This window comes from Staphylococcus sp. FSL H8-0121, from assembly GCF_038008425.1.
GTDB lineage: Bacteria > Bacillota > Bacilli > Staphylococcales > Staphylococcaceae > Staphylococcus > Staphylococcus pasteuri.
The window spans coordinates 1-57,671 of sequence record NZ_JBBOZB010000003.1 but is presented as its reverse complement, the minus strand read 5'-3'; the positions used below and the strand labels follow the sequence as shown (position 1 = coordinate 57,671).

Genomic DNA, 57,671 nt, shown 5'->3' with positions numbered 1-57,671 from the left:
TATTAAAAGGTAATGCAATTGTTTTAGTACATCTATTTGATTACATTCCGAAAATGTTTTGGCCTGTGTATTATTTTGTACAAGCACCATTACAAGGAATGATGATGCGTGGATTTGAAGTAGATTGTCGTATCAAACATTTCCAAGGATGTATTCAATCAGGAGAAAAAATCAAATATACAAAATAATTAGGTGATTCGTATGCAAATTTTATTAGTTGAAGATGATAACACACTGTTTCAAGAATTGAAAAAAGAATTAGAACAATGGGATTTTAATGTTGTAGGGATAGATGATTTCAGCAATGTTATGGATACTTTTGAAGCATTTAATCCTGAGATAGTAATATTAGACGTACAATTACCGAAATATGATGGTTTTTATTGGTGTAGAAAAATGAGACAAGTATCTAATGTACCCATTTTATTTTTATCATCTCGTGATAATCCAATGGATCAAGTCATGAGTATGGAATTAGGTGCAGATGATTATATCCAAAAACCATTTTATACTAATGTGCTGATTGCTAAATTACAAGCTGTTTATCGCAGAGTGTATGAATTTGGGGTTGAAGAAAAACGTACTTTAAACTGGCAAGATGCTACCGTTGATTTATCGAAGGATAGTATTCAAAAAGGGGATAAAGTCATTTTCTTATCTAAAACTGAAATGATTATCTTAGAAATGTTAGTTAACAAAAGAAATCAAATTGTCTCACGAGATACATTGATTACTGCTTTATGGGACGATGAAGCCTTTGTTAGTGATAACACATTAACTGTTAATGTAAATAGATTAAGAAAGAAGCTATCAGAAATAGGGATGGATAGTGCTATTGAAACCAAAGTAGGTAAAGGGTATATGGCTCATGAATAACTTTAAATGGTTTTGGTTGTTTTTTAAATCACGTATAAATTGGATTATATGGATTGTATTTATCAATCTTGTTATGCTAGGCATTTCATATATCGATTATGATATTTCTGCTGATAGTGTATGGTATATTGTGGTGCTTAATTTAGGTATGAGTATCATATTTATTATCATTACTTTCTTTAAAGAATCGAGATTGACGAAGCATTTTGAAAAGAACAAAGAAATTGAAGAAATTAAACATAAAGACTTGGCTGAAACACCATTCCAACAACAAATAGTAGATTATTTATATCGTAATATTACTACTCAAAAGGATAAGGTTTTAGAACAACAAGTACAAATCAATAATCACGAACAAAGTATAACTGAATTTGTTCATGATATTAAAACACCTGTTACAGCATTGAAATTAATCATCGACCAAGAACAAGATGCTCAACGTAAACAAGCATTATTATATGAATGGTCGCGTATCAATGAAATGTTAGATAAACAATTATATTTAACACGTTTAGAAACACAAAATAAAGATATGTATTTTGACTACGTTTCTTTAAAAAGAATGGTTATTGACGAAATTCAACTAACACGACATATTAGCCAGATAAAAGGTATAGGTTTTGAATTGAATTTTACTGATGATTTTAACGTTTATACAGATTTGAAATGGTGCCGAATGATGATAAGACAAATCTTATCTAATTCACTGAAATATAGTGAAAATAATATGATTGAAATAAGCGGTAAATTAACTGATAACCATATTACACTAGAAATTAAAGATCATGGACGTGGCATTAGCCAAAAAGATTTGCCTCGTATCTTTGATAGAGGTTATACGTCCACGGCTAATAGAAATGAGACGACGTCATCAGGCATGGGGCTATATTTAGTGGATAGTGTTAAATCACAATTAGGTATTGAAATTAAAGTAGATTCTGTTGTAGGTAAAGGAACTACATTTAGTCTCATATTCCCACAACAAAATGAAGTCATTGAACGCATGTCTGAAGTGACAACATTGTCATTTTAAGCATGCGTTTTGTTATTCATTATTAGTACATTTGTAATAAGGAATCGTTATAATATAAAAGTGAAAATATAAAAGAGGTCGGGGCAAAATCCTGCTTTTGGGTCGTCGTTAATCAAGTTTCCCAGAGCACAAGAACTTTATGTTTCAACCTCATTGCAATGTGATTGAGCAGTGATTATTAGGAGTGTTAACGTGACAATATTAGAAGTAAATCAATTAACTAAAATATATGGAAATCAACATTCTTCTCAAGAAATACTACATGATATTAATTTGTCAGTTGATAAGGGCGAATTTATATCGATTATGGGTCCTTCAGGCTCTGGCAAGACAACGCTATTGAATGTACTTAGCTCTATAGATTATGCTACACAAGGATCAATAAAATTAAATGGTCAAGCGTTGGATAAATTATCTAATAAAGATTTATCTAATATACGTAAAAAGGAAATAGGTTTTATTTTCCAAGATTATAATATCTTACATACATTAACAGTAAAAGAGAATATTATGCTACCGCTATCTGTTAAGAAAATACCCAAACAAGAAATGAAGAAACGGTATGAAAAAGTTGTAGAAGCTTTAAATATTAAGGATATTAGTGATAAATATCCTTCTGAACTTTCAGGCGGTCAAATTCAAAGAACTTCTGCAGCAAGAGCGTTTATTACAAATCCTTCCATTATATTTGCTGATGAGCCAACAGGAGCGTTAGATTCAAAAAGTACGCAAGACTTATTAAAAAGATTAACTAAGATGAATGAATTATTTAATACAACAATTATTATGGTTACACATGATCCTGTAGCCGCAAGTTATTCGAATCGTGTAGTGATGTTAAAAGATGGAAGGATATTCACAGAAATATTCCAAGGTGAAGATAATAAACAGACATTTTATAATGAGATTATTAGAACACAAAGTGTGCTTGGTGGAGTGAATTATGACCTTTAAAGAAATTGTTTTTAAAAATTTCCAACAAAAATTTTCACATTATGCGATTTATTTATTTTCATTAGTAATTAGCGTAGTCCTTTATTTTAGTTTTATCACTTTAAAATATGCACATCATTTATATGGAAAACAAAATTATCCAATTATTAAAGAAGGATCGCAAATAGGTAGTTATTTTCTTTTTGTACTGATTATCGTATTTATTTTATATGCGAATCTATTGTTTTTAAAGCGACGTGGACGTGAATTTGCATTGTTTCAAACGATTGGTCTTTCTAGATTTAATATTATGCAAATGATTATGATAGAGCAGTTGCTTATATTTATAACTACTTCTATTTTAGGTATTATTATAGGAATCTTTGGATCAAAAATATTGTTAATGATTGTATTAAGATTACTTGGAATTAATATCACCGTATCAATTATCTTTAGTGTATCGGCTATAATACAAGCACTTCTATTAATTTTAGTTGCGTACATATTGACTGTTAGTCAAAGTTATCTTTATATAAGAAGACGTTCCATTACAGAATTAGCTTCAAATATGACAAAGCGAGAAATTAATCACAATCAGTTTACTATTGGTGATTTAATTTTAGGGATACTAGGTATCATTATGATTCTGTTTGGTTATTATCTATCTACCAGAGTTGTAGAACATTTTAATGGCTTAATTCAACCATTTGTTATTCTAATTTGTACCGTCATTGGTGCATATTTCTTCTATAGAAGTACAGTTTCGTTAATTTTTAAAGCAATTAAAAAGATAAGACAAGATACTGTAAGTATTCATGATGTAATGTTTACTGCTCCAATTATGTATCGTATTAAGAAAAATGCATTTTCTCTTACAGTTATGACTATTATTTCTGCAATAACAGTATCTGTATTGTGTTTTGCAGCTATCAGTAGAGGTACGTTAACGAATGAAGTACTACTAAATTCTCCACATGATGTCACGTTAAAAGATAAAGATAAGGCTAATGAGTTAGCTTATGAGTTAAATAATAAAAATATTAAACATTTTTACAACTATAAGGAAGTTGTATATAGCAAATTATTTAAAGACAAGTTGTTCGAAAAAGGGATTGCTAAACCTTATGAAGTAGCAGTAACGAGTGATAAATATATACCTAATGTTGAAGTATCTAAAGGATATACTGATATTATTGCACCTGAAGGTAAAGTCAGCGATATGATGAAATACAAAAAACATGGTGTAACCAAGTTAGGTACAAAACAACACTCAATAAAAGTTAAATTATACAAAGAAATTAATCAAATATATTTCATGAGTGATGTAGACTTAGGTGGACCAACTTTAGTTTTGAATGATAAAGACTACCAGTATTTAAGAAATCATACTGAAGCAAAAGATATTGTATCCCAATACGGTTTTGATATTAAGCATAAAAAAGATATGCCGGAATTACAAAATGCTGTTAAAAATGTGGATAAGAATATTGAAACTAGAAGTGAAGCTGCAAGTGAAATTTCAAGCTTAACAGGAGTATTATTATTTGTTACATCATTTTTAGGGGTTACTTTTTTAATTGCTGCCGGATGTATTATCTATATTAAACAAATAGATGAAACTGAAGATGAAATAGAAAATTATTCGATATTACGGAAATTAGGTTTTACTTATCAAGATATGGCAAAAGGTTTAAAACTTAAAGTATTCTTCAACTTTGCTTTACCTTTAGTGATTGCATTATTACATGCTTACTTTGCTTCTCTAGCATTTATGACATTATTAGGTTCTACAAACCAAACACCAATTTTTATTGTCATGGCAGTATATACAGCTATTTATGCTATATTTGCATTGGCAGCATATAACCATTCAAAAAGAACAATCAGGCATTCAATATAGAATATAAAAAAGGATTTCATTAACACCGTTTATAAGACGCTGTATGAAATCCTTTTTATATAATAATTAATATTGCTATTGAGGTATTTGTTCACTTACAATCGTTTGTTCATTTAAATCAATGTATGAACAAGTACCTGCATTAATATCAATATCCCATTTATATATACCAGCTTGTGCCATTTCTTCACAAAAAGTAGGGAAATCTGTATCCCCATTTTGATGACGTTTAAGTATATCTTTGACGCTACTAGAATGAGAAGACGTTGCCACATCATGTGTCGCTTTAACACCATTTGTAGTAATCGTTTGTTTCTCGGTATTAACATATGTTGATGTACCTTGTTGAATGTTAACGATGTTTGTTGTCATCCCCATATCTTTAAAAGCTTTAAATAGCTTTGGAAAATCTGGTCCAGTATATTTACTATGTGCATCTTGAATCGCTTTTAATGTAAATTCCATTGTAGTCTCCTTTGGTTAAGTATTGTTATTATAAAATGGTAGGGATATAATAGCAAAATTTATGATCCATAATTAGTTCATGGAAAATAATTGAAAGTCATTATATAAAACGTTAAATTATAAAGTGGAATTGTCATTATACCCGTTTTGGGCATAATGAAGAAGGTATGTAAAATTTTAATTGCGTATTTGTTAAGAATTTGTAAATTGAATTGTAGTTATGTAAATTTTGTGATATTTTCAAGTAGGAACAAAACGCAATTTATTTGAACGCAAACATCATTGCTTATAACTATGATTTACAAAATATTTACATAATGAAAAAGTGAATCTCCTTTTTTCTGAAAATTGTAAATGTGTTCCACATATCTTATGGAGTAAAAATTTATGAATGTGATTGGTAACAATCGCTCAAATGGAGGATTTTGAATGTTTAGTAAGAAAAAAGATAAGTTCATGGTTCAGTTAGAAGAAATGGTTTTCAATCTTGACCGTGCTGCAATCGAGTTTGGAAAAATGGATTTCAACACACACTTAGATTTAAAAGCATATTCTGACAATATCAAAACTTACGAATCTCATGGTGACGAATTAATGCATCAAGTGATTACTGATTTAAACCAGACTTTTATCACGCCAATTGAACGTGAAGATATTTTATCTTTATGTAACGCAATTGATGATGTATTAGATGCTATGGAAGAAACTTCAGGAATGTTTGAAATGTATTCAATTGAATATACAGATGAATTCATGGCTGAATTTGTTGATAATATTCAAAAAGCAGTAGCAGAAATGAAACTTGCTGTAGGTTTATTAGTAGATAAAAAATTATCTCACATGCGTATTCACTCAATTAATATTAAAGAGTTTGAAACGAACTGTGACGGTATCTTAAGACAGTCTATAAAACATATCTTCAATAGTGAGACAGATCCAATCACATTAATTAAAATAAAAGATATTTATCAAAGCATGGAAGAAATTGCAGATAAATGCCAAACAGTCGCGAATAATTTTGAAACTATAATCATGAAAAATAGCTAAGGGAGTCCTCACTTATGGAATATATTTTAATCGTCACGATAGCTATAGTTATATTTTCATTAATATTTGACTTTATCAATGGTTTCCATGATACAGCCAATGCTGTAGCTACTGCCGTATCTACCAGAGCATTAACTCCAAGAACAGCCATTTTATTAGCGGCAGTCATGAACTTTATTGGTGCGTTAACATTTACTGGGGTTGCTGGTACAATCACTAAAGATATCGTTGACCCATTTAAATTACAACATGGGTTAGTCGTTGTTTTAGCAGCTATTATCGCAGCAATTGCATGGAACTTAATTACTTGGTTATATGGTATTCCAAGTTCATCATCACACGCATTAATCGGTTCAATTGCAGGTGCAGCGATTGCATCTGAAGGATCATTTGGAGTATTACATTATCAAGGATTTACTAAAATTATTATTGTATTAATTGTGTCTCCAGTTATTGCATTTTGTGTTGGTTTTATTATGTACTCAATTGTTAAAGTAGTATTTAAAAACGCTAACTTAACACGTACTAATCGTAACTTTAGATTTCTTCAAATATTTACAGCAGCGTTACAATCATTTTCACATGGTACAAATGACGCTCAGAAATCAATGGGTATTATTACGTTAGCTTTAATCGTTGCTAATATCCAAAATGGTTCTAATGTTGAACCAGCATTATGGGTTAAAATGGCATGTGCTACAGCAATGGGTCTTGGTACTGCAATAGGTGGTTGGAAAATCATCAAAACTGTTGGTGGTAACATTATGAAAATTAGACCAGCTAATGGTGCAGCAGCTGACTTATCATCTGCCTTAACTATTTTCGTAGCATCATCATTACATTTCCCACTTTCAACAACACACGTTGTTTCTTCATCAATCTTAGGTGTTGGTGCTTCAAACCGTGCAAAAGGTGTTAGATGGAGCACAGCGCAACGTATGATAATTACTTGGGTAATAACATTACCAATTTCAGCTATATTAGCTGCGATTGTATACTTTATTATGCATTTCTTCTTAAAATAATATATAACATAGCGATATTAATCAGAAGGTTGGGATAATCATTAAAATATTTCCAACCTTCTTTTTTGTATACTTGAAAACTACCTATTGAATTAAAATAGTTGAATAGATACTTATAATTTTTAAGAGGTTAGGACAAATGGTATTAGATTTAGAGAAGAAATGAATGATGATTAAGAACTAATATTTATACTATGGGGTAGTAGTTCTTACAAAATGATTTATTCAACGTGGATATTTGTGATGTTTCTTAAATATTGTCGAATTGAGAAGTATGCTCAACTTGCGTTGCTTGCAGCATTTCTCTTTAGAATACTCTATGTTAGGTCTCTTCTAAGGAAACTACTGCTTTTGGAAAACGTTAATTTGATTTCCAAAGCATTAGAACTTTATGTATCAACTTCATAATAATTGTATATCTATTAAGATAAGACAAAAAAACTACCAACAAAAATTAAACTTTGTTGGTAGTTTTATAAATATATATCAATATTTAAGTATTTAATTAATGAATAAATGAATAGCTTGATACTTCTGAAGCTGGAATTGTACGGTAATCTGTATTGTATGGTCCATTAGTATAATTCATTTCTGAAATTAAGATACTACCGTCACCATTAACACGTTCAACATACGCAACATGACCATAAACGCCAGGAACACTTTGCATAATAGCGCCTACTTCAGGTGAATGGTCTACTTGATAACCATCATTAGCTGCATTAGTAGCCCAGTTTTTAGCATCTGACCAGTATGTGCTGATAGGTTTACCGGCTTGAGAACGACGATCGAAGACGTACCAAGTACATTGTCCTTCAGTATATAAGTTTTGGTGATTGAAAGAAGGTGATTGTGTGCTTGTATTGCCTGTAGTAGCAGTAGCACCACCAGATCCAGCACCAGCGCCACCTGCACCTGAACCACCATTAGGAATTTTTAACGTTTGGTTTGGTGTAATTAAATAACCATTTAAGTTATTCGCTGACATTAATTCATTTACTGATACGCCATATTTATTAGCAATAATGTTTAATGATTCGCCAGATTTTACTGTATGTGTTGAAGGTGAACCAGATTGTGAAGAAGTGTTTGAATTAGAGCTTTGAGAAGCACTTCCACCTACTGATATGACTTGTCCAGGGAATACCATATTATTATCTAAATTGTTATTTTGTTTTATGCTATCAACAGAAGTATTATATTTCTGAGCAATAGTCCATAATGATTCTCCTGACTGAACTTTATGTTGAGTAGAAGCTTCGGCATCGTGATGAGAAAGTGCTGCTGCTGCGCCTGAAGCGGCTGTTACTGCAAAGGCTAACTTTTTCAAAGTGACTCCTCCTTAAATTTGCTTTAATTATTAGCATAGAAATGAATGATTACTATGTATAATTGCTTTTTCGTTTTTTACTACGCTACCCATACTAACAAAAATATAGGGCTTTGTGTGGTTTGTTATTATCTTGTAATATTATTAACAATTAGAAATTGAATTATTTTTAAACAATAAATGCTGATACGACAGTTTTGAAGACGATTTTTAAATGAAAATTTTAATATAGAAGTTTGATAAATTGTAACAAAGTGTATAATTAGTATAGAATGTTGACTAATTCTATCGATTTAGTTATTGTCGCGTTTTAAAGATAATTTATAAATGTAAAATCAACGCATTAATGTAAACATTACATGAAGGAGCAAAACCATATGTCACAAACTACACAGCACACAAGTAAAACAAAAGATAAACAACGGTCACATGCATATGCAAAAGTATGGCTATTCTTTATGTATTATTGGATTATCTTCGGAATAGGATGTTATTTCGGACAATACTTACCAATGGAATGGAGAAGACCTTTATCTTTAGCCTTAATGGTCTTAGTGTTAATCACTTTAGTATTCCAACGTGCACGTAAGTATGGCATTGTCATTTCTCATATATATGCTGTTATATTAGGTCTTTTATCATATGCCATGTTCACAAGTTATTTACAAAACCTTGGTCCAGACGTATTTTATAAGAATATTATATTAGCAATTGGTGCATTTATTGCCTTTGGTATTGTTGGTTTCTTTCTAATTAATGATGCTTCTAGTATGGGACGTTATTTATTTGTCACATTATTAGCGCTTATTATTGCAAGTATTATCGGAATATTCATTCATAATCCAATTTTTCACACAGTTATTACAGTAGTAAGCTTATTATTATTTCTACTATATACACTTTATGATTTTAATAGAATGAAACGAGGACAATTTTCTCCAAGGGAAATGGGTTTCAATTTGTTTATTAACTTATTAAATATCATTAAAGATATATTAAGATTGGCAAATCGATTTCGATAAAAAAATACCATTTAAGACAAAGATGTTGACGTGATACTCATTGTTTTGATTCAAAATTATTCCTTTTTATTCTTTAATATGAGTTATAAGGAAATAAACGTCACATCTTTTTTTATTAAATATATTTATATTGCTTTATTACTTAATTATTTATAGATATATAAACAAGTATATTTTTTGTCTGCATGTTATAATTGCGTTAAATTGTTTAGATTAAGAATTTAGAATAATAATTAAGTTTAGAAGATGTATTGGTTTTACTAGAAAAGAGAGGGAGAGTTATGCCAAATTCTTACTTGCGTATACTTTCTAATGTCGAATATCCAACGACAAGGTGCCAGGATGGTATTATTTTATTTTGGCCAATAGAAGGTGATATGCATATTCAAAAATTTCGTAAACAAAAGACGATTAATAACGAGATCTATATTATTAACAATGCTGATGTATTTAGTTTAAATACTAATGGCAAAGTGATTATGCTTTATTTAACCAGTGATTGGTTCGCTGAACAAAATTTTTCATTTTTTGATTTTCAATATACAGCCAATTTGATTAAATCTTCTAATAAACTTAAAGACTTAGTTTTACAGTTAGTACTTAGAAATATTAATGAAGACTATCGAGAGGTACTTGACGAATTAACGACTAAAATAGTTCAGATTATAGGTACAGAAGCAAAAGTTGATAAGAGTATAGCAATCGATCAATATAATTATACGTATTATAATGATTTGAAAGAAGAATTAGAATATATAGATAACCATATTGAACAAAGACTGACATTAAAAGATATTTCTACTGAACTTTTCACATCAAAATCAAATATTTCTTCCCAGTTTCATCAATTAATAGGTATGGGCTTCAAAAGATATGTTGATACTCTGAAAATTAACAAATCAATTGAGTTATTACTAACAACTAATAAAACGATTAGTCATATTAGTGACATTTTAGGATTTAGTAGTATGTCAACATTTTCAAAAATGTTCAAAGGGTACTTAGGTTTGACACCTAACGATTATCGAAAACTTTCAAAATATGATAAGAATATTATGTTTAAGATAAATATAGATACTGATGAAGATTCGGAATCTTTAAAACCTTATATTGAAAAATTAGTAGAACAACATAAGATCGAAAAATATGAAGATATACAATTAGATGAAGGAAAGATAAAGAAAGCTACATCGTTTCAAAGCGTGATTCAAATTCAAACGATAGAAGAATTAAAAATATACCTTCCTTTATAACAAGTTAGATAAATTTGAATTTTCAAGAACAGAAGTTATTTTTTATATCGTTCCTACACTTTCAGAAATCTGTAATGAAATGACGTATGAAGATAAACGAAATATTGTAGAAATTATTATCAAAAAAGGGTTGAGAGTCGCTTTTAATATTGATAGTTATAAAGTTATCGATAGTATAGGTGTTTGTTTTAGCGATGCGCTACTCAAACTTAAGAATAGTAAGCAGGACATACCTTATCCATACGAAGTTATTTCAGTCTTTAATTTGGATGATAAAGAAATTCGTGAAATCTATAAAGATATTATTAAGTTTCAGGATTTAAATATTAATCATGTCATCGGTTTAGATATATCATGTTTAATAGATGATCCAGTGATGCTTAAAGCAATAGAATCTCAAATTAAAAGACTAAAATTTGAATATCTATTTATTGATAATGCGAAACTAACTACCTCTTACTTAACAGAGGGAAATGAAAGATTATTATTAAAAAATGAAATTCAAATAAAAAATCTAAAGGCAATAATAAATGAAGTTGATTTTGTGAAAGAGAAGATGTTTTTATTAAATGTAGAAAATCATCAGTTAATTAATGATAAGCATAATGATTTAAGTAATAGTGCTCCTTTAATCATTGAAACAATATCTTCCTTAACAGAATCTTTTACAGGTTTAGGTTTCAATCTATTTCATAATCCCAATCATTTTAATGCATTGCATTTATTTGATGCAAAAGGTTTTAAGACGACATTTGGATTAATATTTAATGAAATATCTATTTTGTTTAATCGAGATTTTGTGGATGCTAGCTACTATAAGAAAGTAGAGTTAGAAGATCGATATGTATTGTATTTATATGATTGGAGAGTCATCGAAAATGAATCTGCTGACGAAGAGTACGGAGATAGCAATGTATATATCAGTTTCAATGAAATGCCAACATATAAAAACCATTTAATTTTCATAGGAAAGATAAATAGTTATAGCGGCAATCTTAATCATTTAATTTCAAAAGATTTAAGAAATAAGTATGAATGGACGAGTCAATTTTTAGATACAGTTGATTACTACTTTAAACCTAAAATTGAAATTATTGAACATGATTTTACCCAATGTTCACTAGAAATTAACTTAGGCTATAATTCATTTTATATGATTACAATTTTCAAGGAAGAATATAAAGTGAAAAAGACATTGCACAACTCAATTTAAATTTATCGGTAATTTTGACAACAGATTAAAAACAAATAGGAAAGACAGATTTTTAGATATTTAGGATAATGTTGTTATATGTTGTCTGTTTATATTTGGGGGTGCAAGTCTTTTGAATAAAGAAAAGTTAGAAAAGTTATTTGAATTTTATAAACAATATAAAGCATTGTCTGAATATATAGATCAAAAATATAAATTGACTCTTAATGATTTAGCAGTACTAGACTTGGCAGAAAAAAATTGTCAAAAAGATCAAATGTTAATGCAAACATTTTTAAAAATTGCTATTTCAGAATTAGAATTGAGTAGAACTAAATTATTAGTATCAATTCGTAAACTGATTGAAAAAGGTAAGTTAAATAAAGTCAGATCGACAGAAGATGAAAGAAAAATATATTTATATATGAACCAAGACAACATGAAAGAATTTAATGCTTTATTCGATGATGTTGAAGAATATTTAAATATTTAGAATTCTACATATAAGTTAGTTCCTAATTGATAGGGGCTAATTTTTTTATGCTTTATTTTACTTTGTACTTTATGAACGGTGAGGTTTATTCTTAATGATATATTGATACAATGTAAGAGGTATATTAACGACTAAAAATCATGTATAATATAGAATGTTAATTATAGAGAATGAAAGCGAGATGACCATAATGGGACGTAAGTGGAATAATATTAAAGAAAAAAAGGCTCAAAAAGATAAAAATACAAGTAGAATATATGCCAAATTCGGTAAAGAAATATATGTGGCAGCTAAATCAGGTGAACCCAATCCTGAATCTAACCAAGCCTTACGTTTAGTATTAGAACGTGCTAAAACATATTCAGTACCTAATCACATTATTGATAAAGCAATAGATAAAGCTAAAGGTGCTGGAGAAGAAAACTATGATCAGTTAAGATATGAAGGTTTTGGTCCTAGTGGTTCAATGATTATTGTAGATGCGCTTACAAATAATGTGAATAGAACTGCTTCAGACGTACGAGCTGCCTTTGGTAAAAATGGCGGTAATATGGGTGTATCTGGATCAGTAGCATATATGTTTGACCATACTGCTACTTTCGGCATTGAAGGTAAATCAGCAGACGAAGTATTGGAAGAATTAATGGAACAAGATGTTGATGTTAGAGATGTCATTGATGATGATGGTTTAACAATTGTTTATGCGGAACCAGATCAATTTGCTCAAGTTCAAGATGCATTACGTCAATCTGGTGTTGAATATTTCAAAGTTGCTGAGTTTGAAATGTTACCTCAAACAGATATTGAATTATCACCAGAAGACCAAGAAACTTTTGAAAAACTTGTAGATGCATTGGAAGACTTGGAAGATGTTCAAAATGTATTCCATAATGTGGATTTAAAATAATGAAAAACGCACAGTATTGGATTGATTCGTTGAATTTAACCCCTCATCCAGAAGGTGGTTATTTCAAAGAAAGTATACGTCAACCATCAACAGAGACAAATAGAGCTGCATTTAGCAGTATATACTTTTTGTTAACACCCAATGATATTTCACATTTCCATCGTATAGATGCAGATGAGGTTTGGTATTATCATGATGGTCAATCATTAACGATTCATATGATTACACCTGATGGTAAATATGAATCTGTGCAGTTAGGACCTAATATAGAAGATGGTGAGGTAATGCAATATACAGTTCCAAAAAGAACAATATTCGCATCTTCACTTGAACATGATGAAGGATTTTGTTTAGTAGGCTGTATGTGTCAGCCGGCATTTGAATATGAGCAATTTGAGTTGTTTGAAAGAAATGAATTAAACCAAATGTATCCTGAACATCAAACTGTAATAGATAAATATGCATTAAAACATAAATAATTAAATAATTGCATTCAGCATACCTATGTGAAATAGATTAGTTCACATAGGTATCTTTTTTTATACTTTTAATTAACAAAATATTGTAAATATGAATAATGTAAAATTGATATTTATGTGTAATCATTATATATATTAGGATTCATATTAAATTAAATCATAGTAATTTAGTCGTTTTAAAGTAAATTTTCTCGATATGTAGTAGAATATAGTTAAATGAATTTACGAAAATATGACCTAATTTAGCATATGATGACATAATAGAACCATTTTTATATAATGAAAACAAGGAGTTGGTGACTGTGAAAGTAAAATATATAGACAAACGTCACTGGCGTCGCCTGATCGAGAGAGAATATACAGAGGTTAAAGTTAATAATAATAGATTTAAAGGTATTATAGGCTTGGTCACGATGAAGAAAGTACGTGAACCTTTAGAGGTGACGGTAGTTGGTCAAAATATAATAGTCGCAGATGATAATTATAAATGGTTACAAATATTACCGGAAAAAAAGAGATATAGTTTAACCGTTATGTTTGATGATAAGGGGAATCCATTAGAATACTATTTTGATATCAATATTAAAAATATTACTCAAAAAGGAAATGCACGTACACTAGATTTATGCTTAGATGTATTAGTATTACCAGATGGTTCATACGAGTTAGTTGATGAAGATGATTTATTGTTTGCATTACAAAATGGGCAAATTAGTCAAAAACAATATCATGAAGCATATATTATTGCACATCAATTAATGATTGAAATAGTTGAAAACTTTGATGATGTTCAAAGTAAAGTTATGAAATGTTATCACAAAATAAATCAAAAATATAAGAAAAATAAACACAATCATCCATTTAAAAATAAAAAGCTACAGCGAGTTAAACAACACGATAAAAAATAAGAATGATTTTCTCAAACAAAATAAATATAACAAACATCATTGATTATAGGATTTTACGGAAACGGTATATTTTAGGGGGACACTATGAAAATTGATGATTATCGTTTATTAATAACATTAGACGAAACAAAAACATTACGTAAAGCAGCAGAAATATTATATATTTCACAGCCAGCTGTCACACAACGGTTAAAAGCAATTGAAAGTTCATTTGGTGTAGACGTTTTTATTAGAACGAAAAAGCAACTCATAACAACAACTGAAGGTGCAATGATTATTGAACATGCACGCGATATGTTAAAGAGAGAGCGTTTATTCTTTGATAAAATGCAGGCGCATATTGGGGAAGTTAACGGAACGATCTCTATTGGTTGTTCTTCTTTAATAGGTCAAACACTATTACCAGAAGTATTAAGCTTATATAATACTCAATTTCCTAATGTTGAAATTCAGGTACAAGTTGGGTCTACTGAACAAATTAAGGCAAATCATAGAGACTATCACGTCATGATTACTAGAGGAAACAAAGTCATGAATTTATCCAACACACACTTATTTAATGACGATCATTATTTTATCTATCCTAAAGATAGACGTGAAGAGGTTGGAAAGTTGCCTTTTATAGAATTTCAAGCTGACCCAATTTATATAAATCAAATTAAACAATGGTATAACGATAATTTAGAACAAGACTATCATGCTACCATTACCGTTGACCAAGTTGCCACTTGTAAAGAAATGCTAATTAGTGGTGTGGGTGTAACTATATTACCTGAAATAATGATGAAAAATATTGATAAAAATATGTTTGGATTTGAAAAAGTGACGATTGATAATGATCCACTTATTCGTTCGACTTATATGAGTTATGATCAAAGCATGTTACAGTTACCACAAGTAGATTCATTTGTTAATTTAATGTTGAACTTTATACGTTAAATAAGATGAGTTGATTCATATAATGAATAGAGGTTAGTCATATGTTTAAAGAATTACTATATATAAAGAATTATAAGTTGTTTGTTTTGAACATGTTGTTATTAGGTATGGGTATCGCTGTAACAGTACCCTACCTTGTTTTGTTTGCGACAAAGGATTTAGGTATGACCACCAAACAGTATGGTGTGTTACTAGCATTAGCAGCTATAAGCCAATTTACAGTTAATTCGATTATTGCAAGATTTTCAGATACTCATAACATAAATAGAAAATATCTTATAATTACAGCATTAATGATGGGAGCAATTAGCTTTTCCATTTATTTCTTTGTAAAAGATATCTTATTATTTATAATCCTTTATGCTTTATTCCAAGGTTTATTCGCTCCGGCAATGCCACAACTTTATGCATCTGCGAGAGAATCTATTAACGTTTCAAGTTCGCGTAAAAATGCTAAATTTGCTAATACAGTATTACGTTCAATGTTCTCACTAGGGTTCTTATTTGGTCCATTTATTGGCGCGCAACTAATTGAATTGAATGGTTACTCAGGTTTATTTGGCGGAACAGTTTCTATTATTTTATTTACATTAATTTTACAAGTGTTCTTCTATAAAAATTTAAACATCAAACAACCTATTACTCAACAACAACACGTTGAGAAGGTAGCGCCTAATATGTTCAAAGATAAGACACTATTGATCCCGTTTTTAGCTTTTATTTTATTACATATTGGACAATGGATGTATACAATGAACATGCCTTTATTCGTAACTGATTATCTTCACGAAAAGGAAGGCTACGTTGGTTATTTAGCAAGTTTATGTGCAGGTTTAGAAGTACCTTTTATGGTCGTTTTAGGCGTATTATCTACAAAACTCCCAACACGTACGTTACTTATTTATGGTGGTATATTCGGCGGGGCTTTCTATTTTAGTATTAGTTTATTTAAAAATTTCTATATGATGTTGATTGGTCAATTATTTTTAGCCTTTTTCTTAGCTATATTATTAGGAATTGGCATAAGCTACTTCCAAGATATTTTACCGGATTTCCCAGGTTATGCTTCAACATTATTTGCCAACGCAATGGTTATTGGGCAGTTATGTGGTAACTTATTAGGTGGTATGATGAGTGGATGGGTTGGCTTGGAAAATGTTTTCTATGTGTCAGCAGGATCATTGTTCTTAGGTATTATATTAATCTTTTTAACGAAAGATCAAAAAATTACTATAACAGATGTGGAGTAGTTATTAATGACGGTATTATTATGGAGTTTAATTACAATTGCATTTATATTAGCTTTTGTCGGTTTAGTTAAACCGGTCATTCCTTCAGTTTTAGTCTTATGGGTAGGTTTTCTTATTTATCAATTTGGATTTCACAACGGAAGGTTATCTTGGATGTTCTATATCGCAATGGTTATTTTTACCATTATGATATTCTTAGCTGATTTTCTAATGAATAAATACTTTGTTGGAAAATATGGTGGATCTAAATTTGGTGAATATGGGGCTATTATTGGCGTGATCATTGGATGCTTTGTAGTTCCGCCATTTGGTATTATCATTGTACCGTTTGTATTAGTACTTATTATCGAGTTAATACAAGGGTATGATTTGAAAAAAGCGATTAAAGTAAGTTTTGGATCGATTATTGCGTTTTTAGCCAGTACAATTGCTCAAGCTATTGTGATGTTTATTATGGTGATATGGTTTATTTTAGATGTTTTTATATTAAATTAGTGAGAATAAATAAGAAGGCAATTTCTATAATTATTAGTAGAAATTGCCTTCTTATTTATTTCAAAGATGTTAAATTCAATTAGAAAATGTGGCCATCAATTCGTGAACATTACATAATCGTATTTGAATTTTTATTAAAATAGTGATGATCAATATAAAATGAAATAGGTGTGATAATGGCGGAAATAATAATAAATGACCAATTACTAACATTGATATAAGGACCAAATGCTAAAAAGGATTGAGGTATAAAAAATACATAAAACAATGCGACAATTAATAGCGCAATTACGGCATAAGTTAATAACCATACCCAATTTGAATTATTAAAGCATTGTAACTGAATCGTTTTAAATATCATCCATATAAATAAGAAAATGATAAATAAGCCAACTATCACTGTAATAGGAAATGTATATAGATAAAGATAGTTACTATCTCCACCAATAAAGAAACCTATAAACCCTTTTAAGAAACAGAAAATACCAATTAGTAATACGAAATGTTGATAAATATATTTAAAGATATTCTTTACTGTTTCATTTGGAAGTTCTTTTAATTGCTTTTTGGCATGCATTTTAGGATTATGGTTAAAGAATTCCATAGCTAACATACCTTTACCTTCTGCACTGATTAAGTGTTTTAATATGCGATTCAACATCACTTCTGAATCATGTGGGTTTACACTTAAATCAGAACGAATATATATCATGTAGTTTTCAAAAATTTCTCTATCCGTATTATTTAAACGTAAAGACTTCACATTATTCTCTTTAGCTAATTGAGCTGTAGACTTCATGAGTGCATAAGCGCTCCTTTAAAAATAATTTTAAGTAAGACTTACCAATACATTAAATTGATAATTTTATTATGCTTAATCATACCATAGAAATACAATGATTATAATATGAAATACAGGAGTAAATGATGAAACAGTTGAATTTGAGTAATCAAAAGTTAATTAACGAGGTAGCAACGATACACGAAAAATTATTAGAATCTCAAGAAGCAAATTATAAAGCAACAAGTACATCGATTGCATTAAGAATTGAAATGATTAATGCTAGATTACGGCATTGCCAAGATATGATATTAATCATTGAAGATAATCAAGAACTACAAGCATTAATATGGGGGCATTTTGAAAAACAAACTAAGGTTGTGACAATTGAATTATTGTTTGTATATCCTAAATATCGGCGTCAAGGTTTTGCACGACAATTAAAGTTAGCACTAGAAGATTGGGCCATGAAAGAAGGAGCCCAAACAATACAAAGTACAATAAATACGAAAAATCAAGCTATGTTAAACTTGAATCACCAAATAGGCTATGAAGATACACATATTAAAATGAAGAAAGATTTAAAGTAGAAAAATGATTAAATTATTATTTCATGATAAAATGAATTATATTTATAACTGTTTTTAAAGGAGTTTAACATGAAAAAGTGGATTGTATTATTTTTATCTGCAACGCTAATGTTATCCGCATGTGGCAAAAGTCAGGAGAAAGCGACATTAGAAAAGAGTGTAGATAAATTAGAAAAAGAAAACAAATCATTAAAATCACAAAAGAAAAAGTTAAATAAACAAAAAGACGATTTAAAAGATAAACAAGATAAATTACAAAAAGAAGTTGATAACTCTGCTTCAAGTCAATCAACTAGTTCTGATAATAGTGATGATAAGGATACTAATAAAAGCGAGAAGAATAAAACATCTTCTAATTAAGAACAACATTAAAGAAGTAACAAATTTTAAATCAGAACAGAACCAGCAATAAATCTAATCAAAAGCATCATCTTCAACAGAATAGAATATGATATGATTAAAATGTCAACTTAATATCGTTTTGAACGTAAAGTTTGATATACGAAAAAAATGGGTATCGTAATGGATAAATATATATAATAAAAATAAACTATAAAGATTAATATGATTATTGTCATCATTTTCAAAAATGTGAAGAGGAGAGAAGAGCCATGCATGAACAGGATTTTAGTATTTTAGAGGGAAAAGCGCTAACGCTACCAGAATTAGGTAGAGAATTAGAAAATATTACAGGTAGACATGTTGTTGATTCTACAGGTGAAATTAAACGTGTAATTGCGCACTTGCCTAATTTTGAATCAGATACAGATACATTTGTTGCAACATATCACTTAGATCATCAGAATGATTTTATTGATGCTACATTTACAGCACCAAAAAATCAACGTGATCATTTAAAAGAAATTCCAGTTAATATTGAACTTATCAGTTATATAACTAAAAGCTAAATCAAAATTTTAATAAACGAATTATAGCGCGATGTGAATCTTACTGTTTCATAGCGCGTTAATTTTATTATAAAATGTATATAATGATGTATTTACGTAGTAATGGAGTGTAAAAAATGGTTGTTTATATTGAAACTGAGCGCTTGAAATTACGAGATTGGGAAGAAAAAGACTTATTACCTTTTCAAAAAATGAATGCTAACCCACAAGTCAGAAGATACTTCCCAAGTTTATTGAGTTATCGTCGTTCTGAATTAGATATGAAAAAAATGGACCAAATTATTAAAGATTATGGTATTGGTCTATTCTCAGTAGAGCTGAAAGAAACGAATGAATGGCTTGGCTTTATAGGATTAAATTATATTCCTAAAGATAGTGAGTATCCATTTAAAGAATTACCACTTTATGAAATAGGGTGGCGTTTGATTCCTGAAGTTTGGGGAAATGGTATTGCCACTGAAGGTGCAGAAGCGGTACTTAAATTTGCTAAAGAAAAAGACATTTCTAAAGTCTATAGTTTTACTGCTGAAACAAACCTACCTTCAAGAAAAGTCATGGAAAAAATAGGAATGTCATTTTATGATCATTTTGAATTCCCTAACTTGAGTAAGTATCATCCTTTGAAAAGACATGTGAGATATGTGATTGATTTAGATAAATAATTGAAATAACCCCACTCGAAATTATTTTTTGAATAAATTCTAGTGGGGTATTTTGGTTTTAACAGAAATTATTTAATCATAAGTACGAACGCCTAAAGGTTTATAATTGAGTAAACCTTCAAGTAACGCTTCTTTAGTATCGAAGAGTGGAGCGAGTTGACGATATTTTTCATCAATAAATCCTTCTTTAATCATATGATCGATTAACCCTTGTAATGGTTCAAAGAAACCATTGATATTGTATACGCCAATTGGTTTTTGATGAATACCAATTTGAGCCCAACTATACATTTCAAAGAATTCTTCTAGTGAGCCGGCACCACCCGGAGCCATAACAAAAGCATCAGCAAGCTCAGTCATTTTATTTTTTCTTTCATGCATTGAATCTACTAAAATAAGTTCACTTACTTTTTGGCTTGTAATTTCTTTTTCATCAAGCATTTTTGGCATTACACCAATCGCTTTACCACCATGGTCTAAAACGCCATCTTGAATAGCGCCCATAATACCCACAGATCCAGCTCCGAAAACTAATTCGTAACCTTTTTCAGCCATATATTTACCTAGTTCATATGCTTCTTTAACGTATGTGTCATCTTTTCCTTTGCTTGCGCCACAATAAACTGCAATTTTCTTCATTATGTACCTCCATTAAAGTTGATGTAAAAGCTTATTAAATTGTTGTTCAAAGTGTTGTTTATCCTGTTTCGTAAATGGGGGAGGTCCTTTATGTCTGCCTCCTTGCTTACGAATTTGAGCATTAATATAACGTTGGTCTAGCAATTGTTGAATATTATCATTATTAAATATAAATCCTTTATGGTGCATGACATACTTTACTTTGTTGAGTAATAGACTAGCTAGACCATAATCTTGTGTAATAACGATATCTTCTGAAGATGATAATTGGACAATTTTATAGTCTACCGATTCAGGACCATCATCCACATAGACAGTATTTACATGTTTAGGTTCAATTTGATTTGAGAAGTGACTAAAACTACGTATAATTGTAACAAAAATGCCTGTCCCTTGTGTTAAATCAATCACTGAATTAACAACTGGACAAGCATCTCCGTCAATAATAATGCGTGTCATGAAAGATTAAGCCTCATTATTATTTTCTTTATTTTGTTTAACTACACTTTTAGCTGTGTAATCTTTATATTTTTTAAATTCTTTTTTTCTAGATTTGTCGGCTTCTTCACGTAGTTTATCTTCTTCTTTATGGCGTTTTTCGATTTGTTTTTGAAGCTTTTTCTCCATCTTTTTAGCTTCTTTACGATTTTCTTTTTCTAACTTTTCGCCTTTTTTCTCAGTTTTTTCATCAAGCTTACCTGGTGTTAATCCTACTTTTTCTTCGTATTTTTGAGTTTTCTTCATATCTTTAATACGTTGTTTTTCGTTTTCTTCACGTTGTTTATCTTCTTCTTTGTGACGTTTTTCAATATTTTTTTGAAGCTTTTTATCCATTTTGTCTGCTTCTTTGCGATTTTGCTTCGCTAATTTTTCGCCTTTTTTCTCAATATAAGCTGGGTCATTTTCTTTAGCGATTTTTTTCAATTCACGTTTATTATCAAATTCTTGTTTCTTGTCACCAACGTATGTCTTAACGTCAGAAGTCTTGTTAGAAATAGCAGATGTTGTTTTAGATGCTGCTCTAGATGTAGCATCAGTCGCTTTTTTAACATCAGGATGATCTTTTATTTTTTTACGTTCTACGACTAACGGAACGATGATGATAGGTAAAACATTAATTGCTGTTTTTATGAGTTTCTTTTTGTCCATACTCGTTGCCTCCATTAATTTTTACTATTTTTATCCATACCCTATGATACATGAAAATAAACTACTGTTGGTAACAATAATGTACGAAATTTGGTTTGAAAGATAATTTTGTTAAAGGGCGTGATTTAAAATTAACATTGTATTATTTATTAATGTTAAGTAAGAAAAAACCGTTGAGAAAAGTAACTTGTTCTCAACGGTAATTAGTCTTAAAAATGTTTAATTAGATACCTTTACCTATACCAAAACCGAAATAAAGGATAGCTATGACAACTACTAATATAATTCGATAAATTGCAAACGGTACTAATTTGATTTTATTAATAAGATGTAAGAATGTTTTAATTGCTATTAAACCTACAATAAATGCAGCTAAGAAACCTAATAAATAAAATGGAATATGCGCTAAATGAATATATTCATAATGTTTTAATAACGATAATCCGCTTGCTGCAAGCATGATTGGTACTGACATGATAAATGTGAAGTCAGATGCCGCTTTATGGTTCATTTTCATTAAGACACCAGTTGAAATCGTTGAACCAGAACGACTGAACCCTGGCCACATAGCAATGGCTTGAGAAATACCAATAACGAATGCTTGGAAATAATTAATTTGATCTACAGTTTGTGGATGAGTTACTTTTTCAGAATACTTATCAGCGATAATCATGTAGATTGCACCTAGGAAAAGACCAATCATAACTGTTGGTACACTAAATAAATATTTTTCAATGACATCATCAAATAAGAAACCTAAAATACCGGCTGGAATCATACCTACTAAAACATGCATCAAATTCAATCTTTTTGGTTTTGAACGACGTCCAGTAGTCGCTTGTTGCTCAGGTTGATGTTTCCCAATATGTAATATTTCAAAGAAACGTTCTCTGAACACCCATGCTGCCGCAAATACAGAACCTAATTGAATAACAACTTTAAAGGTGAAAGCTGATTGCTCACCTAAAAATTTAGTGGACTTTAACCACATATCATCAACAAGAATCATATGTCCTGTAGAGGAAACAGGAGCAAATTCAGTTAGACCTTCTACGATACCTAAAATAAGCCCCTTGATTAATTCAAGTAATAACATAATGTACCTACTTTCATATATTAAATGTTTTTTTGACTATTTCAAATTCACCATATAATAATAGCATACTCATTTCAAAGCACGCTACAAATAGTAATAACACTAGACCAAAGTATGAGAAAGATTTGTCGTCATATAATTATCAAAAGCACTATCGTTGTACATTAATCTTTCAATCTTTAATATAGAGATTATAATAAAAATCAGGTGAATATCTAGTGAAAAAATTAATGCAATTAGTATTTAAGTATAAAATTTATCCTGCATTAATGCTAATAGTATGTATATTGTTAGCATTATTAGTAGTTTTACAGAATATAGCAATAGCAGACTTTTTAAATATAATGTTATTTAAAGTAAAACAATCGCCAATGATTATACTCAGTTTTATTTTTGTAGTATTGATGATACGTGCAACTTTGAATTTTTGTAATCAATTATTAGGTAACCGTTTATCTATTAAAGTTAAACATGACTTGCGTCAACGAGCGATTCGCCACCAATCAACACAATCAGTTGGTGAGGAAATGACACTTTTAACAGAAACAATAAATGGTATTGCGCCATTTTATCAAAGTTACTTGCCGCAAGTATTTAAGTCAATGATGATTCCTTTAGCTATTATGATTGCGATGTGCTTTGTTCATTTAAACACAGCATTGATAATGATCATAACTGCACCGTTCATTCCATTATTTTATATTATATTTGGGTTGAAAACTCGGGATGAATCTAAGGATCAAATGACTTATTTAAATCAATTTGGACAACGATTTCTCAATATGACACATGGGTTAATCACTTTGAAATTATTTAACCGAACAAAACAAACGGAAAATAAAATCTATGAAGATAGTACACATTTTAGAGATTTAACAATGAAAATTTTGAGAAGTGCATTTTTATCAAGTTTAATGTTAGAGTTTATCAGCTTATTAGGAATTGGACTTGTAGCATTAGAAGCAGCACTGAGTCTCGTTGTTTTTCATACGATTGATTTTAAAACAGCAGCAATCGCTATTATTTTAGCTCCAGAATTTTATAATGCCATTAAGGATTTAGGACAAGCGTTTCATACGGGCAAACAAAGTGAAGGTGCAAGTGATGTTGTATTTGAATATTTAGAGAGTACATCAGAAAATAGTGTACCTATAAATTATTATCATACAAACCAATCCCCACTTATAAGCTTAAGCAACGTCATGTTTAAATATAGTAATGAAAAGGGGAATGACTTCTCAATTAAACATGTCACTCTCGATATTAATGAACATGAACACATCGCATTAGTTGGACCAAGTGGGGCAGGTAAAACTACCTTTGCTAAATTAATCAGTCAATCTCTTAAACCTACAGAAGGTCATGTCTCATATAAATATGATCAAATGCAAATAGGTATTTTAAGTCAACGTCCATACATTTTTACTGCCACAATTAAAGATAATATTTCAATGTTTAATGACGTTAGTGATGACATTATTTTAGAAGCATTAGAGCAAGTGCAATTAAAAGAAAAGGTACAATCTTTAAAAAATGGAATCCATACGCTAATTGGTGATGGTGGAGAAATGTTATCTGGTGGGCAGATGAGAAGAATTGAATTGTGTCGTTTACTTGTAATGGAACCAGACTTAGTCATACTTGATGAACCAGCAACTGGTTTAGATATAGAAACGGAACAAGTGATTCAAAGCGTGATGCATCATCAATTTAAAGCAACGACGCAACTTATAATTGCTCATAGAGACTCCACAATTAGACAAGCAACACGACGTTTATATATACATGATGGTGAGATTATTAAAGATGATAAAAATATTTCAGTTAATGTTAAAGAAAATGGTGATGAATCATGAAGTCACGAATTCAATTTAAAATTGATAAAGATTTAGTAATAGCAATAGCTATAGGTGTCGTGGGGAGTTTAGTTGCTTTAGCGATGTTCTTTCTAAGTGGATATATGGTTACTGAAAGTGCGTTAGGAGCTCCATTATATGCTTTAATGGTGTTAGTTGTTTCGGTTAAACTATTTGGTTTTTTAAGAGCGATATCTCGATACTATGAAAGATTATATTCTCACCGTACGACCTTTACTATGTTAAGAAATGTAAGAACACAATTCTTTAAAGGACTAGTTAGAGTAGTACCAAATGTTTATCGAAAATATAATTCTAGCGATTTAATTTCACGTATGGTAAGTAGAGTAGAAGCATTACAAAACATATACTTAAGAGTTTATTATCCGCCTATTGTCATAGGAATAACTGCATTGATAACGATAGCAGTATATTTATTCATCTCCCCAGCACATGCAATATTAATTGCAGCGAGTATGATATTGACATTATGGCTTGTTCCATTTTTAAGTGCTAAAAGGGCACGTAAATTGAAGACAGTAGTATCACACCAACAAAGACAATTTTTAACAAGATTTTTTGATTATCGTGAAGGATTTCAAGAATTACAACGCTTTAATAAGGACGAAGATTATAAGAATGATGTATTACAACATTTACAACAATATGATGCATTGCAAAGTAAAGAACAGGGATTTTTAACTGTTTATGATTATTTACTAAATATCATTGCTATGGTATCAATTTTTGCTACATTAGTTTTGGGCGCTATTCAAGTCCATACACACTCTTTAGATGTTGTATATTTAACCAGTATTGTATTAATGATATTAACTTTGTTTGAACAAGCTGTACCAATGAGTAATGTAGCTTTTTATAAAGCAGATACAGATCAATCGTTATCAGAAATTAATGAAGTTATTCAAAACGATGATATATCCAAAGAACATCTATATAAAGATTTAGACAAAACTAATGAACATGATTTATATGAAGTAAAAGATGTAATATTTAAATATGACAATCAAGAACTATCAGTATTGAATCATGTTTCATTTCATATTAAAGAAGGTGAACGTGTCGCTATTATCGGTCCATCTGGTAGCGGTAAGAGTACGCTATTACATGTTTTGTTAGGATTATATCAAGTAAGCAGCGGACAGGTAATGTTAAATCAAACAGATGTATTTCAAATTAAAGAGGAAGAAAAATATCATCAAATCAATGCATTACTACAATCACAACAATTATTCGACGGAACCATCAAAGATAATTTACTGACAGATTGTGATGAAGATGATATGCGGCATACGTTAAAAGCGTTAAATTTGAGCCATTTAGCTTTAAATCAGGAAATAACAATGGATGGAGATACTTTATCAGGCGGAGAAATTCAACGATTAAGCATGGCACGTTTATTATTAAGAAATCAAACTAATATTTGGATTTTAGATGAGCCAACTACTGGTCTAGATACTGATCATACGGATCAATTGATGACATTAATTGATAAACAAGCTAAAACATTAATTGTTGCTACGCATGATTTACGTTTATTACCATATTTTGATAAAATTTTAATTATGATAGACGGTGAAATCAAAGAAGCAGGTAGTTATCATTCACTTATCCAAAATAAAGGATATTTATATAAAATAACTCAATTGAACCAATGAGTAAAAATGTGATTGATAGTTTCTAGAAAAATAAAAATGCTCTAAAGCACTGAGATGTACTTTAGAGCATTTTTATACTTTGAAAGTGTTTGATTCTAACCTTTAACTTTAAATTACCATGACAAAAGCTTAATTAATTATCTTTAGCTTCATTAAATGCATCAATGACTTTACCTAAAAGACGGTTAAGTTCATCCACTTCATCAAGTGATAATGATGAAGCAGTTGCAACTTTTTCAGAAGCATTGCTAAGTTCGGGTCTAATTTTTTCGCTTTTATCAGTCAAGTGAATAAATACTTCACGTTGATCGACTTCGGAACGTTCACGTTTGATTAAATCAACTTGTTCCATTCGTTTTAATAGTGGGGATACTGTACCAGTATCAAGTGCTAGTTCAGTCACAACCTTTTTAACATTTACGGGAGATTCATCCCATAAAATTGTTAATACAAGGAATTGTGGGTAAGTTAAATTGTACTTTTTAAAGACTTTGTTTGAATAGTAGCGATTTACTTGTCTTTGTGCATTGTACAAACTAAAGCATAGTTGCTCTTTTAAATTATGTTGATCAGACATTAAAGTTCTCCTCCAGACATTCTATCCGTTTTTCTCTCTATTCGGATTGGAATCCGTCTATGTTGTGCGGAATATAATTCACAACACACTGTGATTCAATGTCATGCTAAAATTAAAGTATGTTTAAAGTTTAGAAGATATCTATCGTTAAATCAAGCAAAAAGATAATTAAATATTTATGTTATCATTTTTAAAAATACTTGTAATAGAAAAGGAATTTTACAATGAAAAATAATAAATCTAGAAAAATATCAATTTCTATCATAAGCGGTTTTTTAGGTAGTGGTAAAACTACGTTACTGACACATTATATTAGTGAATTATTAAAAATTGATGAGAAAATTAAAGTGATTATGAATGAATTTGGCTCATTTGATGTAGATAGTCAAAATTTAGATTCAAATATAGAAGTACGATCAATCATTAATGGTTGTGTGTGTTGTGACTTAAAAACTGATTTAATTAACCAAATTCAATCTTTAATTCAAAAAGATGATTGTAATCATATTATTATAGAAGCAACAGGAGTCGCTAATCCTATCGAAATCTTTGCTGCATGTCAAGATCCAACCATAGTTGATAATATAGACATGCCACAAATTATAAGTGTAGTGGATGTTGAAAGATTTTTAAATAGGAATGATTACACTAGTTCCACACAAACGTTAATGGAAGAGCAACTTGAAATGAGTGATTTATTAGTCATTAACAAAATGGATTGCGTTGATTCTGAAGAAATAAATAAAATAGAGAACGAAATAAATAAAATTAATCCGAGTGCACCGCATATTTTGACTACTTATGGAAAGTTTGACATCAGTCAACTTCGAAACCAAACAGATAAAACAACAAAACTTCATCAACATCACCATCATCACGGTATTATTAGTATGAAATATACGTTTACTAGTCCTATTGACCGTCAATTATTTTACCAATTTATTATGCAATTATCGAAAAATGTATTGAGATTAAAAGGTTATTTAAAATTTAGAGACAATCCTAATGAAACAATTGAGTTTCAATATTCATATGGTTTGCCAGACTTTGGGGCTATAGCTAAAGAAATGCCATTAACGATAGTGATTATAGGGGAACATATAGATGTAAATCGACTCAGAAATAAATTGGATATGTTACAATTTACTTAATTTAAATTTCAACTGTTCCTAACTGAAGTGAATACATTATAAAAAATAAGGGTCGTGATTATAATGGAAAGAACACAAATTAACCAATATGTTCATTTTTCAAAAATTGTGCAAGGATTTTGGCGGGCTAATGAATGGCAACTATCAGATCAAGCATTAAATCGTTTTATTAATCAACTTGTAGAACGTGGTATTACAACTATGGATCATGCAGATATTTATGGCGATTATCAAAATGAAACGCTTTTTGGTAAGGCATTAAAATTATCACCACAATTGCGTGAACAAATACAAATTGTTTCAAAATGCGGTATTGTTTTACCATCTGAAACTCAAACATTTACAGATGGACACCGATATGATCATAGCCACCAACACATTATTAAGTCAGTAAATCATTCATTAGAACGATTAAATGTAGATTATTTAGATAGTTTATTGATTCATAGACCGTCACCATTAATGAATCCCGATGAAATTACAGATGCTCTAAAAGAATTGGTTAATGAAGGTAAAATTAAATCATTTGGAGTTTCTAACTTTAATGAAACGCAATATGATTTATTAAAACAAAGTCTTAATCATGATAAGTTGCACATTAGTATCAATCAACTTAAATTATCACCATATCAAACAGATATACTACATAATGGTGTAATGGATAAAATGTATCAAAATCAAGTTAAAGTAATGGCTTGGAGTCCTTTTGCGGGAGGTAAGCTGTTTGATACTTCTGACGATAAAAGTAGACGCCTCATGTCAGTCATTGAACCTTTAGCAAATAAATATCAAGTGAACGTTTCTGCTATTATGATAGCTTGGTTAATTAAACATCCTAATGAGGTGATGCCAATATTAGGAACACGATCTATTGAAAAAATTGATGCAGCTACTGCTGGATTAAATGTTGAATTAACTGATCAAGAGTGGTTTGATATATACACTGCGGCATTAGGTCGAGATATTTTATAATTAAATGTTAGGAAGGGTTTATAAAGAATGAATAATGAAGATAAACGACAGAAACAACTTAAATTTGAACGTAATTTAATTATGATTCCTTATTTAATATTTGCAGTCATTGTACTATTATGCAATATTTTTTATCCCGAGATATTAGTGACAATGACGTTATTCGGATTGTTATTTGCGTATAATTTAGGACTACTTTTTATTGCATTTATACGTCACTTTAAACGTACACTCATATTAACGCTTGTGTTAACTATATTAAGCGGAGCAGCATTCTTTACGCTGTTATATGTTTTTGGTATAAATCATGAAATTTTTGGTCAAATTAAAAAATAAATTACACATACAACTAAAAAACTCTGATATTTCAATGTTATAATAATATTGAAATATCAGAGTTTTATTTTTTAATATTTAATGATTGGGGAGTGTGCAGGATGAATAAACGAAATAAGGTTTCGATTATTGGTGCAGGGCAAACTGGCTCTACATTGGCTTTTATTTTGGCTCAAAATGAAAGCGCTGACATAGTTGTTGTTGATAGACCACAGTCTGAAAATGTGGTTAAAGGTAAAGCGTTAGATATACTAGAAAGTGCTCCAATATTTAATTTTAATGTAGATATTAAAGGAACTGCTGATTATTCTGAAATACAAGATTCAGATGTTGTAGTCATAACTGCAGGAATTGCTAGAAAACCAGGAATGAATAGAGATGATTTAATACAAACTAATGAAGATATAGTTCACCTTAGTGCACAACAAATAGCTAAATATTCACCGAATGCCATTATCATAGTATTAACTAATCCTGTAGATGCTATGACATACTCTGCATTAGTTGCATCTGGATTTTCTAAAAATAAAGTATTAGGACAATCCGGTGTATTAGATAGTGCGCGTTATCAAACATTCATTGCCAAAGAACTTGATGTGTCTGTTGAAGACGTACAAGGCTTAGTATTAGGTGGACATGGCGATACAATGGTGCCATTAATCAATTCTACTCAAGTCAATGGCATTCCAATAGCTGAATTATTAGAACAAAATATAATAGAACAGATTGTTGATAGAACACGCAAAGGCGGTGCTGAAATAGTTCAATTGTTAGGAAATGGTTCAGCTTATTATGCTCCAGCTGCAGCGGTTTATGAAATGGTTGAAACAATATTGAAAGATAAGCATCGTATATTAGCAGCAATTACGTATGCTCAAGGTAAATATGGATATGACGATATTTGTTTAGGATTACCTGTGAAATTAGGAAGAAATGGTGTGGAAAATATCGTTGAATTGAATTTAAGTGATTCTGAACGTGAACAATTGGATAAATCAGCATTATCAGTGGAAAAAGTTAAAGAAACACTTAAATACAAAGTAAAATAATTCATTTCCAATTAAATTTAACATAGATTAAAACATTTAGTTGAGTGTAGTTTAGTTAGTTGTATAATATTTATTTTGAAAATTGAGTATTGTGTGTCTTTTGTAATTGGTTATATTTGATAAAGCGTTTTCTTGATATAATTTATAGTAACAAGATAATGATAATAAGGAGTAGGTGCACATGTCTAAAGCAAAACAATCCTCCCAGAATGTTCATAACCAACCAGGTAAGAAAGAGAAAAAAGGCTATAAGCCTATATGGATAATTGTAAGCTTTGTTATATTAATTGCCATTATACTTTTACCTACACCAGCTGGGTTGCCCATTATGGCTAAAATGGCTTTAGCCATTTTAGCATTTGCAGTAATTATGTGGGTGACAGAAGCGGTGTCTTACCCTGTTTCAGCGACGTTAATTTTAGGTTTAATCATACTGTTACTTGGGTTTAGTCCAGTTCAAAACTTATCAGAACAATTAGGTAATCCCAAAAATGGTGATGCTATTATAAAAGGTAGTGAGATGTTAGGGACTAATAATGCTTTAACACAAGCGTTTAGTGGTTTCTCTACATCTGCAGTAGCCTTAGTTGCAGCAGCATTATTTTTAGCAGCTGCTATGCAAGAAACGAACTTACACAAACGTTTAGCATTATTAGTATTATCTATTGTTGGAAATAAAACAAAGAACATTGTTATTGGTGCTATTCTTGTTTCCATAGTACTAGCATTTTTTGTTCCTTCTGCAACTGCAAGAGCAGGAGCTGTAGTACCTATATTATTAGGTATGATCGCAGCATTTAAAGTATCAAAAGAAAGTAAACTTGCTTCACTTTTAATTATTACATCTGTTCAAGCTGTTTCGATTTGGAATATAGGTATTAAAACAGCTGCAGCACAAAATATTGTTGCAATTAATTTTATTAACCAAAATTTAGGCCATGACGTTTCATGGGGCGAATGGTTCTTATATGCTGCACCATGGTCAATACTAATGTCTATTGCCCTTTATTTTATTATGATAAAAGTCATGCCGCCAGAACGAGAATCTATTGAGGGTGGGAAAGCGCTAATTAAAGAAGAATTAAATCAATTAGGTCCTGTTAAACCTCGTGAATGGCGTTTAATTATTATTTCAGTTTTACTATTACTATTTTGGTCAACTGAAAAGGTATTACATCCTATTGATTCTGCTTCAATTACATTAATAGCATTAGGTATTATGTTGATGCCTAAAGTTGGTGTAATTACTTGGAAAGGCGTAGAAAAGAAAATACCTTGGGGCACAATTATTGTATTTGGTGTTGGTATTTCATTAGGTAATGTATTGTTAAAAACAGGTGCCGCACAATGGTTAAGTGACCAAACATTCGGATTGATGGGACTTAAAGGATTACCTATTATTGCGACAATAGCACTCATTACATTATTTAATATTTTAATACACTTAGGATTTGCGAGTGCTACTAGTTTATCTTCTGCATTGATTCCTGTCTTTATTTCACTAACATCTACGTTACATTTAGGAGATCAATCTATTGGATTTGTATTAATACAACAATTTGTTATTAGTTTTGGATTCTTATTACCAGTAAGTGCGCCTCAAAACATGCTTGCATACGGAACTGACACATTTACTGTTAAAGATTTCTTGAAATCAGGTATTCCATTAACTATTGTTGGATACATTCTTGTTATTATTTTCAGTTTAACTTACTGGAAATGGTTAGGTTTAGTATAAAAATATAGCTATAGGTTTTGTTTTATTTCTTGGGAAATATCAGAGCTATGATTTATAAGAGCTTGAGAGCAACTATTGTTCTCAAGCTTATTTTAATATTTGGATTTTTATTTACTTCATTATTATTGATTGCAGCATATATTTATTATTTTTAAATGTATTAATTAAACTCATAGTAGGGTATTAAACAAACTATAAAAAATAATAGGTGGTAACAATAGAATGAAAATAGGTGTTGTATTAAATCGAGTTTTTAGAATAAATCATAATCCATTATTAGCGTATGTTTATCAGCGTTTAGATGATATTGAATCATGTGTGTTTATCATTCCTGTAGAGCAATTTGGAGATCATTCACAATTAAAAGAGACATTTTATAAAGGAACGTTAAAGAAATTTGTAAATGAATTACATAACAATCATATTTCAGTAAATATGATTGATTACGATCAATTAATTGAATTTTGTGAGTCACAAGAGTTGGATAAGGTTGTTATGGCTAGTGATATTATGAGTTATCATAAAGAAGAATATGACTATCCTCATCAAAAACAACATTTCAATAAAGCTTCAATTGAAGTCCAACCCATAAGAGTACAACATTATTTTAATCCGAAGAAAACATTTAATAATCAAGGCGAACCATATAAAGTGTTTACAAGTTTTTATAAAAAATGGCGCCCATACGTCATTCAAAGAAAAATAGATCAATACAAATTAAAAGATATAGCCAATAAAACATCATCGTCTGAAAAGAAATTGAAACTAGATGTTGAAGATAGAGGATTAGCAGAAAAAGACGTTCAGCAACAATGGCAAAGTTTTTTAGAACATGATATTCAAAATTATGAATCAAATAGAGAATATCTTCCTGAGGTGTTGACCAGTCAACTTAGCATTGCTTTGGCATATGGTCTTATTGATATTATTCAAGTATTTAATGATTTACTACAAGGTTATGACATGGATGAATCAAATTATGAAGCTTTTATAAGAGAGTTAATTTTTAGAGAGTTTTATTATGTATTAATGACGCAATATCCAGAAACTGCAAATGTAGCATTTAAAGAAAAATACCAACACATTGATTGGGTAAATAATGAACATCAATTTACAAAATGGAAAAATGGAGAAACAGGTTTTCCAATTATTGATGCTGCAATGGAAGAACTCAATCAAACTGGTTATATGCATAATAGAATGAGAATGGTAACCTCTCAATTTTTAACTAAAGATTTATTAATAGATTGGACATGGGGAGAAGCATATTTTAAAGATAAACTGATTGATTATGATAGTGCGTCTAATGTTCATGGATGGCAATGGTCTGCATCAACTGGTACAGATGCCGTGCCATATTTCAGAATGTTTAATCCGATGAGACAGAGTGAACGTTTTGATTCTAAAGCATTATATATAAAAAGATGGTTACCCGTTTTTAATGATGTCGATGCAAAGTTATTGCATGATACCAAGAAAAATCAAAAGAAATTGAAGCAGCAAGGGATTGAATTAGGTCAAGATTACCCTAAACAAATGGTCAATCATAACGATAGCCGCGATCGAGTAATGTCATTATTCAAGTCATTGTCATAAAAAAAGTTGTTAATAGTAGTATTTTGAAGTGCAATATTCAAAATGTCATTACTATTAACAACCATGAGATTTTATTTAAGCCAAAATAAGCAAACGTACACTGCTACATATTCGAAAAACGTTAAAATATACATATATTTTAACCGTAATTTAACGCCTAATGGAACATTCCAATTAGGAAAACGTCGTTCATAATAAAAAACTTGTAAAATAAACAATCCTATTCCGAGAGGTAAAAACATTAAAATAATATTTTTAGCATAGCTAAACCCAATATCGTGAATAAAATGTCCGATAATGAGCTGCATAATTACAATAATTGCCAATAAGATAAGTAAGTTAAAAATCATTTTTGTAGTCGAACTCCTTTTACAAATAAAATGATTGCTGATTGCATGATGACCATTAATAATACAAATATAAATGTTTTAAGATTAAACACACTTATAACTTCGTAAAAGATTTTAAGGGGTTCATTGATTAAATAAACAGTATGAATTCTTAAAAAACGACCCATGTAAATACCTAAACCGTTTAAAAACATAAGAATAATAACTAATGCTCGGTTCAACCAAATATGTGTTGTAAAATGTAAGATTTCCATGAAAATCAATATCATAACATACATTGCTAAAAAGACACCTAGCATTAAATAAGTAAAGAAAATCCATTCTTTTAAGTTTAATCCAATTAAGAAGTTGAATTGAAATTGGTTTAAATGAATTAAATCAGTAATCATGTAAAAGGTATTTGGAACAAGTAATAAAAAGATCATTCCAAATATGACAAATAATGGCCATTCAAATTTCTTCATAGGTTTAAATAGCTTTAATAATAAACACAATTCAAATGGAATATATGCTAAAAATAAATTTAAAGTCATAAAGTTGAATATTTTTGTTTCGAACAAGGATATAGTAAATAGAATGATAAAATAGATTCTTGCTATATATCGAGGTTGCATGATAAACACTACTTTCATAACATCGTTTTTGAAATTTGATTTAATATTTTTTTCTTTTAAAGCGTAAAAAATATTTGAGTTTTAATAATATCGCTATGAGTAACAGTAATCAACTAAAAGAGTATGAAAGTTAAATATTTATTATAGTAAAATAAGATTGGAATTAAATGATTACATTATTAAAACGCCTTACTGTTAATTTTTTTGAAAATGTATTACAATGAACGGACTTTTAAAACAAATCTTTCATGTATAATAAGAATTTATTTAAACGAATCATGTCATATTAAGTAAGTTATGCATTGTTAGAGAGGGGGACACCATTATGAGAAAACAATTATTTACACTCTACTTTAATATATTTCTAATATTCTTAGGAATTGGACTGGTTATTCCAGTACTACCTGTTTATCTTAAAGATTTAGGGTTAAAAGGTAGCGATTTAGGTATACTAGTTGCTGTGTTTGCTTTAGCGCAAATGATTATTTCACCTTTTGGTGGTGGATTAGCAGACAAATTAGGAAAAAAATTAATTATATGTATAGGTCTAGTCTTATTTTCAATTTCTGAATTTATGTTTGCGATGGGTCATTCATTTTCAATCCTAATTATTTCACGTGTTTTAGGTGGACTAAGTGCAGGTATGGTTATGCCGGGTGTTACCGGTCTTATTGCCGATATTTCACCATCGCAAGATAAAGCAAAAAACTTTGGTTATATGTCTGCGATTATTAATTCTGGTTTTATCTTAGGACCTGGATTTGGGGGATTTTTAGCAGAGATTTCACATAGATTACCTTTCTACTTTGCAGGTGGTCTAGGTATTATCGCATTTATTATGTCATTGATTGTTATTCACAATCCGAAAAAAGTCACAACTGCTGGTTTCCCACAATATGATCCAGAATTATTAACTAAAACTAATTGGAAAGTTTTCTTAACACCAGTAATTCTAACGTTAGTGCTTGCATTCGGATTATCAGCATTTGAAACACTATTTTCACTTTATACATCAGACAAAATAGGTTACACACCAAAAGATATTTCAATTGCAATCACAGGTGGCGGTATCTTTGGCGCACTATTCCAAGTTTTCTTCTTTGATAAATTCATGAAGTATACTAGTGAGTTAAACTTTATAGCTTGGTCATTATTATATTCAGCAATCGTTCTAGTTATGCTTATTGTTGCACAAGGTTATTGGACTATAATGCTAATTAGTTTCATTGTTTTTATAGGATTTGACATGATTAGACCGGCTATTACAAATTATTTTTCAAATATAGCAGGTAATCGTCAAGGATTTGCAGGCGGACTCAATTCAACATTTACAAGTATGGGGAATTTTATGGGACCATTAGTAGCTGGTGCCTTATTTGATGTGAACATAGAATTTCCTTTATATATGGCAATAGCTGTATCATTAAGTGGTATTGTCATTATATTTATTGAAAAAGTAGTTAGAAAAAATATCACTCAAAAGTAAATTTTAAAATGATAGCTGTTCATTGTACTTTTTAATGTACGTGAACAGCTTTTTTGATAAATTGGTATTTTTGAAAACATAGCACCTTTTTAAAATAGTAAAACTTTTTAAATTTTTGATATAGTATTCGAACAATTAGAAACTAAAGAAATAAATTTTGATGTAAAAAATAGATTAAAATAAAGAATTAAATCGAGTTATTTCGTTTTTTAATGATTTTATGTAACAAAAATAACAACTTTAGTAATAATACTGTTACAAATATTACAATCTATTTAAATTGTGACCTACATAACTGAAATTGAATATGACTATGTTAAGATAGACAAAAATCAATTAAGAAATGTGGGTAAGGGGATGAATTTGAAAAACTTATTATTGAGTATATTTGCAGTTATTTTGACTATTTGTTTAATTGGTTTAATATTTTTAGCAACGAATCAAAACGCATTAGCTAAAGTACATCAAACCATTTGTACATTTTCAAAAGCAAATAAACTTTCTGTTATAGAGAAAACAACTCAAATAACTGACTTTAAAACAGCCAAAGCTTCTGAAAAAAATGACAATAATAATAATAACGATGTAAAACATCAAAAGACTACATATGTAAAAAAAGACAATCATAGATTATCAGAAACTGACTTTACGCCAAGAGAACGCAAAGTTATTGCAATTAATTATGCAAATAAACATTTAGATGAACAATACGATTTAAAACAAGTTAATCAACAACAACAAGATTCAAAGTATTTATATGTGAATCAACAGAAAAATCAACAAACAAATATCTCAGTGAATGGTAATGGGCAAGTAGGGGCAAATCATTCAGACATACAATAGCACGTACTTTTTTTAAAAGAGTATGTGTTATTTTTTGCGTTTACAATATATAACGTATTAGTGGTAAAATGAAATGCGATTAGTAAAGTAATATTAGAGGTGACATAATGAGTAAAACGAAAAAAACGAATGCAATGCGAATGTTAGATAGAGCGAAAGTTAACTATAAAACTAATATATTTGAAGTGACTGCAGAACACCAAACAGGTGAACAAATAGCCAAACTTGTTAATGCTAAAGTAGAAGAAGTATATAAAACACTTGTATTAGAAAATGCCAACCATAATCATTTTGTATTTGTCATACCAGTAAATGAAACGTTAGACATGAAACAAGCTGCCCACGTTGTAAACGAGAAAAAGTTAAATTTGATGCCTTTAGATCAATTGAAGCAAGTTACTGGATATATTCGAGGTGGTTGTTCACCTATAGGAATGAAACATTTATTTCCTACTGTTATAGATCAATCTATACGACAACTCGATAAAGTATACGTAAGTGGTGGACAAAGAGGTATGCAAATGATTATAGGGGTGGAAGACTTAATTTCTATGACAAATGCAAACGTAGAGCCAATCATCCAAAATTAATAAAAACAAATATAAAATGATAATAATGACACAGAAATATGTTGTAATAAGTTGAATTTTGACGATTACATATATTTCTGTGTTATTTTTGTCACAAAATGATTGTTTTTGATTGATTTTGACAATTTATGATTGAAATTTGTAAGCGTACTCATTATAATGATAAGTGAAATGGGGTGGTTACTTTGATATCTGAGAAACGACACAACTTAATTTTACAAGAATTAAAGAATAAAGATTTTCTTACACTCCAAGAATTAATGGATAGAACAGGTTGTAGTTCTTCTACTATTAGAAGAGATTTATCAAAGTTACAACAAGAAGGGAAATTACAACGTATCCACGGTGGTGCGACGATTGGTCATAATCGAATAGTAGAACCAAGATTAAAAGAAAAATTAACGCAAAACTCACAAGAGAAAAAAGAAATTGCTAGACAAGCTGCGCAACAAATTAGTGATAATGACTGTATATTTTTAGATGCAGGTTCAACAACGTTAGAAATGATACCTTACATAGATGCAAAAGAAATCATCGTTGTAACAAATGGTTTAACACACGTTGAACAGTTACTTAAAAAAGGCTTTAAAACCTTAATGTTGGGTGGTCAAGTTAAGGCGAATACTTTTGCTACTGTTGGATCTAGCGCTTTAGAAACATTGAGACGTTATTGCTTTGATAAGTCTTTCATCGGAATGAATGGTATAGATGAGAAATATGGATTAACGACACCTGATGAACAAGAAGCATTAATAAAAGAAACTGCGATGCGACTTTCTAATGAAAGCTTTGTTGTTGTAGATGAAACTAAGTTCAATCAAGTTTATTTTGCTAGGGTTCCAGCACGTGACAATACTCAAATCATTACGTCTAAACGTGGCATTGAAAACCATGTCAATGATGATTTTAGAGAGCAATATCGATTTTTAGGAGGAATTTTATGATATATACAGTTACATTCAATCCATCGATAGACTATGTCATGTTTGTAGATGACTTCCAAATAGATGGATTAAATAGAGCTAAAGATACAAATAAATTTGCAGGTGGCAAAGGTATTAATGTATCTAGAGTATTAAAGACTTTAGATGTTGATTCTACTGCATTAGGTTTTGCAGGTGGATTTCCAGGTGACTTTATCGCTCAGACACTAAAAGATAGTGATATCCAAACTGATTTCGTTCAAGTAGATGAAGATACACGCATTAACGTTAAGTTAAAAACTGGCAAAGAAACAGAAATAAATGCACAAGGACCTAACGTAACAGATGCTCAATTTCAATCACTATTAGATCAAATTAAGAAAACAAACAAAGAAGATATTGTTATCGTAGCAGGAAGTGTACCGAAAAGTATTCCAAGTGACGCCTACGCACAAATTGCGAAAATCACTCAACAAACTGGTGCTCAATTAGTAGTAGATGCAGAAAAAGAATTAGTTGAAACGGTTTTAGAATATAATCCATTATTTATAAAACCGAATAAAGACGAACTTGAAGTTATGTTTAATACTTCAATTAAAAATGACGAGGACGTCATTAAATACGGTAAACAAATTTTAGATAAAGGTGCACAGTCAGTAATTGTTTCACTAGGCGGGGACGGCGCAATTTATGTAGATAGCGAACGTAGTATTAAAGCAGTTAACCCTCAAGGGAAAGTAGTTAATACTGTTGGTTCAGGTGATAGTACTGTTGCTGGGATGGTAGCAGGTTTGGCTACGGGATTATCAATAGAAGATGCATTTAAACAAGCCGTTGCTTCAGGAACAGCTACAGCATTTGACGCAGATTTAGCTACAAAAGATGCAATAGAAAATATAAAATCACAAGTTACGATTTCTGTACTTGATGGGGAGTGAATAATATGAGAATAACAGAATTATTGACAAAAGAAACGATAGCAATGGATTTATCTTCATCAGATAAAAATGGTGTTATTGATGAGTTAGTGAATCAACTAGATAAAGCTGGCAAATTAAGTGATGTACCATCATTTAAAGAAGCCATTCATAATCGTGAATCTCAAAGTACAACAGGAATTGGTGAAGGGATTGCCATTCCACATGCGAAAGTTGCAGCGGTTAAATCGCCAGCAATCGCATTTGGTAAATCTAAGGAAGGCGTGGATTATCAAAGTTTAGATATGCAACCTGCGCACCTATTCTTTATGATTGCCGCTCCTGAAGGTGGGGCACAAACGCATTTAGATGCTTTGGCTAAATTGTCTGGTATTTTAATGGATGAAAACGTACGTGAAAAATTAATCAATGCCTCTTCACCAGAAGAAGTATTACAAATTATCGATAATGCTGATGATGAAGCTACAAAAGAAGAAGAAGCAGAAGCACAACAAAATGAAGCTGAAGCGGCTGCAGCAGTTGATGGTTCAACAGAAGATAATGAACCATATGTACTTGCAGTAACAGCTTGTCCAACAGGTATCGCTCATACTTATATGGCTCGTGACGCATTGAAAAAACAAGCTGAGAAAATGGGCATAAAAATTAAAGTTGAAACGAATGGTTCTAGTGGTATTAAAAACCATTTAACTGAAAAAGATATTGAAAAAGCTTCTGGTGTTATTGTAGCAGCAGACGTACATGTTGAAACTGACCGTTTCGATGGTAAAAATGTAGTAGAAGTACCAGTAGCAGATGGTATTAAACGTCCAGAAGAATTAATTAACACAGCATTAGATACTAGTCGTAAACCATTTGTTGCCCGCGGAGATAGATCATCAAGTAACAAAGATGATAATGAAGAAAAATTAAGTCCAGGAAAAGCGTTTTATAAACACTTAATGAATGGTGTTTCTAACATGCTACCATTAGTTATTGCTGGTGGTATCATCATGGCTATCGTGTTTATTATTGGACCTAACTCATTTGATCCAAAGAGCGCTGAACACAATGCTTTTGCAGAACAACTATGGAATATTGGTAAAAACAGTGCCTTTGCTTTAATTATTCCAGTATTAGCAGGTTTCATTGCTCGTAGTATTGCAGATAAGCCAGGATTTGCAGCTGGTTTAGTCGGTGGTATGTTAGCTATTTCAGGTGATTCAGGCTTTATTGGCGGTATTATTGCAGGTTTCTTAGCAGGTTACTTAACACAAGGTATTAAATATATTACACGTAATTTACCTCAAGCATTAGAAGGTTTAAAACCAACGTTAATTTATCCATTACTATCTGTACTTGTAACTGGATTGCTAATGATTTATGTATTTAATCCACCAGCTTCATGGTTGAACAATTTATTATTAAACGGATTAAATGGTCTTTCAGGTTCAAACATTATGTTACTTGGTTTAGTTATTGGTGCAATGATGGCCATCGATATGGGTGGACCTTTCAATAAAGCAGCATATGTATTCGCAACTGCTGCACTTACTGAAGGAAATGCAGCACCGATTACAGCAGCTATGATAGGTGGTATGATTCCACCATTAGCAATTGCAACTGCTATGCTATTATTTAGAAAGAAATTTACTAAAGAACAAAGAGGTTCAATTGTTCCTAACTATGTAATGGGCGCATCATTCATTACTGAAGGCGCTATACCATTTGCAGCAGCTGACCCAATTCGAGTTATTCCATCTATGATGATTGGTTCAGGCATAAGTGGTGCTATAGCATTAGCTTTAGGTTCAAGAATTAATGCCCCACATGGTGGTATCTTTGTTATTGCAACAACTGATTTCAGTCATATTTTACAAACATTATTAGCTATTGTGATTGGTACAATCATTTCTGCTCTAATCTACGGTTTCTTAAAACCAAAATTAACTGAAAATGAAATTGAAGCTTCAAAAGCTATGGATGAATAATAGATTCAAGCCCTTGTCGTTAATTCGACAAGGGTATTTTATTTTTAATAACTTTATTGAACTGTATGATATGAATAAATTTAAAGGTTATAGTAAAATAACAATCGTATTAAATGAATTAGAAAAGAAGGTATTAGTAGTGGAAGAATATATCATTGTGAATGGGCAAATATATACTGAAAGCCAAAAAATTGAACAAGGTTATATACATATTAAAGATGGAAAAATATTAGAAATTGGTTCGAATTTTAATATAGAGAGATTAAATGAACTTAAAGGAAAATACCTAACAATAGACGCTAAAGGACATCATGTTATTCCAGGATTTATCGATATACACATTCATGGTGGATATGGTGAAGATGCTATGGATGCGTCACAAGAGGGCTTGAAACATCTAGCCGAACAGTTATTATCAGAAGGAACGACGTCATTTTTAGCGACAACGATGACACAATCAGATGAAAGTATTAAACAAGCACTACAAAATATATCTAATTATCATCAAATTCAAGACGTACAACAAGCCGCTGAAATCGTAGGCATACATCTTGAAGGACCATTTATATCTGAACATAAAGTTGGCGCTCAGCATCCCAAATATGTTCAAAGACCAACGGCTGATAAAATAAACCAGTTTCAACAAACTGCAAATCAATTAATTAAAATTATAACCTTTGCACCAGAAGTTGAAGGTGCAATAGACACTTTAAAATCGCTCAATAATGACATTATATTTTCAATGGGACATACTGTGGCGACCTTTGAAGAAGCAAACAATGCTGTTGATTATGGTGCTAAACACATTACACATTTATATAATGCTGCAACTGGTTTTGGTCATAGAGATCCAGGTGTTTTTGGTGCAGCTTGGTTAAATCAAAATTTAAATACTGAAATTATTGTAGATGGTATTCATTCCCATCCTGCTGCAGTAGCATTGGCATATAAAAATAAAGGTAATGAACATTTATATCTCATTACAGATGCTATGAGAGCAAAAGGTATGCCAGAAGGTGAATACGATTTAGGTGGTCAAAACGTCATTGTACGCAATAGTGAAGCACGACTAGATACAGGTGCACTTGCAGGTAGTATTTTAAAAATGAATGATGGTTTACGTAACATAATGTCATACACTGGCGCTTCAATCAAAGATTTATGGCGAGTAACAAGTTGGAACCAAGCAAAAGCATTAGGAATAGATCGAACAAAAGGTAGTATTAAAGAAGGAAAAGATGCAGATATAGTTATCGTTGACGATAATATCAATGTAAAGACAACAATTAAAAATGGACAGCCACATACATTTTAGTCATAATGAATAACTTGACTAAAAGGGGATATTAGTTTTAAATGTTATGTTGTAAATCTATAAACATAAATCAACAATATATAAAAATTCTATGATAGAATTAAATCAATTACATTTTTTTAGGGGGTGTCGCAATGGGAAGGCCTTAGCATGTAAATATAATTCAAGTCAATTCGAAAATTTTAATTACGTGTTAACCATGTGTGACACATATAATACGGAGGTGAATCCCTAGAAATAGGGAAATAATTGGAAACTACGACCATAATTAGTTTAATAGTATTTTTTCTTTTAATTGCATTAACTACAGTATTTGTCGGATCTGAATTTGCATTAGTTAAAGTAAGATCGACGCGTATTGAACAATTGGCAGAGGAAGGTAATAGTGGTGCTAAAGTCGTTAAAAAGATGATTAGCAACTTAGATTATTATTTATCTGCTTGTCAATTAGGTATAACAGTAACTTCATTAGGATTAGGTTGGTTAGGTGAACCAACATTTGATAAATTATTACATCCATTATTTGAATTAATGCACTTACCTAGTGCTTTAACAACAACAGTTTCATTTGTTATTGCGTTTATAGTAGTAACATATTTACACGTTGTACTGGGTGAACTTGCGCCTAAGTCATTTGCCATTCAGCATACTGAGAAAATGGCTTTACTTTATGCTAGACCATTATATTATTTCGGTAATGTTATGAAACCATTAATTTGGTTAATGAATGGTTCAGCGAGAGTTATCATTAGAATGTTTGGCGTAGATCCTGATGCTCAAACTGATGCAATGTCAGAAGAAGAAATTAAGATTATAATTAATAACAGTTATAATGGTGGAGAAATCAACCAAACAGAGCTTGCATATATGCAAAATATCTTTTCTTTTGATGAAAGACAAGCTAAAGATATTATGGTACCCCGAACTCAAATGATTACATTGAATGAACCATTTAATGTAGACGAGCTTTTAGAAACGATTAAAGAATATCAATTTACACGTTACCCTATCACTGAAGATGGCGATAAAGACCATGTCAAAGGGTTTATAAACGTTAAAGAATTTTTAACTGAATATGCTTCAGGTAAAACGATTAAGATTGCTAACTATATCCATGAATTACCTATGATCTCAGAGACGACGCGCATCAGTGATGCACTAGTAAGAATGCAACGTGAACATGTTCATATTAGTTTAATTATTGATGAATATGGTGGTACGGCAGGTATTTTAACTATGGAAGATATTTTAGAAGAAATCGTCGGTGAAATCAGAGATGAATTTGACGATGATGAAGTAAATGATATCGTTAAATTAGAGGATAATAAATATCAAATTAATGGTCGTGTACTACTAGATGATCTAAATGAAAAATTTGGTATAGAATTCGAAGACTCTGAAGATATTGATACTATAGGCGGATGGTTACAATCTGAAAATACAAACTTACAAAAAGATGACTTTGTTGATACTGAGTATGATCGTTGGATTATTTCTGAAATAGAAAACCACCAAATTATTTGGGTAACTTTAAAGTATGAATATAACCAAGAACGTCCAACTTACGATATCAATTCAGAAGATGAACAATCTGAATAATAATATAAATAATCAAAAGACGCTTAAATTTCAATGTTTAAGCGTCTTTACTTACGTGTAATATATTATGGTATACAAATTCTTACTAACGTGAACAACTAGATTAAGAGAAAGAGTGGGATATTAATGACAATTAATGATACGCAATACTTAAATAATGGTTATCCTATGCCTTCAATTGGATTAGGTGTGTATAAAATAACTGATGACGAAATGAATGAAGTGGTCAATTCAGCAATTGAAGCGGGCTATCGTGCTTTTGATACGGCATATTTCTATGGTAACGAGCAAGCGCTCGGCCGTGCACTTAGTCAAACTGATGTTGACAGAGAAGATTTATTTATTACCTCTAAATTATGGAATGATTACCAAGGTTATGACAGTACGATTCAATATTTTAACAAATCGTTAGAAAATTTAGGATTAGATTATTTAGATTTGTTTTTAATTCATTGGCCTTGCGAAGACAATGGCTTGTTCATTGAATCTTATAAAGCATTAGAAACGTTATACCATGAAGGAAAAGTCAAAGCAATTGGTGTTTGTAATTTTAAACAACATCATTTGGAAAAATTAATGCAGGAAACTGATATTACACCTCAAATTAATCAAATCGAATTACATCCGTATTTTAACCAACATGAATTACAACAATATTGTGATGATCACGATATTAAAGTCACTGCGTGGATGCCATTAATGAGAAATAGAGGTTTATTAGATGATCCAGTAATTTTAGATATGGCTAAAAGATATAAGAAAACACCTGCACAAATTGTGCTACGTTGGCATTTAGCACATAATCGAATCATTATTCCTAAGTCTAAGACGCCAAGTCGTATTAAAGAAAACTATGATATCATAGATTTTAATCTTGAACTTACAGATGTAGCTCAAATCGATAGCTTAAACCAAAATGCTAGACAAGGTAAAGATCCAGATGAAGTAGCTATAGGAGATTTAAAATAAATGTATTGAGTTTTAAGTAAAAATTTAATGATAGAAAGAGAGTATGAGTAACATTAAGGCGATATTAAGATTTTGTAAATACAAGGGCTTTAACTAGATTATCTTATTTACTACTTGATAAACTTATACTAAACCATTTTGTAGAAAAGGATGTCGTTGAATGAAGATAAGGGTCATCATTCCTTGTTTTAACGAAGGAGAAGTCGTATTAAAGACATATGAAAAATTGACTGAAATAATGAAACAAGACAGCGTGGATAAGCAGTATGAATACGATTTGCTATTCATAGATGATGGCAGTAAAGATTCAACTATTGATCATCTACAAAGTCTGGCACTTGAAGATCATCAAGTAAAATATATTTCGTTTAGTAGAAATTTTGGTAAGGAAGCTGCTATGATTGCTGGTTATCAACACAGTGATAGTTGTGACGCAGTTATAATGATAGATGCAGACCTTCAACATCCACCTCAATTTATTCCACAAATGATTGAAGGATATAACGAAGGTTATGATCAAGTAATTGCTAAGCGTGATCGTAAAGGTGAAAATTTTGCGAGAAAATCAATGACTCGCATGTACTATAAGTTAATTAACACCTTTGTAGAAGATGTCCAATTTGAAGATGGTGTAGGAGACTTTAGGCTATTAAGTAAACGTGCAGTACAGTCACTTACATCTATGGATGAATATAATCGTTTTTCAAAAGGGTTATTTGAATGGATTGGTTATAATACGAAAGTGTTCACATATCAAAATGTAGAACGTGAAGCAGGTGAATCAAAATGGTCATTTGCTAAATTACTTAACTACGGAATTGATGGTTTAATTTCATTTAATAATAAACCATTGAGAATGATGATTTATCTTGGAATGTTCACATTTTCTTTAAGTGTTCTTTATATCGTATATTTACTAATCAATATAATGATTTCTGGTGTTAATATACCTGGTTACTTCACTACTATTGCAGCGATTTTACTATTAGGTGGTATTCAGTTGATGTCGATTGGTGTCATTGGTGAATATATAGGACGTATCTACTATGAAGTGAAACGCCGACCTAAATATATAGTTCAAGCTACGAATATAGAACCTGATCAAGAATCAGAAGCACATAACACAAATGATAATTTAAAAACTACTGAAGCTAAAAAAGAACAAACACATCACTATAATCAAATTAAAAGATTAGATTTAAATAGACAACAAACGTCATACCAATCTTCACAAAATAACGAAAAATATAAAGAGCATGTACATTAAATAAACTCACAAGTATAGGGATATCACTTATACTTGTGAGTTTTTAATATTGTGGCTGAGACTTTAATGATTTTATAATTGAATAAATAAAAAAAGTAACATTTATAAGTTGATAAATGTTACTTAAATATATGTTGCCAGATGATAAACAACATGAATAGTACATATATAATAGTAAATACATACCAAAATGGTGTAAGTATCATCATAGCAATAAACGCAATCATAATTATAATTGTACCAATTGTAAGTGGGTATTTAATAGATTTTAAAAATGGTAAATATTCAAGTTCTGATGATTCGAACGTACCTACAAATAATAAAATGGCACCAATAAGAAAAATTGCAGGTGCTAAATATGGTAATGACATGTAGAGTGACTGTTCACTTGATATATTTGTAATAAACTGAGATAAACTCACTACAATTGCAAATATCATTGCGATAAATTTTTGATCTTTTATGATAAAAGGATGAATTTTTTTGTTTAAATAGAGTTGTAATAATGCCCATGCAATTAACAAAATCATCGTATAGATTGATATGAAATTATATTTTGACACGATAAACAAATCAATAATGGCATTAAGAGAAATAGCTATTAATATGGAGCTAAATCTAAGTTGTTTAAATTGGTGAAAATATAAATCAAGTCCGACTATGAGCAATACTACGGCAATATTAATTAATAAATATAAAATCATGATGTGCTCCTATCCGCAATATTTCATTCAATTATTATATCAATTAATATAAAGTTAATCATTATATAACACTCGAAAATGTTAAAGTTATATTAACTAAATTTTAAACTCCCTTCATATTACTCCATAATAAAGTATGCAATTGAGGTAATACGTAAACATTGTTCATATCACTACTTGTCATTACACGGTCTACTAAACTTTCATAGCGTTGTAGTAATTTGGCAGTATGGTTATCAACATTATCATCTAAATATGGGTTGCCTACTTGTAAATAGAAAGGAATAGTAGGGTAACGATGATGAATCATTTTAGCAAAATCAAAATCATCTTCCTCAAAGATGACCACTTTTAAATTTAATGATTCAGGTACGCATTGCTCAATAACGCTATCTAAAATATCTAAATTAGGTTTCATTTTTGAACTTGGTGGTTTAGGGCTGATAGTTAAATCATTGATTTGAGTCATCCAAGGTTGGAATTTACTACCTTGAGTTTCTAGAGCAGTTTGAATATGATGTGTTTCGAATAGATCAACCAATTCTTGAATTCCTTTTATAAGAGCGGGATTACCACCAGAAATCGTTACATGGTTAAAGTTATCTCCACCAACTTCACGTAATTTGGCATATATTTCTTCAGCAGTCATTAATTGAATATCTTCTTTTGCGCTTCCATCCCAAGTAAAGGCTGAATCACACCAACTACAACGATAATCACAACCTGCAGTGCGTACAAACATTGTTTTTCTACCTATAACACGACCCTCTCCTTGAATGGTTGGACCAAAGACTTCTAATACAGGTATTTTAGCCATTATTGCTCATCCTTAGGACGAAATACGACATAACTTGTAGGCGTCTCGCGCAAGTATACTTGAACGCACTTAGGATTATTATCTTGTTCATTAAGGTATGATTGAACCATTTGATAAATTGTTTGAGCGACAATTTCAGTAGAAGGACTTTTGCCTTTGAACTCTACTAAATCATTAAGTAAATAATGGTCGAACTGTCCATGAATCAATTGTTTTAAATCGCTGAAATTCACTAAAAAGCCATTGTGATCTAATTCATCTCCAACGATAGTAATATTTACAAAATACGTATGACCATGGGTACGCATACATTTTCCAGCATCTTCGCTTGGAATATAATGAGCTGCTGAAAAGTTAAAATCTTTATTAAGTTCGAATTGATATGGGTGACTAACACTAGGATAAATTTGTTGTAGCATACTTATTTTACTCCTTTTTGTTCAAGATATTGTTCAAGCCCTCGTGATCTAAGTTGACAGGCAGGACATTCGCCACAGCCATCTCCAATAATACCGTTATAACATGTTAATGTATTTTCACGAATGTAATCTAACACACCAAGGTTATCAGCAAGTTCCCATGTTTGTGCTTTATCTAACCACATTAAAGGCGTGTGAATAACGAAATCACGATCCATTGATAAACTTAAAGTCACATTCATTGATTTAATAAAACTATCACGACAATCAGGATAACCAGAGAAGTCAGTTTCACAAACTCCGGTAATAATATGCTTAGCTTTAATTTGATAAGCTAATGCGCCAGCAAATGATAAGAATAGTAAATTACGTGCTGGTACAAAGGTGTTTGGAATACCATCTTCTGTCTCTTCGATTTTTAAATCATGTTGTGTTAAGGCATTAGGTGTTAGCTGAGATAAAAGTGACATATCTAAAATGTGATGTTCTACATTTTGCTCTTGTGCAATTTTTTTAGCCACTTCAATTTCAGTATCATGTCTTTGACCATAATTGAATGTAACAAGTACAACTTCCTTGAAATGTTTTTTTGCGTAGAATAAACACGTCGTACTGTCTTGACCACCACTGAAAACGACGATAGCTTTGTTATTATCTAATTTATCTTGAACCATTCATATTTCCCCCAGTTTATCTTTGGTTATTAGATCCGAAATTTTAAGCATAAAAAAAGCCTATCTCTATAAAAAAGATAGACGAAAGATTATGAATACACATATAATTTTAATATAAAAAGTTAAAAAGATATGTCTATTTATAATTTGAAATTAAATTCAGTGTCTAGTTTTTTATAGAGGGTTTCGGCTAGGAACCTCTGATAAATATATTTTGTACGCACCATAGAATAAACTAATTCATATGTAAAATCAAGAGAATTTTTGTGATAATAGTGTTAAAGATATATATAAGTCAGTTACAATAAGTAGTTTAATAGCAAGCATGACACGTTTTTACAATAAGTCATGCACCTAACTGTGATTTAATGAAATGATTGAATAATATTAATTAAATGGAGCGAAATTATGATAGTAGTGATAGATAATAAAGATTCATTTACATATAATTTAATAAACTATTTTAAAATAGCTACTAAGGAACCAATTAAAGTCATTGACATAGATGATTTAATATTAGAAGAGTTAGTTGCATTTAACCCCAATGCCATTTTTATTTCACCAGGCCCTGGAAGACCAAGTGATTACCCCAAATTGTTTAAGGTGATTGAAACATTTTATCAACAAGTTCCTATATTAGGAGTGTGTCTAGGTTTTCAAGTTGTTTATGAATATTTTGGTGGTAAGATTGTACATCGCAATAATCCGATACATGGTCATACTACAAAACTCAGTCATCAACAATTAGGTATTTTCAAGGGTATACCTCATTCGTTCAATGTTATGCTGTACCATTCTCTTATGGCAGATAAAGAAACGTTACCAAATGAATTAAAAGTCACAGCAATAGGTGAAGATGGTGTAATTATGGGCTTGCAACATCAACAGTATTCAATCTTTGCAGTACAGTATCATCCTGAATCAATTTTAAGTGAGCATGGTTATAACCAAATTCAAAATTTCCTTGAAATCGTAGGTGAGAACAGTGAATATAGAATTTAATTATCGCTATTATATAGATGAAGACAACTATGAAACCTATCATATTCAATTAAATGATTATCACAAAAAATGTATTGCCACTCAGTTAAGTGAAGTTGGCAAAGTTGTACAATTTGCTGAAACACAACAGCAACAAGGTTATTTTGTGGCTTTATATTTAACATATGAAGCGGCACGTTATTTTAATCCTCAAATGGCTGTATGTGAAATAGAAGATAAAGATATATTAGCGGTTGCCTATAGTTTCAATTCAGCAAAAGAATTACAATATAAATCACCCAATAGTACACCATACGATAATCAACATGATTTTCAATTTGTAGAATCTAAACATCAAATGAAAGAGAAAATTCGACATATCCAACAAGCTATTGTTGAAGGCGATACATATCAAGTTAATTATACGTCACGTTTAACTGACAATATTTATTATCCTATTGAAAAGTTATACGAACAATTAACAGCAACAGGAAATGGTAATTATACGGTGCTACTAGATACGGATGAAGTCAGTGTCGCATCCATTTCTCCGGAATTATTCTTTCAAAAAGGTCATTTTAAAAATGAAGATAATATCATTGTTAGTAAGCCCATGAAAGGGACTATACCAAGAGGAGACAATGATAAAGAGGATCATAATAATTATCTTCAATTACAACAATCAGATAAGGATAAAGCGGAAAATGTGATGATTGTCGATTTACTAAGGAATGATATATCTCGAATTGCAGAAACAGGTTCTATTATAGTTTATAAATTATTTTTTATAGAAACGTATCACACTGTATATCAAATGACGAGTATGGTAGCCGGAAAGTTATCAACTAATGTGACACTTGAATCAATATTAGGAGCTATTTTCCCTTGTGGCTCTATTACTGGTGCACCCAAAATTAATACAATGCGATTTATTAAAGAATTAGAACAAAGACCAAGGTATATATACTGTGGAACAATAGGATTGTTAATGCCAAATGACAAAATGATTTTTAATATACCAATTCGTACAATTGAATACCGACATCAACAAGCTATTTATGGTGTTGGTGCTGGAATTACAATTAACTCCAATCCTGATTCAGAAGTTCAAGAATTCCAAGATAAAACTAAAATATTGGAGAGATTATAATGTATTTGTTTGAAACGATGAAATTGGAAAAAGGCCAAATCTCACGTTTAATATATCATGAAGACAGAATACAACGATCTAGTAAAATGCTTAATATCCCATTTGATCAATCTAAATGGGATGACTTGATTCAAACTATTCAACATCAATATAATCAAGGTATTTATCGCTTAAAAGTAATGTTAGAAGAAAATGGAGAATTAGAATATGTAGTAGCCCCTTTATCTTCTAAGTCTCAATTTACTGCAACAATAGTACCTGAACATAATGGTAGTTCTCATTTAACTAAAATCAATAAGACATCTAATCGTAATCATGTAACGTATCGTTTAGATACAGACTTAGCTCTTATATATAATAAAAATGGAAAGATTTTAGAATTTGATATCGGCAATATAATGATTAAGGAAAATGGTAACTATTATACACCGCAATATAATGAAGATTTTTTATTAGGATGTATGCGTCAGTATTTAATTGACCATGGTAAATTGAAAGAGAAAAATTATTATATTGATGATTTTATAAAGAAAGTAAAAGGTAACGAAATAGAAGTATTTTTGTTGAATAGCCTTCGAGAGGTTGCCGATGTAACAATTTATCTTTAAAATTAATTTTAAGAATAGTAAATCATAATAAACGGAGAAAATAATGGCATTAGTATGGATAGTAATATTAGTAGTTGTAACGGTTGTTAATAAAGTGATTATTGATCGATTAATACACAAAAATTCATATATATTAGCACGTGTTGTTGCAACGATTACTACAATATGTGCCATTATATTAGTTTATTTTTTGATTAAATCACTTATGCCTATTGTTATTGAACGTATGAACGTATTTTATCATCAATAAAGACTTTTTGAGGTGAAGGTATGAAAATTTATAGTCAAGGCGATCAAGCCATCGTAGTATCTATAGAGAAAAAGGTGTCTAAGGATCTTACAGAAGATTTATTAGCCTTGAGAACATATTTAAATGAAAGAAACTATCCGTTCATCACAGAAATAGTTCCAACAGAATCGGATATGATGATTATATATGATGCACGAGATATGATTAAACATCACCATATACAATCACCTTTCTTATATATGAAAGCACTAATAGAATCGATTCAATTAGAAATATCACATAATGTTCAAAATAAAGAGCCTATTCAAATCCCTATAGTATACGGAGATGAGTACGGACCAGATTTAGACGCTTTGTTAAAACATTTTAAAATCGATAAATCTCAATTTATACAACTTCATTCAGGAAGCGAATATTTTGTATCAATGATGGGCTACTCACCAGGATTTCCATATTTAACAGGTATGAATAAAAAATTATATGTAAATCATACTAGTACTAAAAAGAAATTTATCCCAGCAGGTTCTGTTGTTATAGAAGGAAAGAAATGTGGCATCGTTACAACTGATACCTACAATGATTGGTTAGTTATAGGCTACACACCATTACAACTTTTCTTCCCTAATAAAACGAATTTTGCCCTTTTAAAATTAGGCGACAATGTTCAATTTATTGCAAAAGAGAAAAACGATTTGAATATAGGAGACTTGAAGACATGTCAATCATAATAGAAAATAGTGGTCTTTTTAGTAGTTTTCATGATTTTGGGAGACACGGCTATGAACATAATGGAGTAATTCCTGGTGGTGCGCTAGATAGTTTATCGCATGAAATCGCTAATCGCTTAGTTGCTAATGATAAAAATGAAGCAACATTAGAAATGACTCAAAAAATGCCGAAGATAAGATTTACTGAACCTACTTTAATTGCTTTGGCAGGTGGAAATTTTAAAGCTGAAACGAAAAATATGAAAATTTACCCATATAAGCTTTATTTAATGAAAAAAGATGATGTTTTGAGATTTGAAGAAACGAGTCGAACATCACGTGTATATTTAGCTGTTGGTGGAGGTTTTGATTTAGAAGAATGGTTAGGTTCAACTTCTACAGATTTTAATGTGAAAATGGGAGGATATGAAGGTAGACAATTAAAAGATGGTGATCAAATCGAAATGAAACGACAATATAGCGATCGTCATCAAAAACTATTTGAGAATCTCTCAGACAAACGACAAACAGATTGGGGCGTTGACGGTTACGCGCTATCTTTTAATTATATGTCAGATGTATTTCATGTTATTAGAAACAAAGGTTCAGAAGATTTTAAAGAGAATGTATTGCAACGCTTTACTTTGAATAATTACAAAGTATCAAGCAAAGCTAATAGAATGGGAATGATATTAGAAGGACAAAAAGTGAAAGCTTATTATGAAGATATGCCAGCGCATCAATCTGTTAAACGAGGAACAATCCAAGTTAAAAGGTATGGAACACCAATCATTTTATTAAATGATCACTATACATTAGGTAGCTATCCTCAAATTGGGACAATTGCGAGCTACCATTTAACAAAACTAGCACAGAAACCAACAGGTTCTAAACTGAAATTTCAATTTATTGATATTGAAACAGCAGAGAAAAATTTAATAAAATACAGTAATTGGTTAAATCAACTGTTCCATGGTATAGAATATCGAATGCAATTGGAAATGCTAAAATAAATTATATAGTAAAAAAGTTCATGCTTAAGACTGATGTCTATAAATATAATCAATAATTAAAATATATGAATAAACGAATTGATGAGTATGATAATGAGAGTAAACATTTCTAAAAGTGTGTTTTTACTTGATATTTGGGTTGACTTCCTTTATATTAATATATTGAGCTATGTATTTTGTTACAATATGATTACATTCGTCATATTAATCTTAATAAAAAATTAACATCAATTATATAGTAGCTAGTTAATAAATTAATCTACTAGCTATTTTTAACGTCAAAATAAAATGTTTAGTGAATTTTTAAAATTATAGATTGTTTTAAATCATTGAAGATAACTTGTAAATAAGTTGGAAATGGCATTGTTTAGAGTTTCTGATATTGATGATTTATTAACAATTAACGGAGGAAACAAACATGAGTTCTCACAAAAAGAAGATAAGTCTTTTTGCGTTTTTCCTGATGATGGTATTTACTATCACCTTGAAGACGTATTTTTCCTATTATGTTGATTTTTCTTTAGGTGTTAAAGGGTTAGTACAAAACTTAATATTACTGATGAATCCATACAGTTTAGTTGCACTCATACTAAGTGTGTTCCTATTCTTTAAAGGTAAAAAGGCTTTCTGGTTCATTTTTGTTGGAGGATTCTTATTAACGTTTTTACTATATGCTAACGTTGTATATTTCAGATTTTTCTCTGACTTTTTAACATTTAGTACATTGAATCAAGCAGGTAACGTTGAATCAATGGGCGGTGCATTAGGTGCTTCATTTAAATGGTATGACTTTGTATACTTCATTGATACAATTATTTACCTATTTATTCTGATTTTTAAACGTCAATGGTTAAGTACAAAAGCGTTTAGCAAAAAGTTTGTGCCAGTTGTTATGGCTGTATCAGTCGCACTATTCTTTTTAAACTTAGCTTTTGCGGAAACAGATCGTCCAGAACTATTAACTCGTACATTCGACCATAAATACTTAGTTAAGTATTTAGGACCATTTAACTTCACTGTATACGATGGTGTCAAAACGATTGAAAACAATCAGCAAAAGGCATTAGCATCAGAAGATGACTTAACTAAAGTGTTGAATTACACGAAACAAAAACGAACAGAGCCAAACCAAGAATATTATGGTGCAGCTAAAAAGAAAAATATCATCAAAATTCATTTGGAAAGTTTCCAAACTTTCTTAATTAATAAGAAAGTAAATGGTAAAGAAGTAACACCATTCTTGAATAAGTTATCAAGTGGTAAACAAGATTTCACATACTTCCCTAACTTCTTCCATCAAACTGGTCAAGGTAAAACATCTGACGCAGAGTTGACAATGGATAATAGTATATATGGGTTACCACAAGGTTCAGCCTATTCATTAAAAGGTGACAATACTTATCAATCATTACCTGCTATTTTAGATCAAAAGCAAGGTTATACTTCAAATGTTATGCATGGTGACTACAAAACATTCTGGAACCGTGATCAAATTTATAAACATTTTGGTATAGATAAGTTCTATGATGCAACATATTATGATATGTCAGATGACAATGTTGTTAACTTAGGTTTAAAAGATAAAGTATTCTTCCATGATTCAGCGAATTATCAAGCTAAAATGAAAAAACCATTCTATTCACATCTAATTACATTGACTAACCATTATCCATTTACATTAGATGAGAAAGACGCTTCAATTGATAAACCTAATACAGGTGATTCAACTGTAGATGGTTATATTCAAACAGCACACTATTTAGACCAAGCATTAGAAGAATATGTAACTGATCTGAAGAAAAAAGGTCTATATGATGATTCAGTAATTATGATTTATGGTGACCACTATGGTATTTCTGAAAATCATAATAATGCTATGGAAAAATTATTAGGTGAGAAGATTACACCAGCTAAATTTACTGATTTAAACCGTACTGGTTTCTGGTTGAAAATTCCAGGTAAATCTGGCGGCATTAATAAAGAATATGCAGGTCAAACAGATGTAATGCCAACAATTTTACATCTTGCTGGTATCGATACTAAGAACTATATTATGTTTGGTACTGATTTATTCTCTAAACAACATAACGATGTAGTACCATTCAGAAATGGTGATTTCATTACTAAAGACTACAAATATGTAAATGGTAAGTTATATTCTAATAAGGATAATGAATTATTAACTAAAAAACCAAAAGACTTCGAGAAGAATAAAAAACAAGTTGAAAAAGACTTAGAAATGAATGATAGTTTACTTAATGGAGATTTATTCAGATTCTATAAAAATCCAGATTTCAAAAAAGTAAATCCATCGAAGTATGAATATAAAACAGGACCTAAAGGTAATGAGAAAAAGTAATTGATATAAATTAAAATCCGAATTGAGCGTATTTGCTCAATTCGGATTTTTTGTTCTATTTGCCTTCGTTTTAAAACTCTATTTATAGGAATTTTTATATGGAAATTGCATATTTAATGATTTGAAAAGAACCAATGATGATTAGCCTAATGCAACGTCTAATATCATCATAATGGCAAATCCAAGCATTAAACTTAATGTAGCTAAATCTGTGTTATTACCTGATTGAGAGTCAGGAATAAGCTCTTCAACGACAACAAATATCATTGCACCTGCAGCAAAAGCAAGCGCATAAGGAAGCATTGGTGTGATAATTAGTACCGCACCTGCACCAATCATAGCAAATATTGGTTCTACAATTGCTGAAGCTTGTCCGTAGTTGAACGCTCGCCAACTTGAAGAACCCGCTGCTTTAATTGGCATTGATAGCGCTGCACCTTCTGGAATGTTTTGGATACCAATTCCAATAGCTAAGCCAATTGCTCCTAAAAATGTAGCAGTACCATTACCTGATACGACACCACCAAATGCTACCCCGATTGATAAACCTTCAGGAATATTGTGTAATGTAATGGCTAAAACGAGAAGCGCATTTTTACTCAATGATGTTTGAATACCTTCTTGTTGTTGATTTTTATCTTTAGCATTTCTGTGAATATGTGGTATGACAAAATCTAAACCACGAATAAAGAAACCACCGAATAAGAAACCAATTGCGGCTGGTAGCCAAGGTACGGCCGAATCTTTACTAAATTCAATTGAGGGTTGTAGTAGAGACCAAAAACTCGCAGCAATCATAATA

General features: G+C 30.5%; 61 protein-coding genes (1 of these 61 running past the window's edge). 46 read left to right on the top strand and 15 right to left on the bottom strand.

The window, feature by feature from the left end:
- The 5 genes from LFT63_RS10550 to LFT63_RS10530 all read left to right on the top strand — a co-directional run.
- Positions 1–188, top strand: the 3' end of a protein-coding gene (locus LFT63_RS10550) for an NAD(P)-dependent oxidoreductase (RefSeq protein ID WP_340769096.1). It extends 736 nt beyond the left edge of the window; the window shows 188 of its 924 coding nt (coding positions 737–924); the start codon falls outside the window, past its left edge; its stop codon occupies positions 186–188.
- Between the two features lie 13 nt (positions 189–201).
- The gene (graR, locus tag LFT63_RS10545) at positions 202–876 is read left to right on the top strand and encodes a response regulator transcription factor GraR/ApsR (RefSeq protein ID WP_017637221.1); all 675 of its coding nucleotides are present in this window, start codon (positions 202–204) and stop codon (positions 874–876) included.
- Positions 869–1,909 carry a sensor histidine kinase gene (locus tag LFT63_RS10540; RefSeq protein WP_017637222.1) on the top strand — a complete coding sequence of 347 codons (1,041 nt, stop codon included), beginning with the start codon at positions 869–871 and terminating at the stop codon, positions 1,907–1,909. Before graR ends, LFT63_RS10540 begins: the two co-directional genes overlap by 8 nt.
- Before the next feature lie 192 nt (positions 1,910–2,101).
- The gene (locus LFT63_RS10535) at positions 2,102–2,863 is read left to right on the top strand and encodes an ABC transporter ATP-binding protein (RefSeq protein WP_340769094.1); all 762 of its coding nucleotides are present in this window, start codon (positions 2,102–2,104) and stop codon (positions 2,861–2,863) included.
- Positions 2,853–4,742 (top strand): FtsX-like permease family protein, encoded by a 1,890-nt coding sequence (locus LFT63_RS10530; protein WP_029056430.1) that lies wholly within the window; start codon positions 2,853–2,855, stop codon positions 4,740–4,742. Before LFT63_RS10535 ends, LFT63_RS10530 begins: the two co-directional genes overlap by 11 nt.
- Positions 4,743–4,817: 75 nt before the next feature.
- Here LFT63_RS10530 and LFT63_RS10525 read toward each other — a convergent pair whose 3' ends face one another.
- Positions 4,818–5,207 (bottom strand): DUF1398 domain-containing protein, encoded by a 390-nt coding sequence (locus tag LFT63_RS10525; RefSeq protein ID WP_117239528.1) that lies wholly within the window; start codon positions 5,205–5,207, stop codon positions 4,818–4,820.
- Positions 5,208–5,636: 429 nt separating this feature from the next.
- On the opposite strand from LFT63_RS10525, the gene LFT63_RS10520 reads away from it, so the two are divergent.
- Complete coding sequence (locus LFT63_RS10520) at positions 5,637–6,254, top strand: DUF47 domain-containing protein (RefSeq protein WP_017637226.1); 618 nt, start codon at positions 5,637–5,639, stop codon at positions 6,252–6,254.
- 14 nt (positions 6,255–6,268) lie between these two features.
- Positions 6,269–7,279, top strand: coding sequence for an inorganic phosphate transporter (locus tag LFT63_RS10515; RefSeq protein ID WP_017637227.1), 1,011 nt, complete (start codon positions 6,269–6,271; stop codon positions 7,277–7,279).
- A 505-nt stretch (positions 7,280–7,784) separates the two neighbouring features.
- Here LFT63_RS10515 and LFT63_RS10510 read toward each other — a convergent pair.
- Entirely contained in the window at positions 7,785–8,609 is an 825-nt protein-coding gene (locus tag LFT63_RS10510; protein ID WP_017637228.1) for a LysM peptidoglycan-binding domain-containing protein, read from the bottom strand.
- A gap of 377 nt (positions 8,610–8,986) precedes the next feature.
- Here LFT63_RS10510 and LFT63_RS10505 point away from each other — a divergent pair, with 377 nt between their 5' ends.
- From LFT63_RS10505 to LFT63_RS10460, 10 genes are all read left to right on the top strand, one after another.
- Positions 8,987–9,631 carry a Bax inhibitor-1/YccA family protein gene (locus LFT63_RS10505; protein ID WP_017637229.1) on the top strand — a complete coding sequence of 215 codons (645 nt, stop codon included), beginning with the start codon at positions 8,987–8,989 and terminating at the stop codon, positions 9,629–9,631.
- A gap of 281 nt (positions 9,632–9,912) precedes the next feature.
- Positions 9,913–10,884, top strand: a complete 972-nt coding sequence (locus tag LFT63_RS10500) for a helix-turn-helix domain-containing protein (protein WP_340769086.1) — start codon at positions 9,913–9,915, stop codon at positions 10,882–10,884.
- Positions 10,885–10,963: 79 nt separating this feature from the next.
- On the top strand, positions 10,964–12,097 hold the full coding sequence (locus LFT63_RS10495; protein WP_340769083.1) for a hypothetical protein: 1,134 nt from the start codon (positions 10,964–10,966) through the stop codon (positions 12,095–12,097).
- 112 nt (positions 12,098–12,209) lie between these two features.
- Positions 12,210–12,569, top strand: a complete 360-nt coding sequence (locus LFT63_RS10490; protein WP_046466428.1) for a transcriptional regulator, SarA/Rot family — start codon at positions 12,210–12,212, stop codon at positions 12,567–12,569.
- Positions 12,570–12,759: 190 nt separating this feature from the next.
- A complete protein-coding gene (locus tag LFT63_RS10485; RefSeq protein ID WP_340769081.1) occupies positions 12,760–13,476 on the top strand; it encodes a YebC/PmpR family DNA-binding transcriptional regulator in 717 nt (238 codons plus the stop codon).
- Entirely contained in the window at positions 13,476–13,955 is a 480-nt protein-coding gene (locus LFT63_RS10480) for a cupin domain-containing protein (RefSeq protein WP_017638416.1), read from the top strand. The genes LFT63_RS10485 and LFT63_RS10480 overlap by 1 nt, the downstream gene beginning before the upstream one ends.
- A gap of 302 nt (positions 13,956–14,257) precedes the next feature.
- Positions 14,258–14,863, top strand: a complete 606-nt coding sequence (locus LFT63_RS10475) for a DUF402 domain-containing protein (protein ID WP_326002625.1) — start codon at positions 14,258–14,260, stop codon at positions 14,861–14,863.
- An 84-nt stretch (positions 14,864–14,947) separates the two neighbouring features.
- Positions 14,948–15,802 (top strand): LysR family transcriptional regulator, encoded by an 855-nt coding sequence (locus tag LFT63_RS10470; RefSeq protein ID WP_017638414.1) that lies wholly within the window; start codon positions 14,948–14,950, stop codon positions 15,800–15,802.
- 41 nt (positions 15,803–15,843) lie between these two features.
- Entirely contained in the window at positions 15,844–17,052 is a 1,209-nt protein-coding gene (locus LFT63_RS10465) for a sugar efflux transporter (RefSeq protein ID WP_108000053.1), read from the top strand.
- A gap of 6 nt (positions 17,053–17,058) precedes the next feature.
- Positions 17,059–17,547, top strand: a complete 489-nt coding sequence (locus LFT63_RS10460; RefSeq protein ID WP_154827522.1) for a DUF456 domain-containing protein — start codon at positions 17,059–17,061, stop codon at positions 17,545–17,547.
- Positions 17,548–17,656: 109 nt separating this feature from the next.
- Here the strand turns inward: LFT63_RS10460 and LFT63_RS10455 are convergent, their stop codons facing one another.
- Positions 17,657–18,346 (bottom strand): DUF1129 family protein, encoded by a 690-nt coding sequence (locus tag LFT63_RS10455; RefSeq protein ID WP_017638411.1) that lies wholly within the window; start codon positions 18,344–18,346, stop codon positions 17,657–17,659.
- A 128-nt stretch (positions 18,347–18,474) separates the two neighbouring features.
- On the opposite strand from LFT63_RS10455, the gene LFT63_RS10450 reads away from it, so the two are divergent.
- The 4 genes from LFT63_RS10450 (at position 18,475) to LFT63_RS10435 (ending at position 20,488) form a co-directional block, all read left to right on the top strand.
- Positions 18,475–18,918: a GNAT family N-acetyltransferase gene (locus LFT63_RS10450; RefSeq protein ID WP_340769078.1), complete on the top strand. Its 444-nt coding sequence runs from the start codon at positions 18,475–18,477 to the stop codon at positions 18,916–18,918.
- Between the two features lie 69 nt (positions 18,919–18,987).
- Complete coding sequence (locus LFT63_RS10445; protein ID WP_017638409.1) at positions 18,988–19,278, top strand: SA0632 family lipoprotein; 291 nt, start codon at positions 18,988–18,990, stop codon at positions 19,276–19,278.
- 251 nt (positions 19,279–19,529) lie between these two features.
- Positions 19,530–19,826 (top strand): hypothetical protein, encoded by a 297-nt coding sequence (locus LFT63_RS10440; RefSeq protein ID WP_017638408.1) that lies wholly within the window; start codon positions 19,530–19,532, stop codon positions 19,824–19,826.
- Between the two features lie 116 nt (positions 19,827–19,942).
- Positions 19,943–20,488: a GNAT family N-acetyltransferase gene (locus LFT63_RS10435; RefSeq protein WP_017638407.1), complete on the top strand. Its 546-nt coding sequence runs from the start codon at positions 19,943–19,945 to the stop codon at positions 20,486–20,488.
- A gap of 72 nt (positions 20,489–20,560) precedes the next feature.
- Here the strand turns inward: LFT63_RS10435 and LFT63_RS10430 are convergent, their stop codons facing one another.
- From LFT63_RS10430 to LFT63_RS10415, 4 genes are all read right to left on the bottom strand, one after another.
- Positions 20,561–21,127: an LOG family protein gene (locus LFT63_RS10430; RefSeq protein ID WP_017638406.1), complete on the bottom strand. Its 567-nt coding sequence runs from the start codon at positions 21,125–21,127 to the stop codon at positions 20,561–20,563.
- A gap of 12 nt (positions 21,128–21,139) precedes the next feature.
- Complete coding sequence (locus LFT63_RS10425; RefSeq protein WP_046466432.1) at positions 21,140–21,586, bottom strand: YaiI/YqxD family protein; 447 nt, start codon at positions 21,584–21,586, stop codon at positions 21,140–21,142.
- Positions 21,587–21,592: 6 nt separating this feature from the next.
- Positions 21,593–22,276, bottom strand: a complete 684-nt coding sequence (locus tag LFT63_RS10420) for a hypothetical protein (protein WP_017638404.1) — start codon at positions 22,274–22,276, stop codon at positions 21,593–21,595.
- A gap of 223 nt (positions 22,277–22,499) precedes the next feature.
- A complete protein-coding gene (locus LFT63_RS10415; protein WP_017638403.1) occupies positions 22,500–23,372 on the bottom strand; it encodes an undecaprenyl-diphosphate phosphatase in 873 nt (290 codons plus the stop codon).
- 218 nt (positions 23,373–23,590) lie between these two features.
- Between LFT63_RS10415 and LFT63_RS10410 the strand changes: the two genes are divergently transcribed.
- On the top strand, positions 23,591–25,228 hold the full coding sequence (locus LFT63_RS10410; RefSeq protein ID WP_340769072.1) for an ABC transporter ATP-binding protein/permease: 1,638 nt from the start codon (positions 23,591–23,593) through the stop codon (positions 25,226–25,228).
- Positions 25,225–26,904, top strand: coding sequence for a thiol reductant ABC exporter subunit CydC (gene cydC / locus LFT63_RS10405; RefSeq protein ID WP_340769071.1), 1,680 nt, complete (start codon positions 25,225–25,227; stop codon positions 26,902–26,904). Before LFT63_RS10410 ends, cydC begins: the two co-directional genes overlap by 4 nt.
- A 133-nt stretch (positions 26,905–27,037) precedes the next feature.
- Here cydC and LFT63_RS10400 read toward each other — a convergent pair whose 3' ends face one another.
- Positions 27,038–27,481: a MarR family winged helix-turn-helix transcriptional regulator gene (locus tag LFT63_RS10400; RefSeq protein ID WP_029056442.1), complete on the bottom strand. Its 444-nt coding sequence runs from the start codon at positions 27,479–27,481 to the stop codon at positions 27,038–27,040.
- Positions 27,482–27,705: 224 nt separating this feature from the next.
- Between LFT63_RS10400 and LFT63_RS10395 the strand changes: the two genes are divergently transcribed.
- From LFT63_RS10395 to LFT63_RS10370, 6 genes are all read left to right on the top strand, one after another.
- Positions 27,706–28,632, top strand: coding sequence for a CobW family GTP-binding protein (locus LFT63_RS10395; RefSeq protein WP_340769070.1), 927 nt, complete (start codon positions 27,706–27,708; stop codon positions 28,630–28,632).
- A 63-nt stretch (positions 28,633–28,695) separates the two neighbouring features.
- Positions 28,696–29,604, top strand: coding sequence for an aldo/keto reductase (locus LFT63_RS10390; protein WP_108000060.1), 909 nt, complete (start codon positions 28,696–28,698; stop codon positions 29,602–29,604).
- Between the two features lie 27 nt (positions 29,605–29,631).
- Entirely contained in the window at positions 29,632–29,940 is a 309-nt protein-coding gene (locus LFT63_RS10385; RefSeq protein ID WP_017638397.1) for a hypothetical protein, read from the top strand.
- Between the two features lie 101 nt (positions 29,941–30,041).
- Positions 30,042–30,989: a malate dehydrogenase gene (mdh, locus tag LFT63_RS10380; RefSeq protein WP_340769066.1), complete on the top strand. Its 948-nt coding sequence runs from the start codon at positions 30,042–30,044 to the stop codon at positions 30,987–30,989.
- Positions 30,990–31,170: 181 nt separating this feature from the next.
- Positions 31,171–32,727: an SLC13 family permease gene (locus LFT63_RS10375; protein ID WP_017638395.1), complete on the top strand. Its 1,557-nt coding sequence runs from the start codon at positions 31,171–31,173 to the stop codon at positions 32,725–32,727.
- Between the two features lie 222 nt (positions 32,728–32,949).
- Complete coding sequence (locus LFT63_RS10370; RefSeq protein ID WP_340769064.1) at positions 32,950–34,323, top strand: cryptochrome/photolyase family protein; 1,374 nt, start codon at positions 32,950–32,952, stop codon at positions 34,321–34,323.
- Positions 34,324–34,394: 71 nt separating this feature from the next.
- Here LFT63_RS10370 and LFT63_RS10365 read toward each other — a convergent pair whose 3' ends face one another.
- Both LFT63_RS10365 and LFT63_RS10360 read right to left on the bottom strand, forming a co-directional pair.
- On the bottom strand, positions 34,395–34,673 hold the full coding sequence (locus tag LFT63_RS10365) for a hypothetical protein (RefSeq protein ID WP_340769063.1): 279 nt from the start codon (positions 34,671–34,673) through the stop codon (positions 34,395–34,397).
- On the bottom strand, positions 34,670–35,287 hold the full coding sequence (locus tag LFT63_RS10360) for a DUF1361 domain-containing protein (RefSeq protein WP_029056448.1): 618 nt from the start codon (positions 35,285–35,287) through the stop codon (positions 34,670–34,672). Before LFT63_RS10360 ends, LFT63_RS10365 begins: the two co-directional genes overlap by 4 nt.
- 325 nt (positions 35,288–35,612) lie before the next feature.
- Between LFT63_RS10360 and norA the strand changes: the two genes are divergently transcribed.
- From norA to LFT63_RS10310, 10 genes are all read left to right on the top strand, one after another.
- On the top strand, positions 35,613–36,773 hold the full coding sequence (norA, locus tag LFT63_RS10355; RefSeq protein WP_340769061.1) for a multidrug efflux MFS transporter NorA: 1,161 nt from the start codon (positions 35,613–35,615) through the stop codon (positions 36,771–36,773).
- Between the two features lie 357 nt (positions 36,774–37,130).
- Positions 37,131–37,616, top strand: coding sequence for a hypothetical protein (locus LFT63_RS10350; protein ID WP_340769224.1), 486 nt, complete (start codon positions 37,131–37,133; stop codon positions 37,614–37,616).
- A gap of 107 nt (positions 37,617–37,723) precedes the next feature.
- Positions 37,724–38,206, top strand: coding sequence for a Cys-tRNA(Pro) deacylase (gene ybaK / locus LFT63_RS10345; RefSeq protein ID WP_154827540.1), 483 nt, complete (start codon positions 37,724–37,726; stop codon positions 38,204–38,206).
- Between the two features lie 185 nt (positions 38,207–38,391).
- Positions 38,392–39,150, top strand: a complete 759-nt coding sequence (locus LFT63_RS10340) for a DeoR/GlpR family DNA-binding transcription regulator (protein WP_046466438.1) — start codon at positions 38,392–38,394, stop codon at positions 39,148–39,150.
- On the top strand, positions 39,147–40,067 hold the full coding sequence (gene pfkB / locus LFT63_RS10335; protein ID WP_017637341.1) for a 1-phosphofructokinase: 921 nt from the start codon (positions 39,147–39,149) through the stop codon (positions 40,065–40,067). The genes LFT63_RS10340 and pfkB overlap by 4 nt, the downstream gene beginning before the upstream one ends.
- Positions 40,068–40,072: 5 nt before the next feature.
- Positions 40,073–42,037, top strand: coding sequence for a PTS fructose transporter subunit IIABC (locus LFT63_RS10330; RefSeq protein ID WP_340769057.1), 1,965 nt, complete (start codon positions 40,073–40,075; stop codon positions 42,035–42,037).
- A 139-nt stretch (positions 42,038–42,176) separates the two neighbouring features.
- The gene (nagA, locus tag LFT63_RS10325; RefSeq protein WP_029056454.1) at positions 42,177–43,352 is read left to right on the top strand and encodes an N-acetylglucosamine-6-phosphate deacetylase; all 1,176 of its coding nucleotides are present in this window, start codon (positions 42,177–42,179) and stop codon (positions 43,350–43,352) included.
- A gap of 249 nt (positions 43,353–43,601) precedes the next feature.
- Positions 43,602–44,951, top strand: a complete 1,350-nt coding sequence (locus tag LFT63_RS10320; RefSeq protein ID WP_017637338.1) for a hemolysin family protein — start codon at positions 43,602–43,604, stop codon at positions 44,949–44,951.
- A gap of 126 nt (positions 44,952–45,077) precedes the next feature.
- Complete coding sequence (locus LFT63_RS10315) at positions 45,078–45,920, top strand: aldo/keto reductase (protein ID WP_340769055.1); 843 nt, start codon at positions 45,078–45,080, stop codon at positions 45,918–45,920.
- 160 nt (positions 45,921–46,080) lie between these two features.
- Entirely contained in the window at positions 46,081–47,187 is a 1,107-nt protein-coding gene (locus LFT63_RS10310) for a glycosyltransferase family 2 protein (protein ID WP_340769053.1), read from the top strand.
- Between the two features lie 119 nt (positions 47,188–47,306).
- Here LFT63_RS10310 and LFT63_RS10305 read toward each other — a convergent pair whose 3' ends face one another.
- The 4 genes from LFT63_RS10305 to queC all read right to left on the bottom strand — a co-directional run bounded on the left by LFT63_RS10305 (position 47,307) and on the right by queC (position 49,801).
- The gene (locus tag LFT63_RS10305) at positions 47,307–47,891 is read right to left on the bottom strand and encodes a hypothetical protein (RefSeq protein WP_029056457.1); all 585 of its coding nucleotides are present in this window, start codon (positions 47,889–47,891) and stop codon (positions 47,307–47,309) included.
- A 103-nt stretch (positions 47,892–47,994) separates the two neighbouring features.
- Positions 47,995–48,708: a 7-carboxy-7-deazaguanine synthase QueE gene (gene queE / locus LFT63_RS10300; protein WP_017637528.1), complete on the bottom strand. Its 714-nt coding sequence runs from the start codon at positions 48,706–48,708 to the stop codon at positions 47,995–47,997.
- Positions 48,708–49,127: a 6-carboxytetrahydropterin synthase QueD gene (gene queD / locus LFT63_RS10295; RefSeq protein WP_029056459.1), complete on the bottom strand. Its 420-nt coding sequence runs from the start codon at positions 49,125–49,127 to the stop codon at positions 48,708–48,710. Before queD ends, queE begins: the two co-directional genes overlap by 1 nt.
- A 2-nt stretch (positions 49,128–49,129) precedes the next feature.
- Complete coding sequence (gene queC / locus LFT63_RS10290; protein WP_017637526.1) at positions 49,130–49,801, bottom strand: 7-cyano-7-deazaguanine synthase QueC; 672 nt, start codon at positions 49,799–49,801, stop codon at positions 49,130–49,132.
- A 408-nt stretch (positions 49,802–50,209) separates the two neighbouring features.
- On the opposite strand from queC, the gene LFT63_RS10285 reads away from it, so the two are divergent.
- The 7 genes from LFT63_RS10285 to ltaS all read left to right on the top strand — a co-directional run bounded on the left by LFT63_RS10285 (position 50,210) and on the right by ltaS (position 56,869).
- Complete coding sequence (locus LFT63_RS10285) at positions 50,210–50,803, top strand: anthranilate synthase component II (RefSeq protein ID WP_029056460.1); 594 nt, start codon at positions 50,210–50,212, stop codon at positions 50,801–50,803.
- The gene (locus LFT63_RS10280; protein ID WP_340769051.1) at positions 50,787–51,932 is read left to right on the top strand and encodes an anthranilate synthase component I family protein; all 1,146 of its coding nucleotides are present in this window, start codon (positions 50,787–50,789) and stop codon (positions 51,930–51,932) included. Before LFT63_RS10285 ends, LFT63_RS10280 begins: the two co-directional genes overlap by 17 nt.
- Positions 51,932–52,540, top strand: coding sequence for an aminotransferase class IV (locus LFT63_RS10275; RefSeq protein WP_017637523.1), 609 nt, complete (start codon positions 51,932–51,934; stop codon positions 52,538–52,540). The genes LFT63_RS10280 and LFT63_RS10275 overlap by 1 nt, the downstream gene beginning before the upstream one ends.
- A 43-nt stretch (positions 52,541–52,583) precedes the next feature.
- Complete coding sequence (locus LFT63_RS10270) at positions 52,584–52,790, top strand: hypothetical protein (RefSeq protein WP_029056461.1); 207 nt, start codon at positions 52,584–52,586, stop codon at positions 52,788–52,790.
- A gap of 20 nt (positions 52,791–52,810) precedes the next feature.
- Positions 52,811–53,518 carry a 5-oxoprolinase subunit B family protein gene (locus LFT63_RS10265; RefSeq protein WP_029056462.1) on the top strand — a complete coding sequence of 236 codons (708 nt, stop codon included), beginning with the start codon at positions 52,811–52,813 and terminating at the stop codon, positions 53,516–53,518.
- Positions 53,506–54,510: a 5-oxoprolinase subunit C family protein gene (locus LFT63_RS10260; RefSeq protein WP_340769049.1), complete on the top strand. Its 1,005-nt coding sequence runs from the start codon at positions 53,506–53,508 to the stop codon at positions 54,508–54,510. Before LFT63_RS10265 ends, LFT63_RS10260 begins: the two co-directional genes overlap by 13 nt.
- 418 nt (positions 54,511–54,928) lie before the next feature.
- Entirely contained in the window at positions 54,929–56,869 is a 1,941-nt protein-coding gene (gene ltaS, locus LFT63_RS10255; protein ID WP_029056464.1) for a polyglycerol-phosphate lipoteichoic acid synthase LtaS, read from the top strand.
- 141 nt (positions 56,870–57,010) lie between these two features.
- Here the strand turns inward: ltaS and LFT63_RS10250 are convergent.
- Positions 57,011–57,671 (bottom strand): ZIP family metal transporter (locus LFT63_RS10250; RefSeq protein ID WP_340769046.1); only part of this gene is annotated, 661 nt, incomplete at its 5' end.

Excerpts from the sequence above, each read along its gene's own strand:
- LFT63_RS10425 (WP_046466432.1), bottom strand. The coding sequence starts at position 21,586 with ATGACACGCATTATTATTGACGGAGATGCTTGTCCAGTTGTTAATTCA.
- LFT63_RS10440 (WP_017638408.1), top strand. The coding sequence starts at position 19,530 with ATGCATGAACAGGATTTTAGTATTTTAGAGGGAAAAGCGCTAACGCTA.
- ltaS (WP_029056464.1), top strand. The coding sequence starts at position 54,929 with ATGAGTTCTCACAAAAAGAAGATAAGTCTTTTTGCGTTTTTCCTGATG.
- LFT63_RS10350 (WP_340769224.1), top strand. The coding sequence starts at position 37,131 with ATGAATTTGAAAAACTTATTATTGAGTATATTTGCAGTTATTTTGACT.
- LFT63_RS10540 (WP_017637222.1), top strand. The coding sequence starts at position 869 with ATGAATAACTTTAAATGGTTTTGGTTGTTTTTTAAATCACGTATAAAT.
- LFT63_RS10515 (WP_017637227.1), top strand. The coding sequence starts at position 6,269 with ATGGAATATATTTTAATCGTCACGATAGCTATAGTTATATTTTCATTA.
- LFT63_RS10505 (WP_017637229.1), top strand. The coding sequence starts at position 8,987 with ATGTCACAAACTACACAGCACACAAGTAAAACAAAAGATAAACAACGG.
- pfkB (WP_017637341.1), top strand. The coding sequence starts at position 39,147 with ATGATATATACAGTTACATTCAATCCATCGATAGACTATGTCATGTTT.
- queC (WP_017637526.1), bottom strand. The coding sequence starts at position 49,801 with ATGGTTCAAGATAAATTAGATAATAACAAAGCTATCGTCGTTTTCAGT.
- LFT63_RS10365 (WP_340769063.1), bottom strand. The coding sequence starts at position 34,673 with ATGATTTTTAACTTACTTATCTTATTGGCAATTATTGTAATTATGCAG.
- LFT63_RS10530 (WP_029056430.1), top strand. The coding sequence starts at position 2,853 with ATGACCTTTAAAGAAATTGTTTTTAAAAATTTCCAACAAAAATTTTCA.
- LFT63_RS10495 (WP_340769083.1), top strand. The coding sequence starts at position 10,964 with ATGACGTATGAAGATAAACGAAATATTGTAGAAATTATTATCAAAAAA.
- cydC (WP_340769071.1), top strand. The coding sequence starts at position 25,225 with ATGAAGTCACGAATTCAATTTAAAATTGATAAAGATTTAGTAATAGCA.
- LFT63_RS10265 (WP_029056462.1), top strand. The coding sequence starts at position 52,811 with ATGAAAATTTATAGTCAAGGCGATCAAGCCATCGTAGTATCTATAGAG.
- queE (WP_017637528.1), bottom strand. The coding sequence starts at position 48,708 with ATGGCTAAAATACCTGTATTAGAAGTCTTTGGTCCAACCATTCAAGGA.
- LFT63_RS10430 (WP_017638406.1), bottom strand. The coding sequence starts at position 21,127 with ATGAAGAAAATTGCAGTTTATTGTGGCGCAAGCAAAGGAAAAGATGAC.
- LFT63_RS10395 (WP_340769070.1), top strand. The coding sequence starts at position 27,706 with ATGAAAAATAATAAATCTAGAAAAATATCAATTTCTATCATAAGCGGT.
- LFT63_RS10315 (WP_340769055.1), top strand. The coding sequence starts at position 45,078 with ATGACAATTAATGATACGCAATACTTAAATAATGGTTATCCTATGCCT.
- LFT63_RS10500 (WP_340769086.1), top strand. The coding sequence starts at position 9,913 with ATGCCAAATTCTTACTTGCGTATACTTTCTAATGTCGAATATCCAACG.
- LFT63_RS10275 (WP_017637523.1), top strand. The coding sequence starts at position 51,932 with ATGTATTTGTTTGAAACGATGAAATTGGAAAAAGGCCAAATCTCACGT.
- LFT63_RS10465 (WP_108000053.1), top strand. The coding sequence starts at position 15,844 with ATGTTTAAAGAATTACTATATATAAAGAATTATAAGTTGTTTGTTTTG.
- ybaK (WP_154827540.1), top strand. The coding sequence starts at position 37,724 with ATGAGTAAAACGAAAAAAACGAATGCAATGCGAATGTTAGATAGAGCG.
- LFT63_RS10370 (WP_340769064.1), top strand. The coding sequence starts at position 32,950 with ATGAAAATAGGTGTTGTATTAAATCGAGTTTTTAGAATAAATCATAAT.
- LFT63_RS10420 (WP_017638404.1), bottom strand. The coding sequence starts at position 22,276 with ATGGACAAAAAGAAACTCATAAAAACAGCAATTAATGTTTTACCTATC.
- LFT63_RS10460 (WP_154827522.1), top strand. The coding sequence starts at position 17,059 with ATGACGGTATTATTATGGAGTTTAATTACAATTGCATTTATATTAGCT.
- LFT63_RS10525 (WP_117239528.1), bottom strand. The coding sequence starts at position 5,207 with ATGGAATTTACATTAAAAGCGATTCAAGATGCACATAGTAAATATACT.
- LFT63_RS10435 (WP_017638407.1), top strand. The coding sequence starts at position 19,943 with ATGGTTGTTTATATTGAAACTGAGCGCTTGAAATTACGAGATTGGGAA.
- LFT63_RS10285 (WP_029056460.1), top strand. The coding sequence starts at position 50,210 with ATGATAGTAGTGATAGATAATAAAGATTCATTTACATATAATTTAATA.
- LFT63_RS10385 (WP_017638397.1), top strand. The coding sequence starts at position 29,632 with ATGAATAATGAAGATAAACGACAGAAACAACTTAAATTTGAACGTAAT.
- norA (WP_340769061.1), top strand. The coding sequence starts at position 35,613 with ATGAGAAAACAATTATTTACACTCTACTTTAATATATTTCTAATATTC.
- queD (WP_029056459.1), bottom strand. The coding sequence starts at position 49,127 with ATGCTACAACAAATTTATCCTAGTGTTAGTCACCCATATCAATTCGAA.
- LFT63_RS10375 (WP_017638395.1), top strand. The coding sequence starts at position 31,171 with ATGTCTAAAGCAAAACAATCCTCCCAGAATGTTCATAACCAACCAGGT.
- LFT63_RS10305 (WP_029056457.1), bottom strand. The coding sequence starts at position 47,891 with ATGATTTTATATTTATTAATTAATATTGCCGTAGTATTGCTCATAGTC.
- LFT63_RS10485 (WP_340769081.1), top strand. The coding sequence starts at position 12,760 with ATGGGACGTAAGTGGAATAATATTAAAGAAAAAAAGGCTCAAAAAGAT.
- LFT63_RS10330 (WP_340769057.1), top strand. The coding sequence starts at position 40,073 with ATGAGAATAACAGAATTATTGACAAAAGAAACGATAGCAATGGATTTA.
- mdh (WP_340769066.1), top strand. The coding sequence starts at position 30,042 with ATGAATAAACGAAATAAGGTTTCGATTATTGGTGCAGGGCAAACTGGC.
- graR (WP_017637221.1), top strand. The coding sequence starts at position 202 with ATGCAAATTTTATTAGTTGAAGATGATAACACACTGTTTCAAGAATTG.
- LFT63_RS10450 (WP_340769078.1), top strand. The coding sequence starts at position 18,475 with ATGAAACAGTTGAATTTGAGTAATCAAAAGTTAATTAACGAGGTAGCA.
- LFT63_RS10415 (WP_017638403.1), bottom strand. The coding sequence starts at position 23,372 with ATGTTATTACTTGAATTAATCAAGGGGCTTATTTTAGGTATCGTAGAA.
- LFT63_RS10445 (WP_017638409.1), top strand. The coding sequence starts at position 18,988 with ATGAAAAAGTGGATTGTATTATTTTTATCTGCAACGCTAATGTTATCC.
- LFT63_RS10455 (WP_017638411.1), bottom strand. The coding sequence starts at position 18,346 with ATGAAGTCTACAGCTCAATTAGCTAAAGAGAATAATGTGAAGTCTTTA.
- LFT63_RS10390 (WP_108000060.1), top strand. The coding sequence starts at position 28,696 with ATGGAAAGAACACAAATTAACCAATATGTTCATTTTTCAAAAATTGTG.
- LFT63_RS10480 (WP_017638416.1), top strand. The coding sequence starts at position 13,476 with ATGAAAAACGCACAGTATTGGATTGATTCGTTGAATTTAACCCCTCAT.
- LFT63_RS10360 (WP_029056448.1), bottom strand. The coding sequence starts at position 35,287 with ATGCAACCTCGATATATAGCAAGAATCTATTTTATCATTCTATTTACT.
- LFT63_RS10260 (WP_340769049.1), top strand. The coding sequence starts at position 53,506 with ATGTCAATCATAATAGAAAATAGTGGTCTTTTTAGTAGTTTTCATGAT.
- LFT63_RS10520 (WP_017637226.1), top strand. The coding sequence starts at position 5,637 with ATGTTTAGTAAGAAAAAAGATAAGTTCATGGTTCAGTTAGAAGAAATG.
- LFT63_RS10470 (WP_017638414.1), top strand. The coding sequence starts at position 14,948 with ATGAAAATTGATGATTATCGTTTATTAATAACATTAGACGAAACAAAA.
- LFT63_RS10400 (WP_029056442.1), bottom strand. The coding sequence starts at position 27,481 with ATGTCTGATCAACATAATTTAAAAGAGCAACTATGCTTTAGTTTGTAC.
- LFT63_RS10310 (WP_340769053.1), top strand. The coding sequence starts at position 46,081 with ATGAAGATAAGGGTCATCATTCCTTGTTTTAACGAAGGAGAAGTCGTA.
- LFT63_RS10270 (WP_029056461.1), top strand. The coding sequence starts at position 52,584 with ATGGCATTAGTATGGATAGTAATATTAGTAGTTGTAACGGTTGTTAAT.